General features: G+C 41.5%; 49 protein-coding genes and 1 pseudogene (1 of these 50 running past the window's edge). 18 read left to right on the top strand and 32 right to left on the bottom strand.

What is annotated here, in order from left to right:
• Positions 1-447: the 3' portion of a lysophospholipid acyltransferase family protein gene (locus AWW72_RS12210; protein ID WP_062847522.1), read on the top strand. It extends 495 nt beyond the left edge of the window; 447 of the gene's 942 nt are visible here — the last part of the coding sequence; its start codon lies off the left edge, out of view; it ends in the stop codon at positions 445-447.
• 13 nt (positions 448-460) lie between these two features.
• Here AWW72_RS12210 and AWW72_RS12205 read toward each other — a convergent pair whose 3' ends face one another.
• From AWW72_RS12205 to AWW72_RS12190, 4 genes are all read right to left on the bottom strand, one after another.
• Positions 461-2,887 carry a DNA internalization-related competence protein ComEC/Rec2 gene (locus tag AWW72_RS12205; RefSeq protein WP_062847521.1) on the bottom strand — a complete coding sequence of 809 codons (2,427 nt, stop codon included), beginning with the start codon at positions 2,885-2,887 and terminating at the stop codon, positions 461-463.
• A gap of 88 nt (positions 2,888-2,975) precedes the next feature.
• Positions 2,976-4,211, bottom strand: coding sequence for a lipoprotein-releasing ABC transporter permease subunit (locus tag AWW72_RS12200; RefSeq protein ID WP_004771417.1), 1,236 nt, complete (start codon positions 4,209-4,211; stop codon positions 2,976-2,978).
• On the bottom strand, positions 4,204-4,893 hold the full coding sequence (lolD, locus tag AWW72_RS12195; protein ID WP_005256738.1) for a lipoprotein-releasing ABC transporter ATP-binding protein LolD: 690 nt from the start codon (positions 4,891-4,893) through the stop codon (positions 4,204-4,206). The genes AWW72_RS12200 and lolD overlap by 8 nt, the downstream gene beginning before the upstream one ends.
• On the bottom strand, positions 4,886-6,121 hold the full coding sequence (locus AWW72_RS12190; protein WP_005256736.1) for a lipoprotein-releasing ABC transporter permease subunit: 1,236 nt from the start codon (positions 6,119-6,121) through the stop codon (positions 4,886-4,888). Before AWW72_RS12190 ends, lolD begins: the two co-directional genes overlap by 8 nt.
• Positions 6,122-6,146: 25 nt before the next feature.
• On the opposite strand from AWW72_RS12190, the gene AWW72_RS12185 reads away from it, so the two are divergent.
• On the top strand, positions 6,147-6,728 hold the full coding sequence (locus AWW72_RS12185) for a PilZ domain-containing protein (protein ID WP_062847520.1): 582 nt from the start codon (positions 6,147-6,149) through the stop codon (positions 6,726-6,728).
• 10 nt (positions 6,729-6,738) lie between these two features.
• Here the strand turns inward: AWW72_RS12185 and AWW72_RS12180 are convergent, their stop codons facing one another.
• Positions 6,739-7,632 (bottom strand): DMT family transporter, encoded by an 894-nt coding sequence (locus AWW72_RS12180; protein WP_062847519.1) that lies wholly within the window; start codon positions 7,630-7,632, stop codon positions 6,739-6,741.
• A 7-nt stretch (positions 7,633-7,639) separates the two neighbouring features.
• A complete protein-coding gene (locus AWW72_RS12175) occupies positions 7,640-8,110 on the bottom strand; it encodes a YaiI/YqxD family protein (protein ID WP_005256734.1) in 471 nt (156 codons plus the stop codon).
• 230 nt (positions 8,111-8,340) lie between these two features.
• Between AWW72_RS12175 and AWW72_RS12170 the strand changes: the two genes are divergently transcribed.
• Both AWW72_RS12170 and AWW72_RS19460 read left to right on the top strand, forming a co-directional pair.
• Positions 8,341-9,279 (top strand): hypothetical protein, encoded by a 939-nt coding sequence (locus AWW72_RS12170; protein ID WP_005256730.1) that lies wholly within the window; start codon positions 8,341-8,343, stop codon positions 9,277-9,279.
• Between the two features lie 36 nt (positions 9,280-9,315).
• Positions 9,316-9,459, top strand: coding sequence for a hypothetical protein (locus tag AWW72_RS19460; RefSeq protein ID WP_004771301.1), 144 nt, complete (start codon positions 9,316-9,318; stop codon positions 9,457-9,459).
• Between the two features lie 79 nt (positions 9,460-9,538).
• Here AWW72_RS19460 and serC read toward each other — a convergent pair whose 3' ends face one another.
• Positions 9,539-10,618, bottom strand: coding sequence for a 3-phosphoserine/phosphohydroxythreonine transaminase (serC, locus tag AWW72_RS12165; RefSeq protein WP_062847518.1), 1,080 nt, complete (start codon positions 10,616-10,618; stop codon positions 9,539-9,541).
• Between the two features lie 348 nt (positions 10,619-10,966).
• Here serC and AWW72_RS12160 point away from each other — a divergent pair, with 348 nt between their 5' ends.
• The 4 genes from AWW72_RS12160 to AWW72_RS12145 are packed head-to-tail and all read left to right on the top strand — an operon-like array spanning position 10,967 to position 15,879.
• Entirely contained in the window at positions 10,967-12,463 is a 1,497-nt protein-coding gene (locus tag AWW72_RS12160; protein WP_062847517.1) for a TolC family protein, read from the top strand.
• 12 nt (positions 12,464-12,475) lie between these two features.
• Entirely contained in the window at positions 12,476-13,639 is a 1,164-nt protein-coding gene (locus tag AWW72_RS12155; RefSeq protein WP_062847516.1) for an HlyD family secretion protein, read from the top strand.
• Between the two features lie 3 nt (positions 13,640-13,642).
• Positions 13,643-14,773, top strand: a complete 1,131-nt coding sequence (locus AWW72_RS12150) for an ABC transporter permease (protein ID WP_062847515.1) — start codon at positions 13,643-13,645, stop codon at positions 14,771-14,773.
• Positions 14,770-15,879: an ABC transporter permease gene (locus tag AWW72_RS12145; protein ID WP_005256722.1), complete on the top strand. Its 1,110-nt coding sequence runs from the start codon at positions 14,770-14,772 to the stop codon at positions 15,877-15,879. Before AWW72_RS12150 ends, AWW72_RS12145 begins: the two co-directional genes overlap by 4 nt.
• 27 nt (positions 15,880-15,906) lie before the next feature.
• Here the strand turns inward: AWW72_RS12145 and gyrA are convergent, their stop codons facing one another.
• From gyrA to xerA, 7 genes are all read right to left on the bottom strand, one after another.
• The gene (gyrA, locus tag AWW72_RS12140) at positions 15,907-18,636 is read right to left on the bottom strand and encodes a DNA gyrase subunit A (protein WP_004771292.1); all 2,730 of its coding nucleotides are present in this window, start codon (positions 18,634-18,636) and stop codon (positions 15,907-15,909) included.
• Positions 18,637-18,982: 346 nt separating this feature from the next.
• The gene (locus AWW72_RS12135; RefSeq protein WP_062847514.1) at positions 18,983-19,639 is read right to left on the bottom strand and encodes a hypothetical protein; all 657 of its coding nucleotides are present in this window, start codon (positions 19,637-19,639) and stop codon (positions 18,983-18,985) included.
• Between the two features lie 213 nt (positions 19,640-19,852).
• Positions 19,853-20,815 carry an MBL fold metallo-hydrolase gene (locus AWW72_RS12130; protein ID WP_081410383.1) on the bottom strand — a complete coding sequence of 321 codons (963 nt, stop codon included), beginning with the start codon at positions 20,813-20,815 and terminating at the stop codon, positions 19,853-19,855.
• Positions 20,816-20,899: 84 nt separating this feature from the next.
• The gene (locus AWW72_RS12125) at positions 20,900-21,742 is read right to left on the bottom strand and encodes a helix-turn-helix domain-containing protein (protein ID WP_062847513.1); all 843 of its coding nucleotides are present in this window, start codon (positions 21,740-21,742) and stop codon (positions 20,900-20,902) included.
• A 76-nt stretch (positions 21,743-21,818) separates the two neighbouring features.
• Entirely contained in the window at positions 21,819-22,754 is a 936-nt protein-coding gene (locus AWW72_RS12120) for an FAD-binding protein (RefSeq protein WP_004771288.1), read from the bottom strand.
• A gap of 17 nt (positions 22,755-22,771) precedes the next feature.
• The gene (locus AWW72_RS12115) at positions 22,772-23,521 is read right to left on the bottom strand and encodes an electron transfer flavoprotein subunit beta/FixA family protein (RefSeq protein ID WP_004771287.1); all 750 of its coding nucleotides are present in this window, start codon (positions 23,519-23,521) and stop codon (positions 22,772-22,774) included.
• 438 nt (positions 23,522-23,959) lie between these two features.
• Positions 23,960-24,847, bottom strand: a complete 888-nt coding sequence (xerA, locus tag AWW72_RS12110) for a site-specific tyrosine recombinase/integron integrase (RefSeq protein WP_171254720.1) — start codon at positions 24,845-24,847, stop codon at positions 23,960-23,962.
• Positions 24,848-25,006: 159 nt separating this feature from the next.
• On the opposite strand from xerA, the gene AWW72_RS12105 reads away from it, so the two are divergent.
• Positions 25,007-25,618 carry a LysE family translocator gene (locus tag AWW72_RS12105; protein ID WP_062847512.1) on the top strand — a complete coding sequence of 204 codons (612 nt, stop codon included), beginning with the start codon at positions 25,007-25,009 and terminating at the stop codon, positions 25,616-25,618.
• A 50-nt stretch (positions 25,619-25,668) separates the two neighbouring features.
• On the opposite strand, the gene dapF is transcribed toward AWW72_RS12105, so the two are convergent.
• The 5 genes from dapF to AWW72_RS12080 form a co-directional block, all read right to left on the bottom strand.
• Positions 25,669-26,523 carry a diaminopimelate epimerase gene (gene dapF / locus AWW72_RS12100; RefSeq protein ID WP_004771284.1) on the bottom strand — a complete coding sequence of 285 codons (855 nt, stop codon included), beginning with the start codon at positions 26,521-26,523 and terminating at the stop codon, positions 25,669-25,671.
• Between the two features lie 6 nt (positions 26,524-26,529).
• On the bottom strand, positions 26,530-27,780 hold the full coding sequence (gene lysA, locus AWW72_RS12095; protein WP_062847511.1) for a diaminopimelate decarboxylase: 1,251 nt from the start codon (positions 27,778-27,780) through the stop codon (positions 26,530-26,532).
• 40 nt (positions 27,781-27,820) lie between these two features.
• Positions 27,821-28,042: an LPS translocon maturation chaperone LptM gene (gene lptM, locus AWW72_RS12090; RefSeq protein ID WP_062847510.1), complete on the bottom strand. Its 222-nt coding sequence runs from the start codon at positions 28,040-28,042 to the stop codon at positions 27,821-27,823.
• 144 nt (positions 28,043-28,186) lie between these two features.
• Positions 28,187-29,599, bottom strand: a complete 1,413-nt coding sequence (locus tag AWW72_RS12085; protein WP_004771281.1) for an amino acid permease — start codon at positions 29,597-29,599, stop codon at positions 28,187-28,189.
• A gap of 292 nt (positions 29,600-29,891) precedes the next feature.
• Positions 29,892-31,400: an alanine/glycine:cation symporter family protein gene (locus tag AWW72_RS12080; protein WP_062847509.1), complete on the bottom strand. Its 1,509-nt coding sequence runs from the start codon at positions 31,398-31,400 to the stop codon at positions 29,892-29,894.
• 350 nt (positions 31,401-31,750) lie between these two features.
• Between AWW72_RS12080 and radA the strand changes: the two genes are divergently transcribed.
• Together radA and AWW72_RS12070 are read left to right on the top strand one after the other, a co-directional pair.
• Positions 31,751-33,139, top strand: coding sequence for a DNA repair protein RadA (gene radA, locus AWW72_RS12075; RefSeq protein ID WP_004771277.1), 1,389 nt, complete (start codon positions 31,751-31,753; stop codon positions 33,137-33,139).
• A gap of 98 nt (positions 33,140-33,237) precedes the next feature.
• Positions 33,238-34,224: a Tim44 domain-containing protein gene (locus AWW72_RS12070; protein WP_062847508.1), complete on the top strand. Its 987-nt coding sequence runs from the start codon at positions 33,238-33,240 to the stop codon at positions 34,222-34,224.
• 490 nt (positions 34,225-34,714) lie between these two features.
• Here AWW72_RS12070 and AWW72_RS12065 read toward each other — a convergent pair whose 3' ends face one another.
• Complete coding sequence (locus tag AWW72_RS12065; RefSeq protein ID WP_062847507.1) at positions 34,715-36,343, bottom strand: inorganic phosphate transporter; 1,629 nt, start codon at positions 36,341-36,343, stop codon at positions 34,715-34,717.
• 437 nt (positions 36,344-36,780) lie between these two features.
• On the opposite strand from AWW72_RS12065, the gene metH reads away from it, so the two are divergent.
• Positions 36,781-40,467 (top strand): methionine synthase, encoded by a 3,687-nt coding sequence (gene metH / locus AWW72_RS12060; RefSeq protein ID WP_062847506.1) that lies wholly within the window; start codon positions 36,781-36,783, stop codon positions 40,465-40,467.
• Between the two features lie 366 nt (positions 40,468-40,833).
• On the top strand, positions 40,834-41,226 hold the full coding sequence (locus tag AWW72_RS12055) for a hypothetical protein (RefSeq protein WP_249409172.1): 393 nt from the start codon (positions 40,834-40,836) through the stop codon (positions 41,224-41,226).
• An 85-nt stretch (positions 41,227-41,311) separates the two neighbouring features.
• On the opposite strand, the gene AWW72_RS12050 is transcribed toward AWW72_RS12055, so the two are convergent.
• The 3 genes from AWW72_RS12050 to def all read right to left on the bottom strand — a co-directional run bounded on the left by AWW72_RS12050 (position 41,312) and on the right by def (position 43,863).
• A complete protein-coding gene (locus AWW72_RS12050; RefSeq protein WP_062847504.1) occupies positions 41,312-41,782 on the bottom strand; it encodes a hypothetical protein in 471 nt (156 codons plus the stop codon).
• A gap of 173 nt (positions 41,783-41,955) precedes the next feature.
• Entirely contained in the window at positions 41,956-43,233 is a 1,278-nt protein-coding gene (locus tag AWW72_RS12045; protein ID WP_062847503.1) for a glutaminase, read from the bottom strand.
• A 147-nt stretch (positions 43,234-43,380) separates the two neighbouring features.
• A complete protein-coding gene (def, locus tag AWW72_RS12040; RefSeq protein ID WP_004771264.1) occupies positions 43,381-43,863 on the bottom strand; it encodes a peptide deformylase in 483 nt (160 codons plus the stop codon).
• Positions 43,864-43,995: 132 nt separating this feature from the next.
• Between def and AWW72_RS12035 the strand changes: the two genes are divergently transcribed.
• Positions 43,996-44,199, top strand: a complete 204-nt coding sequence (locus tag AWW72_RS12035; protein ID WP_062847502.1) for a hypothetical protein — start codon at positions 43,996-43,998, stop codon at positions 44,197-44,199.
• Positions 44,200-44,242: 43 nt separating this feature from the next.
• Here the strand turns inward: AWW72_RS12035 and AWW72_RS12030 are convergent, their stop codons facing one another.
• Complete coding sequence (locus AWW72_RS12030) at positions 44,243-44,734, bottom strand: DUF2505 domain-containing protein (RefSeq protein WP_047432263.1); 492 nt, start codon at positions 44,732-44,734, stop codon at positions 44,243-44,245.
• A 107-nt stretch (positions 44,735-44,841) separates the two neighbouring features.
• A complete protein-coding gene (locus AWW72_RS12025) occupies positions 44,842-45,132 on the bottom strand; it encodes a hypothetical protein (protein WP_062847501.1) in 291 nt (96 codons plus the stop codon).
• Between the two features lie 246 nt (positions 45,133-45,378).
• Here AWW72_RS12025 and AWW72_RS12020 point away from each other — a divergent pair, with 246 nt between their 5' ends.
• From AWW72_RS12020 to AWW72_RS12010, 3 genes are all read left to right on the top strand, one after another.
• A complete protein-coding gene (locus AWW72_RS12020) occupies positions 45,379-45,819 on the top strand; it encodes a universal stress protein (protein WP_062847500.1) in 441 nt (146 codons plus the stop codon).
• 260 nt (positions 45,820-46,079) lie between these two features.
• Positions 46,080-47,321: an OmpP1/FadL family transporter gene (locus tag AWW72_RS12015; protein WP_062847499.1), complete on the top strand. Its 1,242-nt coding sequence runs from the start codon at positions 46,080-46,082 to the stop codon at positions 47,319-47,321.
• A 137-nt stretch (positions 47,322-47,458) separates the two neighbouring features.
• Entirely contained in the window at positions 47,459-47,824 is a 366-nt protein-coding gene (locus AWW72_RS12010) for a hypothetical protein (protein WP_062847498.1), read from the top strand.
• A gap of 53 nt (positions 47,825-47,877) precedes the next feature.
• On the opposite strand, the gene AWW72_RS12005 is transcribed toward AWW72_RS12010, so the two are convergent.
• The 3 genes from AWW72_RS12005 to AWW72_RS11995 all read right to left on the bottom strand — a co-directional run bounded on the left by AWW72_RS12005 (position 47,878) and on the right by AWW72_RS11995 (position 52,252).
• Complete coding sequence (locus AWW72_RS12005) at positions 47,878-49,041, bottom strand: alanine racemase (RefSeq protein WP_062847497.1); 1,164 nt, start codon at positions 49,039-49,041, stop codon at positions 47,878-47,880.
• 179 nt (positions 49,042-49,220) lie between these two features.
• Positions 49,221-50,507, bottom strand: a complete 1,287-nt coding sequence (locus AWW72_RS12000; protein ID WP_062847496.1) for a D-arabinono-1,4-lactone oxidase — start codon at positions 50,505-50,507, stop codon at positions 49,221-49,223.
• Entirely contained in the window at positions 50,504-52,252 is a 1,749-nt protein-coding gene (locus tag AWW72_RS11995) for a neutral/alkaline non-lysosomal ceramidase N-terminal domain-containing protein (protein WP_062847495.1), read from the bottom strand. Before AWW72_RS11995 ends, AWW72_RS12000 begins: the two co-directional genes overlap by 4 nt.
• Before the next feature lie 64 nt (positions 52,253-52,316).
• Here AWW72_RS11995 and AWW72_RS11990 point away from each other — a divergent pair.
• A pseudogene (locus tag AWW72_RS11990) lies at positions 52,317-53,410 on the top strand (AraC family transcriptional regulator).
• 352 nt (positions 53,411-53,762) lie between these two features.
• On the opposite strand, the gene tauD reads toward AWW72_RS11990, so the two are convergent.
• The 4 genes from tauD to tauA are packed head-to-tail and all read right to left on the bottom strand — an operon-like array spanning position 53,763 to position 57,355.
• Positions 53,763-54,608 carry a taurine dioxygenase gene (gene tauD / locus AWW72_RS11985; RefSeq protein WP_062847493.1) on the bottom strand — a complete coding sequence of 282 codons (846 nt, stop codon included), beginning with the start codon at positions 54,606-54,608 and terminating at the stop codon, positions 53,763-53,765.
• 30 nt (positions 54,609-54,638) lie between these two features.
• Complete coding sequence (gene tauC, locus AWW72_RS11980; RefSeq protein ID WP_062847492.1) at positions 54,639-55,517, bottom strand: taurine ABC transporter permease TauC; 879 nt, start codon at positions 55,515-55,517, stop codon at positions 54,639-54,641.
• On the bottom strand, positions 55,514-56,305 hold the full coding sequence (locus tag AWW72_RS11975) for a taurine ABC transporter ATP-binding protein (RefSeq protein ID WP_062847491.1): 792 nt from the start codon (positions 56,303-56,305) through the stop codon (positions 55,514-55,516). Before AWW72_RS11975 ends, tauC begins: the two co-directional genes overlap by 4 nt.
• 9 nt (positions 56,306-56,314) lie before the next feature.
• On the bottom strand, positions 56,315-57,355 hold the full coding sequence (tauA, locus tag AWW72_RS11970; protein ID WP_171254718.1) for a taurine ABC transporter substrate-binding protein: 1,041 nt from the start codon (positions 57,353-57,355) through the stop codon (positions 56,315-56,317).
• Between the last annotated feature and the right edge of the window lie 316 nt (positions 57,356-57,671).

The raw sequence follows: 57,671 nt of genomic DNA, 5'->3' as shown, positions 1-57,671 counted from the left end.
CTTGTCCCAACCGATGAAAGTGGCGTTCGACAAATTTTTAAAGCCTTAAAACAAGGCGGCACGACAGCCATTTTGCCTGATCACACGCCTGATCATGGCGGTGACATGGTGGATTATTTTGGTATTCCCTTAGCTTCCAGCAGTTTAAGCGCCAAGCTGATTCAGAAAACCAAAGCCAAGGCCCTACTTATTTATACCATGCGTAATGATCAAGATGGCTTCGATATGTATATTGAGCCGATCAATCCTCAGATTTATGAAGGTCCTGCCGAAAATGGTACGCTCATTCTTCATCAAACTTTAGAGCAATTGATTCAACGTTATCCAGAACATTATCACTGGAGCTATAAACGCTTTCGCGCCAATCCTGCGCTCAAAAAAATTTATGATATTGATGAAGCTGAAGCATTGGCTCAAGTGGCCAAAGTCCGTCAGCAGGCTGAATAAACGATTGCTTAGGCTATTCTTGTTGTAACCATTTTCTTTGCTGTCGCTGGAGCTTGAGTTCCACCGCTCCATTTTCAAATAAGAAACTTAAGGTCCCTGTATCAGCGGTATTCAGTAAAGGAATATCTAAAGCCTTTAGACGGCTCTGCACTTCCCGACTCGGATGACCATAACGATTATTTAGCCCCGTAGAAGCAATTGCCAGCTTTGGTTTTAAAACGTTTAAAAAGTCATAAGCAGAACTATGCTTACTGCCATGATGTCCCAAAACTAAAATATCCACTTTTAAATCAGGATACTGCTGTAGCAGTTTAAATTCTGTTTCCCAGCCAGCATCCCCCATGATCAGAAAGTTTTGATAAGGCTGAGCATTCAGGAACTGTATATACACCACACAAGATTGTTCATTTTTTTGCTGTTTAGCCAAAACCAAGTCCTCGGTTCGCGGTGATAAAATCTCGACCCGAATATTTGGGTAATCCCAACGCTGTCCTTGATGACAAAGTGAGAAATTATCTTGGAATGGGAGAGTTTCTCCGCGTTCATTAGATTGTACTCGGCCTATGGCAAAAGCATTTTGAATCGAAGCAAATGCACCGCTATGATCTTGATCAAGATGAGAAAAAATAACGTGATCGAGTGTTCGAATGCCCTGCTGCCTTAGATACGGGATAATCACTCGATCACCTAAACTAAATTGAGTCTCGTCATAAGAGCCACCTGTATCAATCATGATGCTTTGCTGAGGATGTTGCAAAAAGATGGCTTGGCCCTGCCCCACGTCCAGAATATTCAAAGAGATCGATTGAGTTTTTACACCGAATACGATGGGCAAAAAACAGATCCCAGCCCAAAGCTTGGGAATACTTCCTCTCGGCATAAACACAATGACTAACCCCAGAATGAAGCTCACCATCATGGCAGGCGTATAACTGACGCCATATAGCGCTGGAGATAGCTGCTGTAGTCCATCTAATATCCACATCAGCAATGCCAGTATTTGATCATTGAGTCGAAATAAGAATAAACCTAATGCAGGAATGACCAGCCATAGACAAGCCGCGATAATGTCTAAAGGAACAACGACTCCACTAAGCAATGGAATAGCCACCAAGTTGCTCAACGGTGTAATCCACGAAATTTGCTGGAAGAAAATCACGACCAATGGCAGCAAGGCAATAAAGATTTTCCATTGAGAATCGACCAAGATCTTAATCGCCAAAATCCCTTTTTGTAGGGTGGTTTTCAGTTGATCTTGTGGAATTTGTTCTATCGTTTGATAGATTCGCAACAGAATAAAACATGCCCCATAAGACAACCAGAATGCGGCCGATAAAATACTAAAAGGGTCATACAGCAGTAATAAGCTGGCACTGTAAACCAATAATGCTAAAGGCTGTATCGGTAGTCGGAAGATCAGAAAAAGACTGGCAATCATCACCGTTAATAAAGTTCTAAGGGCTGGAATCTCAAAACCGACAAATGCCACATACAGTACAACACTGGCGGCAAAAGGAAAAAGCAACAAAATCTGTTTTGGTTTCCATAAATATAACTTTGGACAATAACGCTGAATAATTTGCTTGAGTAACCAAGTCAGCATTAAGGCAAAAATTAGTACATGAGGCCCTGAAATTGCCAATAGATGTGAAATCCCCAGCAACTGAAATTGCTGTTTCAGCGCATTCGACAATAAGCTTTCATCGCCCGTCAGTAAAGCTAATAGTAAACCTTGATGCTGGAATGAAGTCGTTTGCAACATGTGACGGAAAGCAAGCCGCATGCTTTCAACCTTTAACAGCAACATGGCTTTCAGGTTTTTTTGTTGCTTGAGATGCTGCTGATACCCCAGACGATAAATGTCATCGTCACTTAAAGGCTGAATCTGCCTGACCGAAAATGCAGACAAAATATCCTGCTGTAAAAACCATTTTTCCTGATCAAATGCCCCAGCAACGGCATAACTATGCGCAGGCCGAATATTTCCCTCAATACGATAATAACGACCAAGCTCTAAGGTAGGCTGCTGATCTGCCAGTTGTTTAGCTTTATTGAGATAGAGCAGCCAATCAACGGGTTGGGTATGACGATTAAGTACTTCTGCAATCTGCTTTTGCCCATCGACTGTTAATTCATCTATTTTTTTAATATATACAATGGCTTCAAATGGCTGAGCTTGAGTCTCACGTAAAGTTAAACGTTGTTGCAAGGCCAAGTCAGCATAATAAAAACCTGTACAGAACAATGCCCACGTGCAACTCATTAAAAGCAGTGCTTTATACACAGGCTGATGAAAAAAGCGCTGCTTATTAGATAGCCCTACTCCCCATATCACACTCGTCAAAGCCAGCCATATCCACCACGTTTGACCGATAAAAGTGAAATGCTGCCCCATCAAAGCAATACCGGCAATCCAGCCGAACAAAACGATCTTCAACATTTCTTAAAATTAGGTTTAGTTTTTCTAAAGACAAAATTAAAGCCCTTTTTCAGGGCTTTAACAAGAGGTCTAATTCAATATTTATAGATTATTCATAACGTAAGGCTTCAGCAGGTTGAACTTTTGCTGCGCGTAAAGCGGGATAAATAGTTGCAAGTAAACTTAAGAGTAATGAGACGCTTACAACAAGTAGTACATCTTGCCAGCGTAAATATGAAGGCAGATAATGTACAAAATACGCATCTAATAAATTTAAGCCAAAGGTCGTATTCACCCAAGATACGATATTACCAATGCTTAACGATAAAATAATGCCTAAAACGGTCCCTAACCCAGTTCCAATCACCCCAATAATTGTACCCTGCACCATAAAGATTTGAGTAATCAATAAGGGCGACGCACCTAAAGTACGTAAGATTGCGATATCTGATTTTTTATCAGTCACCAACATCATGAGGGATGAAATGATATTAAAGGTTGCAACGATAATAATCAGTAGAAGTAATAACCCCACCATGTTTTTTGCCATTTGAATGGCGCTAAATAAATTACCTTGCGTATAGGTCCAATTTGAAGCGTAGAAATTACTTGGTAATTTTTTGATAATGCTCTCAGAAATCTCTGGCGCGGCAAAAATGTCATCCAGCTTTAAGCGAATGCCTTGAGCACCATCAGGTAAACGCAATAGCGTTGATGCATCATTTAATGCAACATAACCCACCATCGAATCAACCTGAGTTCCGATTTTAAAGATCCCCACCACTTCGAAACGTTTAAATCGAGGCACAACACCTGCGGATGAATTTGTCGCTTCAGGCAAAACAAGCGTCACAGGATCATTGAGCTTCAATCCTAAACTGTCTGCTAAATCTTGCCCTAAGACAATTCCATATTTTCCTTTCTTCAGCGCATCCAGACTGCCTGCTTTCATATAATTATGAACAATCGAGACCTGTTTTTCATACTCGGGCTCAATTCCTGAGATCATGATCCCTGTCACTTCGCCATGCGCAGTTAACATCCCCTGTAACTGGGTATACGGCGCAACAGCAACAACATGGGGCTGTTTAGCAATATCTTTAGCCAAGTCTTCCCAGTTGGTCATAATTTGAGTGGATGCAATGGTCGCTTGAGGCACGATTCCTAAAATACGGTTTTTCAATTCTCGATCAAAACCATTGATTACGGACAATACCGTAATCAGCACAGCAACACCCAAAGTTAAACCAATCATTGTCATCAAGGAAATGAATGACACCAGACGGCTTTTTTTTCTAGCCTGTGTATATTTCAGTCCAATATAAAATGAAATGGGTTTAAACATGCTCACCCACCCATATACCATCTTGCATATGTAAAATTGAATCCGCTGACTGTGCCAATTGCTCATCATGAGTCACGATCAGCATCGCCATGTTAAGCTCTTTTTTCAGATCCGTGAGCAATTCAAAAATGCTAAGCGCTGTTTTACGGTCAAGGTTTCCGGTTGGCTCATCTGCCAACACCACCGCAGGTTTGGTCACCAAAGCACGCGCCAAAGCCACACGTTGGCGTTCACCACCAGATAACTCACCCGGTTTATGATCCATACGATGAGATAGACCCACACGATCCAGCAGATATTCTGCCTGCTTTTTCACATCCTTAAAGTTGCTTTCTTTGCGCAACATTAACGGCATCGCAACATTTTCCAAGGCGGTAAATTCTGGCAATAAATGGTGGAACTGATAAACGAAACCTAGATATTGATTACGCTTATAACCACGCTCAGCCTCACCTAAATTATCAAAGCGCTGACCTTGCAAAAAGACTTCTCCTTGCGAAGGTTGCTCCAAGCCACCTAACACATGCAACAAGGTACTTTTACCTGAACCACTTGAACCGACAATAGAAACGAACTCGCCCGCATTGACTTGAAGCGATAAGCCTTTGATTACTTCAACTTTACTTTTGCCATCATCGAAATGCTTAAAGATATTTTTTGATTCTAGAACGATCTTACTCATAACGTAATGCCTCAGCTGGTTGCGTTTTCGCTGCACGGATAGCAGGGTAAATTGTTGCTAAAAAACTGATAGATAAAGATGCTGTCACAACAATCAGTACATCTTGCCAGCGTAAATAAGAAGGTAAATAGCCAATCACATAGCCACTAAATAAATTCAGCCCAAAGGTATGATTTAACCAGCCCACCAAATCACTGATGGTTAATGCAAAAGCACTGCCTAAAATAACTCCTGCTACTGTACCTACGACTCCAATAATGGTGCCTTGCACAATAAAAACAGAGGTAATAAATTTTGGAGAAGCACCTAAAGTACGCAGAATCGCAATATCCGCCTTTTTATCAGTGACCACCATCACCAATGACGAAACGATATTAAACGCAGCCACCACAATAATCAGAAATAACAGCAAACCGACCAGATTCTTTTCCATTCTCACCGCACCAAATAGACTTCCGTGCGTTTCCTTCCAGCTTGTCGCATAAAAATTGTCAGGCAATTGTTTAACAATCTGCTCAACGACACTCGGCGCAGTAAAAATATCATCTACTTTAAGACGTACACCTTGCGCACCATCGGGTAAACGCAACAAGGTCGAAGCATCATTCAAGGCAATATAACCCACTGTTGAATCCACTTCCGCACCGACACTAAAAATCCCGACGATTTTAAAGCGTTTAAAACGTGGTACCACACCTGCTGGAGAAGGTGTCGCTTCGGGCAGCACCAAGGTAACGTTATCATTTAGGCTGAGACCCAATGCATCAGTCATGTCCTTACCGAGGACAATCCCAAACTCCCCTTTTTTTAATGCATTTAAATCACCTGCAACCATATGGTTCTGGATAATCGAAACCTTCTTTTCATATTTTGGTTCAATCCCCGTCACCATGATGCCTGCGACTTGACCTTGCCCCGTCAACATCCCTTGCAATTGAGTAAAAGGTGCAGCACCAGTGACATGCGGGTGATCCTCAACTTTTTTTACAAGCTCAGGCCAATCTGTTAGAATTTGAGTAGAAGAAACAGTGGCTTGTGGAACCATTCCAAGGACACGATTTTTTAATTCACGATCGAAACCATTCATAACAGATAACACTGTAATGAGGACGGCAACACCAAGCGTCAAGCCGATCATGGAAACTAAAGCGACAAAAGAAATAAAATGATTACTCCGCTGAGCACGAGTGTATCTCAACCCTATATACAGCGAAATTGGCTTAAACATACCATCTAGTCCGAGGTGATTTATTATGGAAAATTCACAACATCATCTTGTTGACGACAACACTGAACGTCGTGTGATGTCTCGTATTGATGCCGTGTTGAGAATCAACTATCAAATCATTCCCGATGATGTGGCGCTGAATGATCCTTATGATTCCCATTTCGTATTGCCACGCTATTTTCTACTACTTGCAGAGTTAGATCAATTTGATCATGCGTTTCGCTACGAATTAGAACAATTAAATGAAAAAGATCAACAAATTGCTCGCATCTTATCCCTTTTTAACCGGAAATTAAACCTGATTACGGGCTCTTATTACGACAATATCGTGCAATCTTTACTGCCCGTCCCTGAGCAGGTCAATGTTTCTGAAAATGGATTAAGTTTCTTTAGTTCTCAAGATATTAATGAAGGCACGTATATCCATATTACCTTGAGCCATCCTGAAAATTTCTTCCATATTGCTGCAATTGCTCAAGTGGTACATAGCACCGCGGAGGAACAAGGAAAATTCCGTATCGGTGCCTACTTCATTACCTTAAATCCGCAAGATCGTGCCAAATTAGCAGCCAGTATTCGGCAGGCCCAACAAACCGAAACCAGCTGATTGCATCATTTTAAGATTTTAAACGGCGATATGCTCTTAAATCTCTAAAGAAATACAACAGTAAACCAAACAGGATAATACTCGCTCCCACGAATACCTGAGCCGATATCTGTTCATGGTTCAGGTAAGCCCCGATCAGTATCGCCAGCATTGGTGTCATTACAGTAGTCAATGACAATGTTGTCGCTTGTAAGTTCTGCACCAGTTTAAAATAACAGAACATCGCAATTAACGATGCCATCACGATGGTATAGGTCAGGGCAAATAAAGATTTAGCTGAAGGAAAATGCGTTGGTGCATATTGCCAGATCCACGGTATTAACAAAGTCGCCAACAAAGTGGAGACCAAAATTGAACCTGTGGCCTGTGCCATGACAGGTAAATCCGCATTAATCTTTTTCACTAAAAAAATCGATAATGAATAAGAAAAAACACTGATCAGCATTAAAATAATACCAATCGGCTGGACATGCTGCTGACTACCACTCAAGCAGATCATCGCCAAACCAATAATGGATGTTCCCATTCCGAGCCACTGCAAACCTGCCAGCTTCTGCTGAAAACCAAAACGACCAATCAGGCCAGCCATAATCGGTGCCAAACCAAACATCAAGGCGATCAAGCCCGAACTCAGATAAGCTGTGGCCGCATAAGTAAAGATTTGCGAGCCAATCAGACTGAGCGAACCCGCGGCATAACTCAATAATGCAATTTTATGAACGGGGAATTTAACCTTTAACAGTAATAACACCGTCACAGCCAGCGGTAAGGCAATAAAAAAGCGGATTACCAGAGCCCACATCGGGTGTAAATCCGAAACACTCCACACAATTGCAAGCGGTGTCGTTGCCCAGATAAAGACCAGCAGTCCATAAGTGAGCATGAGGTTAATACGTGATGGCATATTCAACTCAAGAAGCTGTTTTACGTTTCTGTTTTAAAATAGTCTGATCCAATGAACTGGAAAATTCACGTTTATCACGTTCTGAAATTGGCGGTGGCCCACCAGTTTGCACCCCAGCCCCACGTAACGTATCCATAAAATCACGCAAGTGTAGGCGTGCTTTCACATTGGCTGTGGTATAGATTTCACCGCGTGGATGGATGGCAATACCACCCTTTTCAATCACTTGAGCCGCCAATGGAATATCTTGTGTAATGACAATGTCATTTTCTTGCATACGATCCACAATCTCTTGGTCAGCCTGATCTGCCCCACTCATCACCTGAATGGACTTAATCCGCATGGAAGGTGTGATACCGACATTCTGGTTGGCAACAAAGGTTACTTCGAGTTGGTAACGATCCGATGCGCGTAAAATCACTTCACGTAAAATTTTAGGTAAAGCATCAGCATCTACCCATAATTTAAATGGCAGCACGTTGACGAAAGCTCTTGAGAAGAAAAAGCTAGTGTAGCAGATTACGGGAAAAGTAGAGTTAACATCCTTGCAGCAATCCCATCAATTTTTCATTTCGTTCAGGGAAGATAGAACCCTAATCTCCAGATTAAAAATGAAATAATTTATAGAGAATTACAGATTCAGACTTGAAATATCCCAGTTACCCTCGATTTAATAGAATAAGTTCAATCTTTTTAGCATCTCGCTTTATGAAAAATCAAAACAGTCCAGAAATCATTAAAATTCAAGATCAAAATTTCGGTAATCATGTCGAGCATTGGAACTTATTGACTGACACACCCGAAACAGATGTTCCCAAATGGTTAGGATTGGCGCTTGATGCACCCGTAATGCCAATGGGGCTATGTGAAGATGAACATGAGATGGATCAGACATTCTGGTTAATCCAAGGCCCAAGTGGTGAATCTGTTTCTATTAACCAGATCATTGCAGTGGAAGATCAAAAACCACGCGCATTAAAAACAGCCTTTCCAAGTTTTGAAAGCCCATATAAATATGATGCGAAAATTGAGCGAATTATTACTTGTGATTCTGCAACTCAAGCAGTGTTACGATTAAATTTAAATAAAGATACGACCATTTATGCGTTCGATAATTTATTCAGTGTAAATAGCTGTCAATATGACAAAAACCAAAGCTATAAAGTTCAGTTTAATGCTTGGGCATATGAATTAGAAGCGGTTGCTCCAGATGAGAAAATCATTGTTGATGATCCTGCTTCAATTAAACATCACCGCGCATTAAATGCGATTTTGGCAGAACATAATGGGGTTGCCCCAGAAAATTTACAGGAACTGATTAATGACTGGCAGCCAAAAACGCCAGAAGATCAAGAACCTGTTACTGTCGACTTTTCTAAAATGGTGGCCTATTTATTCGGTGAAACTTTAGGTCAGGAAGATGAAGCCTGGTTCCAAGGTAATATCGTTGGTAAAACTCAAATGCAGTTTATGCAGGATGAATATACCCTTTATGACGTGACGCTGGTTTTAGAAGATGATTTACCTGCAATCCTGATTCGTATTGCAACTAAAAATGAATTGTATAAAAACTTTAACATTGGCCAATATATTCGCGGCAACCTATGGATTCAGGCCAATATTTATGCTAAAACTGCTACTGAGTGACAAAAAATCACATAAATGGCATTTTTAGGCGTTCTAATGAAAATTATACCAGAACAAACGACCACCAGTCTGATTCATTCGAGTGATCAAGGTCTTAAACTTGATGTTGGTGCTTTTTGCTTTTTCTTACTTGGTATGTTCTTAGCAGCACTTATTTTTCATCAAATTGGTTTTTTCTAATTTTTTGACCATTAACTACCTTATTCGCATATAAAAGCCCTCAATGATGAGGGCTTTTATTTTAACTGGTTTTTATTGCTTAACCATGACGTTTCGCAAAATCATCCATAAAGTTTACAAGGGCTTGTACGCCTTCTAATGGAACTGCATTATAAATACTTGCACGCATACCACCTACTGAACGGTGGCCTGCTAAGTTCAATAAGTGATGCTGTTCAGCTTCTTGCAAGAAAGTCTTTTCAAGCGCTTCGTCAGCTAAAGTAAATGGCACGTTCATCATTGAACGGTTTGGTACTGCGATCGGATTGTTATAGAAATCGCTCGAATCAATATAGCCATAAAGTAACTTGGCTTTCTCTTGATTCACTTTATAGATTGCATCTACCCCGCCCTGCTCAAGCAACCACTCAAATACAAGACCTGATAAATACCATGCATAGGTTGCTGGGGTATTTACCATTGAACCATTCTTGGCTTGATCTGCATATTTCAAAATGCTTGGAATTTCAGGCTTAGCTTGATCAAGTAAATCATCGCGCATAATAACGATGGTCAAACCTGCTGGGCCAATATTCTTTTGCGCACCAGCATAGATCAAGCCAAACTTGCTCACATCCAAAGGCGCAGACAAGATACTTGATGAATAATCACACACCAACGGCGCATTTACATCTGGGATAGTAGCGAATTGCAAACCACCAATTGTTTCATTATCTGCATAATGCACATAAGCAGCATCATTCGAAAGATTCCATGTACTTTGTTCGGTAATCGCATGTTTACCATCAATTAAAGTACCAGCTTCAACGATATTAATATCGCCATAGCGTTTCGCTTCTTTCAACGCTTTCTCAGACCAGATGCCAGTATGGATATAATCTGCCTTGTTATTTTTGCCTAACAGATTCAATGGAATCGCTGAAAACTGTAAGGATGCGCCACCTTGTAAAAACAATACTTTATAGTTTTCAGGAATGTTCATGAGCTTACGTAAGTCAGCTTCAGCCTTCTCTGCCACAGCAACATAATCGCTGCTACGATGACTCATTTCCATGATCGACAAACCTTTGCCCTGCCAATTCAACAATTCTTGTTGAGCTTTTTCTAAAACGGCAGTAGGTAATGCAGCAGGACCAGCGCAGAAATTATAAGCACGCATGAGTTTTCCCTTGTTAAAGTGGAACAAATTGGAATGGGAATTTAATCATAGATTGGCGAAGCTTGCAGCAGCTTATCCAGTAAATATTTCAATTTGACTGCAAAAAAAGTATTAATTTTTCAATCATGTTCTGTCATTACAATTATTTTAGGCCAAACGTTATGATGCTTTTCTCTAGCATGAAATACGCCTGTTTTTCGCCATTTTATTTAGATTAAAAACTCTACTTTTTACAAATTCACTACACCAATCCCAGCGATATAACTATTTAATTAAAAACATAATATTTTAATTTTATAAAAAGAATTTAGACTACCTCAGGATATTATTAAATTGCGACATACCATAATGTTGAAACGACATGATCGACCGAGTTTTAAGGTCAAGCGGTTTCCCAAAACGTTAAGCTTGAGTATAAGCCTGATCAGCTGTGCCTTATTTTCATCTTCTTTATTTGCCCAGACATTCAGTTATAGTGAAGCTGAACACTATGTGGTTGAAAATGCTTATGCCTCCCAAGCACAGCAAGCCTTGCAACAAGCGTCTCAACTCGAGATGGAAGCCGTTAAAAATTTAGGCCTTCCCCGTATTGATTTAAATGCGCGTGCTTATTCATTTCATAGCGAAACCAGCGTGCCTTTAGCTTCGAGCAAGCGACGACTGGAAAATTCGCTGACCCGTGGTTTTGATGACAAGTTATCGCAATGGGAAAATGTGTTACCGCCTGAAGTGATTGATCAGGTCGGTCAGGGGTTTGATCAAACTGTAAGTGAGGGTCTGAATCAGGTGCCCAACAATCTCGATGTTACGGTCAAAGACCATGATGTCCGCACTTCTGTTTCGATGGTTATGCCACTCTATACTGGCGGTAAAATTAGCAGCGCCAAACAGATTGCCACCATTCAGGCTCAACGTTCAAACATTAGCGAAAAACAACAACAAGACTCGCAACGTTTTGAGATGATTCAGTCTTATTTTAATGTGCAATTACAGCAGCAATTACTCAATGCCAGCCTGTTTAATTTAAATTCGATGCAAGAACATTATAACAATGCACTTAAATTAGAGAAGCAAGGCTTTATTAATAAGGGCCAGCGTATGCAGTTTGAGGTGGCACGCAATAATGCAGAACGCACCTATCAAAATGCCCAGTCCAATTTACAAGCCAGTCAGTTCAGCCTGCAAAATTTATTAAAAACCAAAGAAAGTTTAAATCTCACCACACCCCTATTCGTGAATAATGCACAAAACCATTCTCTGGATAAAATGCTGGCAAATTACGATCAAAATTCCAGTTTGATCAAAAAGCTGCAAATGGATACCCAACTTGCCAATGAAAATGTCAAAGTTCAGCAATCTGCAAAAAAACCGAGTGTTTTTGCCTTTGGTGAATATGGACTAGACAGCAAAGAGAACTGGATTGTCGGTGTGATGGCCAAATACAATTTGTTCTCAGGCATTGATAACAACAAAAATATACGTGCAGCCGAACTTAAAAAATATGCAGCAGAGCTAATGACTGAACGCACCAAGCAGGAAGTTGAAAATGTGCTGTACAAATCTTATAGCGAATTAAGCTCGTCTCAGACCAGTCATCAATTGCTGGTTCAAAACACCAAAGCTGCGCAAGAAAACTTACGTATTCAACAGCTTTCATTTAAGGAAGGTATGGGTACAGCGACACAAGTTATTGATGCACAAAATGCCTTAAGCGCCTTAAGAAGTGAAATGGCCGTTAATTCCTATAAATACATTTTATCTTTAGCGACACTTTTACAAAGCTATGGCTCGATTGATGAGTTCAAGCTTTATGTTAATCAACCACGTACTGACTATATCCGTTAATTGGAGAATTTTATGAGCCAAGATCAATCATCATCCAATTCAGAACGCGATAAAGATCAAGTGGACAAAAAAACTGAAACTCAAGTATCTGAATCACCTCAAACGCAAGTGAGCGCGACTGAGAATGTCGCACAGCCACAAGCTGAGACACCAAATTCCAATACACAGCAGCCACCGAACGAACCACCTAAAAAAGGTAAAGCAAAAATCATCGGCCTGATTATTTTGATTCTACTTTTAGGTTTAATCGCTTTTGGCTTATGGAAAGCTTATCAACCTCAAGCGATTGAGCTACAAGGTCGGGTTGAGTCAGAAACCGTACATATCAGCACCAAAGTGCCAAGTCGTATCGAAGAGTTCTATGTTTCCGAGGGGCAGCCAGTTAAGAAAGGTCAAGCACTGGTTCGCTTTGTCAGCCCTGAACTCGAAGCGAAAAAAGAACAGGCTCAAGCGGCTTTACAAAGTGCAACTGCATTCCATTCCACTGTGTATCGTGGTGCTCAACAAGAAAATATCGAGACACTGTATGCCAACTGGCAAGCCATGAAAACTCAGGCAGAATTGGCAGCAACCACGTATAAACGTGGTGAAACCTTATATCAACAAGGTGTAATTTCTCGCCAACGCCGCGATGAAATGCTTGCTGCACAAACTTCTGCACGTGAAACTGCCGAGGCCTCTTATCAACAGTATGCACGTGCCAAACGCGGTAGCACCGAACAACAGAAATCGACGGCTGATGCACAAGTTGCGATGGCACAAGCGGCTGTGAAAGAAGCCAATGCATTAACCGAAGAAACCAAACTGTACTCACCTACAGACGGAACCGTATCTAAAACCTATGGCAAGCCGACTGAATTAGTCGCAACAGGCGTGCCAGTCGTTAGCATTATTGAAGACCATGATTTGTGGGTCAGCTTAAATGTTCGTGAAGACATGTACAGCTCTGTTTATAAAATGAAAAGCATTGAAGGTTTTATTCCTGCATTAAATCGTAAAGAAACCTTTAAAGTAAAAAATATTGATGCCGAAGGTGATTTTGCAACGATTAAAACCACGCGCCAAACTGGTGGTTATGACATCCGCAGCTTCAAATTCCATTTGGTGCCTGAGCAAAGTATTCCTGATTTAAAAGTCGGCATGAGCGTATTATTCAAAATAGAAGAGGCAAAATAACCGATGTTTGCTGTCATGCTTCGGGAATTACGCTATCTCAAACGCCATAAAGTAGATCTTTTTATGGCGGTGATCGCGCCTTTGCTGGTCATTCTGCTCTTTGGCAGCATGTTTTCAGCAGGTAAGGCCGAACATCTTCCTATTGTTGTGATTGACCAAGACCAAAGTGAAATGAGCCGTAAGGTGATTCGTAGCTTAAGCCTTAACCATACTTTGCAAGTAAAAACCATTACTGCCAGTCAGGATGAAGCAGAACGGCTCATCAACAAGACTGAAGCATGGGGATTTGTCATGATCCCCGAAGGTGCTGAACAACGTCTGGTCAAAGCCCAAGATGCGCAAATCAGTATTGCGTATAACCAGTCTTTTTTTAGTATCGGTAATACCATTTCCTCCGCCATGCTCATTAGCACCCTAAATGGTATGGCTGAATATATGGGACAAAGCTACCTGTCCAACACGATCCCCTATCTGGACATGCCCACCCCGCATATTAAGATTTCAACTCTATATAACCCAAGCATGAGTTATGAGTTATTTCTTGAGCCATTTATGGTGCCAGCCGTTTTACACTTATTGCTCTGTTGCTGCGTAGCTTTTGCCATTGGGCAAGAATTTAAGCGTAAAACAGTGGCTGAATGGGTCAGTTCCAAACAAGTCATTTCCAGCCTGCTTGGTAAAATCTTGCTCTATGTCTTTATTTTCTGTGCTTGGACTTGGTGCTGGATGTTCTGGTTAGCGCAAATCCGCGGTTACTTTATTGCAGGTTCACTCACGCTGATTTTGGCAGCACAATTTTTATTGTACTTTTCCTATGCCGTGATCAGCAGTACTATGGTTCTTGCAACCCAAAATCTTCCCAAAACCTTTGGCTTTATTGCACTGTATGGTGGTTCTTCACCAAGTTTTTCAGGGATTACCCTACCCTTGAATAACGCGCCAGCATTTACCCAGTTCTGGTCAATGATTATTCCCTACACGCCTTATGCCAAGCTGCAAACCGAACAGTGGATTATTGGCAGTGATGTGCATGTCTCAATGATTCCTTTTGGCATTTTAGTGGTCTTTGCAGGCTTATTCTTTGCCTTGAGCGTGCGTCTGTTAAAGAAAAATACTCAGGAGCTATGTCCATGAAGTCATTTTTCAGCTATTACCTACAGACCTTTAAAAATATTTTTGCCAACAATTCGGTGTTTACCACCTTAATTGCGGCAACGCTACTTTATAGTTTTTTCTATCCGACCGCCTATAAGGCACAAACAGCGGAAGATATTCCGATTGTGATCGTGGATGAAGAACAAAGTATTTTGACCTCAAAAATCATTAGCCAAGCATCGAATAGTCCACATATCAAAATCACCACGGTGACGGATAATTTTCTGGAAGCGCAGCGCATGGTGCAGAACCAGCAAGCTGAAGGTATCTTGTTACTGCCTGAGAACCTCACCAATAGTTTGAAGCGAGGTGAAATGGGTGGGATTGGTCTCTATTTAAGTACGGCGTATTTCATCCGAACCAAAGAAGTTGGCGTCGGTTTAGCCAGCTCAATTGAATATACGCTGAAAGAGCATCTAGAGAAATTTGGCAATGCTTCCGCGTTTGAACCCGAACTTTCGATTCATCAGATTCCGTTGTTCAACACGATGTCGGGTTATGGTAGTTATATTTTCCCTGCTGTCGCCAGTTTGATTATTCATCAAACGATTCTGCTTGGTCTTGCCATGCTGATCGCCAGTTATCGTGAACAAGGCTGGGTCGCAAAACCTGTAGAATTCTGGGCAACATTTGCCGCTATTTTCACGACAGGCTGCCTCAGCTGTCTGTATTTATTCGGCTTTACCTTCTGGCTCTATGAATTTCCACACGGTGGAAACTTCTGGGGCATGTTGCTTGCCGTCCCAATCTATGTCAGTTGTGTGATTGGCTTAGGCATGCTAGTGGGTTCACTGGTGGATATGCCTGAACGGGTTGGGCATCTAATTGTCGTGACGTCTGTTCCATTATTCTTACTGACTGGAACAGCTTGGCCTCATGAAGCCATGCCACACTGGATGCAATGGTTTGCGTGGATATTTCCTTCAACTCATGGGGTGCAAATGTTTGTACAGCTCAATCAAATGGGTGTACCAACCTCTATTGTGGTACCAAAACTGATTTATCTGGCAACCGTAGCTGCAATTTTACTGGCAATCTCCTATTACCGTTTAGTGATGATGCAACCCATAAAAAAAGGAAGCTAATTAGCTTCCTTTTTATTACCTCAATGATTACGCTTCTGGCGCATCATCTTTTGGCTCAGCAACAACTTCTTCAGAAGTCACTGTTTCAGCTTCGGTATTTTCAACTTCATCTATAGCATCTAACTCTTCGTCATCTTCTACAGCTTCAATTGAAACCACACCCACCAATGTCTCAGCATCGCTTAAGCGGATCAAACGAACACCTTGCGCGTTACGGCCTGTTGTTGCAACTTCAGCAGCGCGCGTACGTACTAATGTACCACCATCAGAAATCAACATGAGTTCTTTGGTTTCATCAATCGATACGGCACCCACAAGCTCACCATTACGCTCACTTGTCTTGATTGCAATTACGCCCTTACCACCACGTTTCTTGGTCGGGAAGTCATCTACTGGCGTACGTTTACCATAACCATTGGCACATGCACAGAGCACTTCACCCGTTTCAGGTACAACTACAAGCGAAACAATGCGACTGACTAAATTTGAATCTGATGAATCATCATTGTCATCACTATCATCATTTTCAACGTCAGCATCTTCAGCTTCGATACTGTTGCTTGCAAAGCTGACACGCATACCGCGTACGCCTTTCGCTGTACGCCCCATCGCACGAACATCAGTTTCAGCAAAACGGATTGCCTTACCTTCATTCGAGAACAACATGATCTGCTGATTACCATCGGTAATCGCAACACCAATCAGGGTGTCTTCTTCATTCAGCTCGATCGCACGTAAACCGTTTGAACGCACATTACTAAATTGTGCAAGTTCAACACGTTTTACCGTACCTGATCCAGTCGCCATAAACACGTAATGGTTCTCAGGGAACTCCGTCAACGGTAAAATAGCAGTAACAGTTTCATTCGCTTCCAGAGGAAGTAAATTGATAATTGGACGACCTTTTGCACCACGAGATGCTTGCGGTACTTCAAACACTCTCAAGCGATAAACTTTACCAACATTGGTAAAGCACAATACAGTTGCATGGTTCGATGCCACAATTAAATGCTGGATGATGTCATCATCTTTCATTGCGGTTGCAGACTTACCACGACCACCACGGCGTTGCGCTTGATAATCAGAAAGTGGTTGAGTTTTTGCATAACCTGTTTGAGACACAGTCAATACAACTTGCTCTTCAGGAATTAAGTCTTCACGGCAGAAATCAACGCCAGATTCCACAATCTCGGTACGACGACCATCACCGTATTGCTGCAAAATCAAGGCAAGTTCTTCACGAATCACATTCATCAATAAGTTGAAATCATTGAGGATTGCCGTTAATTCAGCAATTTGACCCAAAATTTCAGTATATTCAGCGTGTAACTTATCTTGTTCTAAGCCCGTTAAACGGTGTAAACGCAATTCTAAAATCGCAGCCACCTGAGTTGGCGATAAACGATAGATATCACCTGACAAGCCAAATGGACGTGCTGGATCTTCGCCTTCAATCTCGTCTGGACGAACTGAAATTGCACCTGCTTTTTCGAGTAAGGCAACAACACCACCACCAGCCCACTCGCCAGACTGTAAACGTTCACGCGCTTCAGCCGGGTTTGCAGATGTTTTGATGGTTTCGATAATTTCATCGATATTGGCTAATGCAACGGTCAAACCTTCCAAGATATGACCACGCTCACGTGCTTTACGCAGTTCGAACATGGTACGGCGAGTCACAACTTCTTGGCGATGACGAATAAATGCCGCAATAATATCTTTCAGATTCATCAACTTCGGCTGACCATTATCCAGGCAGACCATGTTGATGCTGAACGAGTTTTGAAGCTGGGTGTGCAAGAACAGGTTATTCACCGCAACTTCTGCATTTTCGCCACGTTTCAAGTCGATGGCGATACGCATACCTTCTTTATCAGACTCGTCACGAAGCTCTGAAATACCTTCCAGTTTCTTTTCTTTGACTAACTCGGCAATACGCTCAATGGTTTTTGCCTTGTTCACCTGATAAGGAATTTCAGTAAAGACGATCGTGGTACGACCTGTTTTCTGGTCTTCTTCGAAGTGATATTTACCACGAATATGCAAACGGCCTTTACCAGTACGGTAAGCATCTACAATGCCTGATTTACCGTAAATAATACCGCCCGTAGGGAAATCTGGACCCGTAATGTGTTCCATCAATCCTTCTATAGAAATATTCGGATTGTTGGCATAAGCAAGACATGCATTCACAACTTCTGTCATGTTGTGTGGCGCCATATTGGTCGCCATACCCACCGCAATACCTGTCGTACCATTAATCAGAAGATTAGGAATACGTGTTGGCATCACCTGAGGAATACGCTCGGAACCGTCGTAGTTGTCTTCCCAATCAACAGTATCTTTTTCTAAGTCTGCCAAAATTTCATGGGTTAACTTTTGCATACGAACTTCGGTATAACGCATTGCAGCCGCGCTATCGCCATCGACCGAACCGAAGTTACCCTGACCATCCACCAGCATGTAACGCAAGCTAAAGTCCTGCGCCATACGAACGATTGTTTCATATACTGCGCTGTCACCATGCGGGTGATATTTACCGATCACATCCCCGACAACACGAGCAGACTTTTTGTATGCTTTGTTATAATCATTGCCCAATTCGTGCATCGCATATAACACGCGACGATGAACAGGTTTTAGACCGTCTCTCACATCTGGCAATGCACGAGATACGATTACGCTCATCGCGTAATCTAGATATGAATGCTTGAGTTCGTCCTCAATGGCAATCGGTCTGATTTCCGATACGCTCATGCATACTCCTTGTTTACAGGTAGAGAGTTGTACCTGTTTTTATGTCTTCAATCTTGCAAAAATTCAGCTCAAAGACTTGAACTAAAAATAAAAAATACAGCGAAAAATTATAGCATAAAGGACGAAATAACGGTAAGTTTAGAACCGCAAAAATAGCATTTTTTTACAATAAAAAGAATATATAAATGAATGACTTAAAATTACTAAAAACAGAAAAGCGTCGATAAAAATACTTTATGAAGCACTTTGGGTAAAAAAACAGCAAAACCTGTTCCCAAAGTCGCTCCTTCGCCGCAATTCTGTAAGAGCCAGAACCCCAATTAAACTGTTAAATAACGCTCAATTTTTATTGATAAGGTTTAGGTGAGAGTTCTGCTTCCATTGCTAGCGTGAGCTTGTCTTGCTCAGTCACCCGATCCTGTCGCATAAAATAAAAAGCAGAAAAGAACAGCGCAAGAATAAATGGGTTTTCGTACAGCTCTTCCACAATATCCTGATTGGCATGATTACTGAGTAACAAGGTGTCAATAAAGCGATGATGCTCGATACTATCCGCCAGAAACAATGACAAAACCGCAATCAGTAAATACCAGAACGGCAACTTGACCTGTTGCCACTTATATTTGATTTCAGCTCTTAAATGAGGAGAAAACAGCATAAAAACAACAGGTGCAATTACAAAAATTGAAATGATCCTGAAGTAGATATGAGGAACTTCTGGGAAAAAGTCACGCCCCCAACTAATGCTTCGCCCAAAGAACATCAACCACCACGCCATCGCCCATAGCCAGAACCATTTTTTCTGCTCAGTTAAAGTCTTAGGTTTGACATAGAACCATGTAAAGGGAACACAAGCCAATAATACAATGGCCTGCACTGCCTCTAAAAAATGAACATTCCATGTCAACAGCACTGAACTCTCAGCAACAGCTAGAAATGCGGTGAGAAATAAAAGGGAGAATAGAACTAACACAACGCCATTTAAACGAAAATCAAACTTCATTATTCAACAAAAAAACCATCGAAAATGAAAGCTTAACAAAAGTGTACTAATGAGTACACTTTTAGCTTAATTGAAATTAACCATTAAGAAAAACTTAAATTAATACGATTTAAATCAGTAGGTTAAATTAGCAACAGTATCGTTGCATAAAGGAAACGCTCTGTCTCATAAGCTTAAACCTTCGATCAGCAAAGAAAAAATCAAAGCCACCCTTCACTGTTCTGGACGATATTGGGCTGGAATCCATTGATAGCCGTGTGCATTTTTGCCGATATGACCAATTCCGGGAAATGCCACATGCGCAGCGCCGATCCACCAATGATTTTGATAAGCTTGCTCAAAGATATTTTTACGTACTGAGATGGCGCGTTTAGCATCAGTATCTGGTTTATAGCTAGCTTCAGGATAAGGAAATTGCACAGCCGCATAATGCACCACATCACCCAAGCCCAAAAACTTTTGTCCATTTTTTCCATCGATAAGATAAGAAGAATGGCCTTCGGTATGACCCTGTGTGCTGATCAGTTCAACATTCGGCACATCAAAAGAGGTTTTGCTAAAGGCAATCAACTGCCCTGTTTGCTGATAAGGCTTTAATGCATCTCGGGTCATTTTGAATAAAGGTTTAAAAAAGTCACTGGCTTTTGCCTCATTCTGAGCAGAGGTCCAGTAATCTACATCCTCTTTCGCTAAATAGACTTTGGCATTTGGATAAACCATTTTCCCATCCAGCGTAATTCCGCATAAATGATCAGGATGCGCATGGGTAATTAAAATCGTATCAATCTGCTCAGGTTGTAAGCCTGCCTTTTTTAAGTTTTCTGGAACATGACCCAGGCTTGGGCCAAAACATTTTGCAGTACCCGCATCAATTAAAATATTCTGTGTCGGCATCTGTACTAAATAAGCCGAAAAATCGGTCACGATCTGGTTGTGTTCATCGACAGGTACAAAGTTCTCTTTAAATAACTGACTGGCTCTTGCAGATGAAATTCCCAACAAATCACTACGAGGCAAGCCCAGCTCCCCATCAAACAGAGCCGTGACTTTCAAATTTCCAACAGACTGTAAAAAATATCCCGCGACCTGCTTTACCTGAGGACTAGACTCCGCATGAACCGTAACAGCACTAAACAGTAGCGCAATTAGAATGGGTTTTAATAATTTCACGTTCATCGCCTTGATATTAGATTGCTTTAAATCTAACGCTGCTGAGTGATTAAAATCGCTCAATTATCTACGCGAAACGCTCAATTTAGATTATTCCAAGGATAGAACGGCGGGATCAACCTCATAACGCTGTATAAATCGCTCACGAAAGGTTGCAGCAGATTGATAACCTGACTTCGCCGCAATCGTTTTCATCGGCAGTTTGCTTGAATAGAGCAACTCCAAGGCATGGGCTAGACGTGCATGCATAATGATTTCTCTTAAAGAAGTTTGTTCATGACTCAATTTACGTCGCAATGTGGCGCTGCTTAAACCTAAGCGGCTTTCAATTTCATTGGATTGCCATTGATGTTGAGGCTGATCCAGCACCCACTGGTAAATCTGTTTTGACAGTTTTAAAGGAGGCAGAATCAGCACATCTGCACAATGCTGCTGACATAACTGCACAAGGATGGCTGCAATCGATAAGCGAGCTTTAACGAGATCCTGCTCAAATAAAGCCTTTTGCCAAGCGAGAAGATGTGGGGCAAAATCCTCAATTGAAAACTGTAATATTGCTTCTGTTTTATCGGTAATAGGCTTGGCCCAAATCATCTGTGCCGCATGAATCACTTCTTCACACATCGGCACCAGAATCGTCAAATATTCTCCTGTTTCCGGATCTGGAATATTGACGGTATTCGCAACAGTATCAGGCTTGATAATAAACAGATCACCCGCCCTGAGGTTAACCTGCTGGTTATACATTTTTAATTGTTGTTGCCCATGCAGAATCATCCCCATGTGCAATTGATTCACTTGAATATTCGATAGTCCATGCTGATTTTTCGCCCGAATACATAAGTAATCTCGCGCCATATCTGCAAGTGCCAATCTGACCAGCGAACGATGTAAATACTGTTCATCCATCGCAGCCGTAGAATCAATATTCATGATCAATCCAATAAAAAACGCCCTTGCGCAATTTATAGCACAAGGGCGTTTTCTTGAATAAGTGGCAGACTGTAAATTACAGTTTGCTTACCAATTCTGGAACAACAGTGTTCAAATCACCAACTAACCAGTAGTCAGCAACGCTGTTGATTGGCGCTTCTTCGTCTTTGTTGATCGCAACAATAACTTTAGAATCTTTCATACCCGCCAAGTGCTGAATCGCACCTGAGATACCAATCGCCATATAAAGATCAGGCGCAACGATTTTACCAGTTTGACCAACTTGGAAGTCGTTTGGTACGAAGCCAGCATCTACTGCAGCACGTGAAGCACCTTGAGCAGCACCAAGCTTATCAGCCAATGGATCAAGGACTTTGTGATAGTTCTCACCAGAACCTACACCACGACCACCAGAAACAACGATACGTGCAGCAGTTAACTCTGGACGATCAAGTTTCACGATTTCTTCGTTTACAAAGGTAGAAATACCAGCGTCTTTTGCTTCAGCAACAGCTTCAACCGCAGCAGAACCGCCTTCAGCAGCGACTGCATCAAATGCTGTACCACGAACTGTACCAACGATGATTGCTTCATCAGATTGAACAGTTGCAATCGCGTTACCCGCATAGATAGGACGCTTGAATGTATTTGCAGATTCAACAGCAATGATGTCTGAAATCATGCTTACGTCAAGAAGTGCAGCAACGCGTGGAAGAATATTCTTACCAGTCGTTGTAGACGCAGCTAATACGTATTTGTAACCGCCTTTCGCGATGTCAGCAACTAAGCCAGCAACGTTTTCAGCCAATTGGTTTGCATAAGCAGCATTGTCAGCAAGTAATACTTTGCTCACACCAGCAACTTTAGCAGCAGCGTCTGCAACTGCTTGAGCGCCAGAACCAGCAACTAATACAGTAATATCACCACCGATTTTTTGAGCTGCCGCAACAACGTTTAAAGTTGCACCGTTAAGTGTCTGGTTGTTGTGATCAGCGATAACTAAAATACTCATGATTTTATCCTTCTGTATTAGATCACTTTCGCTTCGTTTTTCAATTTTTCAACAAGCTCGTCTACAGACTTCACTTGTACGCCAGCTTTACGTTCAGCAGGAGCTTCAACTTTAATTGTTTTAAGCTTAGTACCTGTTGCAACGCCATAATCAGCAGGTGATTTAGTATCAAGTGGCTTTTTACGCGCTTTCATGATGTTTGGAAGAGCAGCATAACGTGGCTCATTCAAACGTAAGTCAGTTGTGATGATTGCAGGAAGTGCAAGCTCAACAGTTTGTAAACCACCGTCGATTTCACGAGTTACCTGAACTTTACCACCGTCAACTTTAACTTCTGATGCGAACGTACCTTGACCTGCACCAAGTAAAGCACCAAGCATCTGACCTACTTGGTTAGAGTCGTCATCAATTGCTTGTTTACCAAGAAGAATAAGTTCTGGTTTTTCAGCATCAACTACGCCTTTCAAGATTTTAGCAACTTCAAGAGCGCCAACTTCATCAGCAGTTTCAACTAAAATACCACGGTCAGCACCTAGAGCCATTGCAGAACGAATTTGTTCTTGAGCTTCTTTAGCACCCACTGAAACAACAACGATTTCAGAAACTGTTCCTTTTTCTTTTAAGCGAACCGCTTCTTCCACTGCGATTTCACAGAATGGGTTGATTGACATCTTAACGTTGGTAAGGTCAACCCCACTATTGTCCGGCTTAACACGAACTTTAACGTTGGCATCAACCACACGTTTTACAGCGACAAGAGCCTTCATGTAATCCTCGGCTGTTCTAAGCAAGTAAATGTAATGAAGAGTATTCTAACTCTTCGATTGAAACTTTTTAGGTGCCCTATCTTGCAATGTATTTGGCATTTCGGTCAAGTCACAATTTCCGCTACAGCCATAAAAAAGATGAAACGCTCAGTTCACAAAATGAAAATAATGATTCATTCTATTTATTTAGCTCATCAAAATGATGAATATTAAACTTTGATTTTTTTAATATTTTATAAAATTCAATGATCTAAACCAGCATTTTTTATCACGATTGAAATGATCTGTAACGGTTCATTTCCTGCAAACTTACCCACCTTTTCGCTTTCGAGAAAACTTGGCAATTAAGTAATAACATCAATTCAACAAATGTACGGAATAAACTGGAAAAGTAGACGACGATTAATCGCTCAAATTTGCAACATAATATATCAGGATTTAGCTTTTTTGCGCCCGAGGATGTGTTTGGTCGTACACTTTTGCCAATTGTTCAAAGTCGACATGGGTATAGATCTGCGTGGTGGAAAGATTACTATGTCCTAACATTTCCTGCACAGAACGTAAATCGCCACTGGCAGAAAGCATATGGCTGGCAAAACAATGACGCAATAAATGCGGATGCAAGTCGACATTGACACCTGCACGTTGCGCTTGCAGCTTGACCCGATTTTCAATTTGACGTGGCGTTAAGGCATTGCCACGTTGCGAGATAAAAACCGATGAATCCGCATTAAAGTCACCTTGCCAGATCCGATAGATTTTCAACCATTCAACCAGACTGTCTTTGGCTTTGCTTCCAAAGGGAACAATGCGGGTTTTATTACCTTTACCTGTGATGCGTAATAGCTGCCGATTAAAATCAATATCCTTAATCGTTAAGCCTTGCAATTCAGCCAGACGTAAACCGCTTGAATATAATAGTTCCAGCATTGCTTTATCGCGCAGCCACAATTGCTGCTCAATTGGTTTTTCAGGGGTCACCTGATCTAGAATTTGATGAACCGTCTCAATATCGATCATCCCCGGTAAAGGTCGCGGTTGACGCTTTAATTTAAAATCTTCGGATGGATTCTGCTCAAGATATTGCCCTTGCTCTGCCCACTTCATAAATTGGCGAATAGATGTCAAATGCCGCTGTAGACTGCTAGAGCTCAATTGATCCCGCTCAACACGGGCAGCCAGATACTCTCTCAAATCCGATGCTTCGATATCTTGTAGTTGTAATTGTTTTTGTTCGCAGAAATGAAAGAAATCAGTTAAGTCACGTTGATAGGCCGAAATGGTATGTTCCGACTGATTTTGAATAATACGTTCTTTTAACCACATGGACAGTAGTTTTGCAGGGGTTTCCAAATGACTCTCCATGCTGATAAATAAAGCTGAGTACAGTCTAGCAAATTTTTTCCTCTATTCATCCTCAACCTTCTCGAACAATCCATTGCGCTGTACTACAATCATTTTTAAGTTTTAAATGGTGCTTGATCAATGACAACCATGCTTATTCCCTATCTTGTTGCAATTACCCTGCTGACACTGACGCCTGGCCTTGATACCACGCTTATCATTCGTACAGCAACATTAGAAGGCAAAGCAAAAGCATTCCAAGCTGCATTGGGTATTAATTTGGGCTGTATCGTCTGGGGGGTGATTGTGGCCTGTGGCTTAGGTGCCTTATTAATGACCTCAGATATTGCCTTTAATCTTTTAAAATGGATGGGCGCAATTTATCTGACGTGGTTAGGTTTGAATCTGCTGTTAAAACCACGTACCCAACTTGCCGATATCAATGAAACAACCGTAACGCAGAACTGGTTCATCAAAGGCTTCTGGGGTAATTTGCTCAATCCTAAAGTTGGTATTTTTTATATTTCCTTCTTACCTCAATTTATCCCTCACTCCTCATCTCCAATCATCTGGACCATGGGCTTGGTAATGATTCATGTGGTGATTGGACTGATCTGGTCGATTTTCCTGATCGCTGCAATGCAATCCATCTCCAGCTACTTAAAGCGACCGAAATTTATTCAATATATGGATCGGATGACAGGAAGTATTTTTATCTTGTTTGCATTGAAACTGGCATTCAGCAAACGATAAAGTATAAAAAAGCGCGTTAATTAAAACGCGCTTTTTTAAATCTTAGATCATCAGCCTTGGAAATATCTTAAATCCAGACGTGCATCATAGACATGTGTGGTTGGCCCTGTCATCCACACCACATCACCTTCACGCCAAGCAATGTGTAATTTACCGCCAGCAAGTTGAACTTCAACTTCATTGGCAAGTAAGCCACGGCGCATACCACTGACAGCAGCAGCGCAGGCACCTGTACCACAAGCCAAAGTCTCGCCAACGCCACGTTCATACACACGTAAACGAATATGCTTTTCATCAAGGATCTGCATAAACCCAGCATTGACACGTGCAGGGAAACGGGTATGCGATTCCACTTGTGGGCCCATACGTTCTACGTCTGCTGTTAATACATCAGGGACGATGGTCACCGCATGCGGATTTCCCATGTTCACTACATCAATATTAATGCTTTGATTGTCAGCAAGTGCCAATGCATATAAGCCTTCAATATCTTCATGCTCTTGAGTCACAAACGGAATTTCTTCGGGAAGAAACTTCGGTTGCCCCATATTGACGCGTACCCAACCGTTGGCACCCAATTCAGGTTCAACAATCCCCGCTTTGGTTTGCACACGGATTTTGGTTTTAGTGGTCAGTTGACGCTCATGTACAAAACGGGCAAAACAACGCACACCATTACCACACTGCTCTACTTCTGAGCCATCGGCATTGAAAATTCGATATTTAAAATCAACATCAGGTAAATCTGGTGGCTCAACGATCAATAGCTGATCAAAACCCACCCCAAAATGACGATCTGCCAAACGCTGAATCGTGACCGTATCTAAATAAGCTCGCTGGGTAACGAGGTCAACGACCATAAAATCATTGCCCAAACCATGCATTTTGGTAAATTCTAAATACATCTCTACTTATTCCTCAGGCAATAAACGCTCTTTTTCCCAGAGTGATTCTATGGTTTCACGCTCACGAATTAAATAGGCTTGATCACCACTGACCATAACTTCAGCAGCTCGACCACGAGTATTATAATTAGAGCTCATTACAAAACCGTATGCACCTGCACCGAGTACTGCCAGCACATCATTTTCCTGAAGTGCCAAGTCACGCTCTTTACCGAGGAAATCACCAGTTTCACAGATCGCACCGACCAAATCCCAAGTTTTCACTTCAACATCAGTATTCGGGTTCACCGATTGAATATCCATCCATGCTTCATATAAAGCTGGACGAATCAAGTCATTCATCGCTGCATCAATAATGGCAAAATTACGATGGTTGGTCGGTTTTAATAGATCAACCTTGGTTAATAATGCACCTGCATTGGCAGAAATACTACGGCCTGGTTCCATATACACTTTCAAACCCAGCTTCTCTAAAGCTGGACGCATCGCATTGGCGTATTCTTCAACACTTGGCGGCGTTTCATCTTTATAACGCACGCCCAAACCACCACCGATATCAATATGTTTGAGGTTAATCCCCAGACTTTTCAACTGCTCAATCATTAAAATGACACGATCAAGCGCATCGACAAAGGGTTTGGTTTCCGTTAACTGTGAACCAATATGGCAATCGATCCCAATAATCTCGAGATTCGGCAATGATGCTGCATATTGGTAAGTTTCATTCACCGTATCGCTTGGAATACCAAACTTATTTTCTTTCAAGCCAGTTGAAATATAAGGATGCGTATTGGCATCAACATCAGGATTTACACGTAAAGAAATCGGTGCTTTCTTTCCTAGTTTTGCTGCCACTTTCTGAATACGATCCAGCTCGGCATGTGACTCCACATTGAAACAAGCAATGCCAACATTTAAGGCTTTTTCGATATCTGCTTCAGATTTACCCAAACCGGAGAATACGATTTTTGAAGGCTCACCACCGGCTGCCAGTACACGCGCCAATTCGCCACCTGTAACAATGTCAAAACCTGCGCCCACTTTTGCCAATACATTGAGAACAGCCAGATTTGAGTTTGACTTCACTGCAAAACAGATTTGATGATCAATAAAATCAAAAGCACGATGCATATCCAAATAATGCTTTTCAAAAGTTGCTTTTGAATAAACATATAAAGGCGTGCCATATTGCTGTGCGAGCTGATCGAGTGAACATTGCTCAGCATGCAATACTCCATTAATGCGAGTGAAACTCATGAAGATGTCCTTATTTACAAACTTAAGGTGAAATGGTTTGTTATTGCGTCGTGGATGATGTTGCCTGACTTGCCTCTTCGACTTCATCTTTGTTTACATCAGATGAAGTTTTAGCCTGAGATGCTTCATTTTTATAAAGCAAATATTTTGCGCGTTTGTCTTGGTTTGGATCAGATGGTAAATGTAATTCACCCGTCTGGCCACAGGCAGTTAAAACAACACTGCTTAATAATAAACTGATAGAACAAATGGCTTTAAGCATCTGAGCACCTAACTTTTACAATTCGGAGCAGTATAGCGTGATCATTTGATTGGCTAAAGTCTAAACTTGAATGAATCAGGCAATAACCATAAAAAAAACGCCGACTTTAAGGTCGACGTTTTGAGTATTCAGTCCAGTGCATGCTTATTTTTTCTTATAGAAGAAATAACCAATTGCCAGAATGACAAACCAGATCGGGCTCACTTTTAGTGATTCTAATGTGGTTTCATCCAATGCAAGGAAGTAGATCGTTGCAAGGAAGAATAAAATCACGACCCAGCATGTGAACACGCCACCAGGAAGTTTAAAGCTTGATTGTGCATGCAACTCTGGACGATTTTTGCGGTAGTTAATATAACTCCACATAATAATGATCCATACACAGATGAACAGAATCGTTGAGAGCGTTGTTGCAAGCGTAAACGCCGTTACTTCATCGTTCGTTCCTGTTTGTAATTTATAAACAAACTGTACGAATGCACCGATAAAGATACAGATTGACGAGAAAATCAATGCTTTTGAAGGAACAGCAGATTTAGACAGTTTTCCAAATAACTTAGGTGCCTGTTGATCTGTAGATAGACCAAACAACATACGGCTAGTCGAGAAGACACCACTGTTCATGGATGACATCACCGAAGATAACACCACCAAATTCATGATAATCGCAGCTGATGCAATACCCGCTTGTGAGAAGATGTTGACGAATGGGCTGACTTTAGGATTGATCTGATCCCAAGGGGTTACACACATCACCACAAATAATGCCAATACATAGAAAATGATGATACGGATTGGAATCGAGTTAATTGCTTTTGGCAAGTTACGTTTAGGATCCTGAGTTTCAGCAGCCGTTGTACCCACCAATTCCACACCAACAAAGGCGAAAATGGCAATCTGGAAGCCAGCTAAAAAGCCATCAAGACCTTTCGGGAACATCCCACCATGTGTCCAGAGATTCGAAACGCTGGCAACTGTACCAGAAGCATTGGTAAACCCAGTAAAGATCATCCAGAGACCGACTGCGATCAAGACAATAATCGCTGTGATCTTCACCATCGCAAACCAGAACTCCATTTCACCGAATAATTTTACGGTCACCAAGTTCAGGCCTAAGACAAACATGATTGCCACAGTACTAATCAGCAAACCACCTAATGGCGTGAACGACTCCCCACCATTAAAGAATTCCAGATAGTAAATAATGGCAGATAAATCTGCGATACCAATCGTGACCCAACAGAGCCAGTAAGTCCAACCGACAAAATAACCTGCCCACGGGCCAATTAAATCCGTCGATAAATCGATAAAAGATTTGTAGTTCAGGTTAGATAGTAATAGTTCTCCTAATGCACGCATTACGAAGAACACCATCAAACCAATGGTCATATAAATAAACAGAATAGATGGCCCAGCTAAACTAATCGTTTTACCCGACCCCATGAACAGCCCTGTTCCGATTGCACCGCCAATCGCAATCAACTGTAGATGTCGATTAGATAGACTACGGTGAAGTCCGCTTTGCTCAGCAGCCTCACTCAGATTTTGATTCGACATTTTGCAAAAACTCTCCAGTGTTTTTAGTTCATTAACCAAAGTCCGCTCTCAATAACGATTCGTACTATTTTCGGTATCTTTTCTCGTTATCTATAATTTGGCTGACTTTAGCTAAGCAATTTTTTACCTGTATTTGTCAAGTTAAATACAATTGAATTCGATCATACGCACAAGGCCAAAACAATACAATGAACTTGTGAGGGCAACTTGGTCATCTCGAAAACAACGGTGCATAAAAAGAAGCGGCTATCGCGGCCACTTCTTTTATAAGAGAAAAATATTAATTTATATATCAATCATTAGATGATGACTTGTGTTGATTTTTGAGACGCTCTTCCCAGAATGTCGCATTGCGGATACCCAACTTAACTGGATCAAATATGAACTCCTTAACTCCAGCTTTTTGTTGTTCTTCATAATCTTTCAGTGCTTTGATGGTTGGCTTCCAGATAAAATAAGTGACAATAATACCAATGATATTGATCCATGCCATCAAGCCAACGCCAAGATCACCAATGCCCCAAATATAACCTGTCGCACTGACCACACCATAAGCCACAGAAATCATAATGAAGCATTTGGTGATGAATAATAATGACGGTCTCTTGGTGATATAGCTCAAATAGGTAATGTTGGTTTCAGCAATATAGTAATACGCCACGATGGTCGTAAAAGCGAAGAAAAACACAGCTAAAGCCACAAATATCTGCCCAAAGCCACCAAAGACCGTACTCACTGCCATTTGTGTAAAGGCTGGTGAACCGATTTCAGTAGCTGGTGCAACATTCTGCACAATAAACTGGCCTGCCTCTAGAGTGCCTTGTACGTTATACGTGCCTGTAATTAAAATCATAAAAGCAGTGGCAGAACACACGAATAAGGTATCTACATAAATCGAAAATGATTGCACAAAACCTTGCTGTGCAGGGTGCTGAACTTCTGCCGCTGCCGCTGCGTGTGGCCCTGTTCCCTGTCCTGCCTCATTGGAATAAATACCACGTTTCACGCCCCAGCCAATCGCGGCACCGACACCCGCCATTGGAGAAAAAGCATCTTCGAAAATCAGTTTAATGACACCTGGTAATTCTTGAATATTCATCGCGACAATAATGACAGCCATCAGGATATAACCTGCTGCCATAAAAGGTACGACCAGCTCGGCAAAACGAGCAATCCGCTTAATGCCTCCAAAAATAATGATCGCCAATAAGGTTACGATCACAACCAGTGCCAATAACTTATATGCGCCGATATTACCAAATACGATCGCGCCTTCACCCGTGACCTGAGTAAAGGCATTCCCGACTGCATTGGCCTGAATCCCCGGTAAAAACAGACCGCAGGAAATAATCGCTGCAACAGCAAACAAAATCCCTAACCAGCGCTGTCCAAGACCTCGATCAAAATAAAAAGCGGGTCCCCCACGATATTCACCCTGATATTCCACCTTGTAGATTTGACCGAGTGTTGATTCGACATAAGCAGTACTTGCACCTAGAAATGCGACCAACCACATCCAGAAGACTGCACCTGGCCCACCAAATCCGATTGCGGCCGCCACACCTGCAATATTACCTACACCGACACGCCCAGATAGAGAAACAGATAAAGCTTGGAATGATGAAATCCCTTGCGCTGAAGATGAACCATGAATTAACAGCCTTGCCATTTCCTTAATTTGGCGCACCTGTACAAATCGAGTCAAAATAGAAAAAAATAAACCTGCACCTAAACACAAATAGATTAGGGCTTTACTCCAGATAATACTATTTGCCCAATCCACAATTTCTGCTGCACTCATAAATATCAACCTTTATGATTTATTTAAAAAGTAGCGACTGCTAAATTTTCATTTATTTAAATATGAGCAATATCTATGCCATGCCTTTCACAAGACAAAGGCAATCGATATGCCTAAACGCTTCAAGGGAAAAAGTGAATTGAACAAAAAAACAAGTTGCTAAAAACACATCGTCTATAGCTTGTAAAAGTTGTATATCATGTTATTTTCCTGAGCAGTTCCCTTTTACCCATGAGTGACGAAACTGTGCTGTCTCCTTTTTTATCCATGAATAGAGTACTCAGCATCTTGATTAAATTTTCGTCCTAACTCTTTTTAACCAATCTAAAGAATTTTTTCAATTTTATCTTATGGCAAAAATTAAAACGGTTTATCGCTGCGAACAGTGTGGTGCGGATCACCCCAAATGGGCAGGTCAATGTTCTGAATGTGGAGAATGGAACAGTCTGTTAGAAGTTCGTGTCGAACCTGTCGTTACCCATCGTAGTCAACCTAAAATGGGCGGCGGTTATGCGGGACAAGTAGCAAACCTCACCACCCTCAACCAGATCTCGGTTACACACGAAACTCGCCTACAAACTGGTATTAGTGAGTTTGATCGGGTATTGGGTGGCGGCTTGGTCACAGGCTCAGTCGTATTGATTGGTGGTGACCCGGGTATTGGTAAGTCAACCATCCTGTTGCAGACCGCAACGCATATGGCCAGTAAAAAAAGTTCTGCCCTCTATGTCACGGGCGAGGAATCACTGTCTCAAGTGGCCTTACGTGCACAGCGTCTTGATTTACCCACTGATTCGCTCAAAGTCATGGCTGAAACCTGTGTCGAACGGATTTGTGAAGTACTGGCACAAGAACGTCCTGCTGTTGCAATTCTGGATTCGATTCAGACGCTGTATACCGAAACCTTACAGTCGGCCCCAGGCGGCGTGTCGCAAATTCGAGAATCCGCAGCTTTATTGACACGTTTTGCGAAAAATAGCGGCACTGCCTTATTTCTTGTTGGTCATGTAACCAAAGAAGGTGCGCTTGCTGGGCCACGTGTTTTAGAACATATGGTCGATTGTGTGCTTTATTTTGAAGGCCAATCTGACTCGCGTTACCGTATGATTCGTGCAGTCAAGAACCGCTTTGGTGCAGTCAATGAACTGGGCGTATTCGGCATGACTGATAAAGGCTTACGTGAAGTAGCCAATCCATCCGCAATTTTCCTGAGTCGTTATGATGAAGCCATTCCGGGTTCAATCGTGATGATTAGCCGTGAAGGTACTCGCCCACTTCTGGTTGAAGTTCAGGCTTTAGTCGATGATGCACATGGGCAGCCGCGTCGAGTTGCACTGGGTCTCGAACAGAACCGCTTAAATATGCTACTTGCCGTGATGCACCGCCACGGTGGTGTACAAACTTCTGGGCAAGATGTTTACGTCAATGTGGTGGGTGGTTTGAAAATTACCGAGACGGGTTCTGACTTGGCTGTTTTACTTGCCTGTGCTTCAAGCTTGCGAGGCAAAGCCCTGCCACAACAATTAGCGGTTTTTGGTGAGGTGGGTTTATCAGGTGAAATTCGTCCTGTACCCAATGGTCAGGAACGCTTAAAAGAAGCTGCAAAACATGGCTTTAAGTATGTGATTTTACCAAGAGGTAATGCGCCACAAAAATCGATTGATGGGGTACAAATCATTGCTGTTGCACGTTTGCATGAGGCCTTAACCGAAGCAATGCAACTCAGTGATGAACTATGATCAGCGTCTGACATAAAAAAACATACTTTTCTAGTTGAAATTCTATGTAAATACCTTCATAAATACATTTACAAATTGAATTTAAATAGGAATTTTCGATGCAAGTACACCAGCGTGGCTTGATGGCAGCTCTTTTGATGGCAACTTTGGTCGCTGCACCGCTTGCAGAAGCAAAACGTGCGGGTGGCGGTAAAAGCCATGGTATGAGCAGATCTAGTTCATCTAGCCAATCTTATCAGCCGCCACGTCAAGCAGCTCCAGCGCCTCAACAACAAACTGCGCCTCAAAGATCAGGTCCAGGTGTGGGCTCTATGGTTGCTGCGGGTGTTGCAGGTGCAGCAGTCGGTGCTGTAGCTGCCAATGCATTGGCGGATGACAAACAACATAACCCAACAGCGACTGAGCAAGAAGCTGCTCAGCAAGCTCAACAGCAACAGGAAGAAAAAGGTGGCATTCCTGGCTGGATCTGGGTGCTTCTCGCTGCTGCAATCGCCTTCTTTGTGTTCCGCAGATTGGGCGCAAAAAAAAAATTAGCAACCAATAACCCTTACGCTCCAAACAATGGCGGTCAAAACAACTTTGGCCGTCAGGTTCCACCTCAAGCAGCACCACGTCAAGCAGCAGATAACACCAATATTTTTGGTCAATCTGTAGCGGGTGGTACTGCGGCTCCTCAAGCACCATTTGGTGGCGCGTCTATGAGCAGTGGCAATCAATTACCAGATGGTACTGAGCCTGCTGCATTCTTACGTATTGCACGTCAACGTTTTAACCATATTCAGTCGGTAAACAGCGCAAGCAATGTCGAAGAAATCCGTCGTTATTTAACGCCTGAGCTTTATAGTTCAATGCATAGCGACATCATGGCAAACCAAGATCAAGACGTTGCTGAATTTAGCAATCTCAATGCGATGGTTGTCGAAAGCACAACTGAAAATGGTCAATATGTCGTGAGCGTACGCTTTACGGGTACAGTAAGTGAAGATCTAAACAGCTTGCCACAACCTTTTGCTGAAATCTGGCATTTTGTAAAACCTGCTGGTTCACAACAAGATTGGGTTGTTGCAGGTATTCAACAAGCTTAATCGTCTTATAAAATGAAAAAAGAGCTATTTCGATAGCTCTTTTTTATAAGCCTTATTTTTTACCAAGGCTAAAAAAAGCCATCCTCTATAGAGAATGGCGGAGTGTAAAACAACAAAAATAGAGTTCTTATGAATAACAAACAGCACAACCTAGCACGATCTGTCTATTGATACTAACGGATAAGATCTTTAAAAAATATTCCTCATTTGGGGAATAAAGCCCTTTTATTAGAAGCATTTTAAATCACGCCTAAACCCTCTCTATCGTAGTGATATTTTTAGTGTGCCAATTATCCACCTAAAATCGCATCTACGCCTGTTAAAACAGTTGATGCTACCTCAACAATACGCCTTAAGATTAATCTCTCAGTGAGCTTTAAAACCCACTCAAATCTATAGCCCCTACCCACACCATCAATCAATACCCATAAAAAAAGGCCTTGCCGAAGCAAAGCCTTAAATTTCATTCTAATCTAATGATTCAGTATCATTAGACAAACTGCAAGAATAACCAGTATAAACCACCAGACAATGCAATCGTTGCTGGTAAAGTGAAGACCCATGCAGAAAGAATGGTTTTCACTGTTGCAAAGTTCAGACCTGATTTATTCGCAACCATGGTACCCGCTACCGCACTGTTTAAAACATGAGTGGTAGACACTGGCATACCAAGACCATCAGCCGCAGCAATCGTACTCATTGCCACTAACTCGGCAGACATGCCCTGACCGTAAGTCATATGGTTCTTACCAATACGTTCACCGACAGTCACAACAATACGTTTCCAGCCCACCATAGTCCCTAGACCAAGTGCAAGCGCTACTGCAACTTTAACCCAGTTCGGAATGTACTGAAGGAATGAATCTAGGCTATTACGATATTCTTTTAGAACTTTCGCCTGATCTTGATCCATTGCTGGTAAAGCTTCAGCTTTGTCTAAACGTTTGAATGTTGTCGTACTCAAATACATGTCATTACGGATTTCACTGACTGCCGCTTCTGGAATCAATTTAAGATCACCATAGCCCGCAACACGTGTACCAATATGTGATGTCATGCTTGCAAGTGCAGGAACAACTTCAGCGGTTTGTTCTTTGGTCTGGATATATTTGGTTAATACATCACGTGCTTTTTCATCTGTCAGTTCGTTTTGATTAACATTCAAAACCACAGCAGTTTGGGCAGAAAGTTGCTCAAAAGACTGTAAATGTTGTGCATCCAGATTTTTGTTCAATGAGTAAGCCAATGGAACCAAACCGATTAAGATCAACATGATTAAGCCCATGCCTTTTTGACCATCGTTTGAACCATGCGCAAAACTTACACCTGTACAAGTAAAAATCAGGATCGCACGAATTAGCGGTGGTGGTGGCTTATTGCCTTCTGGTGGCTGAAACAGCTCCATTTGACGTTTAAAGACTTTCTTCACCAACAAGAATAGAACGGCTGCAAACGCAAAACCAATCAATGGCGAGAAAAGTAAAGCCTTACCAACCTTAATTACTTGATCAATATCGATGCCACTACTGGTCGCACCAGCAGACGCATTCAAGATATGATTCATGATGCCCACACCTAAAATCGAACCGATTAAAGTGTGTGAACTTGATGCAGGAATTCCCAAGAACCACGTGCCTAGATTCCAGAGAATCGCCGCGATTAACAATGCAAAAACCATCGCGAAGCCAGCGCCGCTGCCGACATTCATGATCATTTCTACAGGAAGTAATGCAATAATACCGTATGCAACCGCACCGCTCGCAACCATAACCCCAAGGAAGTTACAGAAGCCAGCCCACATGACTGCTGCTGGCGCAGGTAATGCATTGGTATAAATAACCGTCGCTACAGCATTTGCCGTATCGTGAAAACCATTTACAAATTCAAAGCCTAAAGCGATGAAAAGTGCCGTCGATAAAAGAATAACTGAATATAAACTTAACGGCGGTACATGTGCCAGATCAGCACTTAACTGAAAACCGATATAGATAAGTGTTGCAACAATAATTGTCAAAAACACCGGCATAAAAAATTTCGGTGTTGGTACATGTACATTCGTCGATTTTGCCTGAGAACTGGCAAGCGGTGAATCCGAAACAGGAGGAAGATTAGAATTCATGTAGACGGTGAGAGGATAATAAAATCCTCTGTATTGTTTAATTAAATTATGACAATTATATGACAAAGGACTGTCACATAAAGCCAAAATTTCATATTTTTACCCTGTTTTTTTGTGTTTTTTTACGATAATTTCACCACATTTTTAATTTTAATTAAGAAAAAACAATGCATTACAAACTTTAAAAGTACAACAAAACTGTTTGTCTGATTTTGCAACAAATGCTACGAAAGATGACATATTTTTGTCATATTTCGAATAAGTTGTTGGCTTTTTAAGCATTATTCCGTTCAATTATGACAACTTAATGAAGCTTTTATGACATTTTTCATGTGACCCCATAAATCATACTCTAGCTTGCTGAAAATAAGCGCATTAGCATCTCTTCTGTTACAATGCCCCTGCTTTTTATCTTCATCAGCTACTGGGGTTCCTTCATGTCCACGCTTGCCACCCTACAATCACTTCTTGCCCAACGTATCCTGATTATTGATGGTGCGATGGGAACGATGATTCAACGCCATAAATTAGAAGAAGAAGATTATCGTGGTGAACGTTTTGCAGATTGGGCATCAGACCTGAAAGGCAATAATGACCTATTGGTATTAACACAGCCGCAAATCATTCAAGGCATTCATGAAGCCTATCTCGATGCGGGCGCAGACATTATCGAAACCAATAGCTTTAACGGTACACGCGTTTCGATGTCAGACTATCACATGGAAGACCTCGTACCAGAGATCAACCGTGAAGCAGCCCGTTTAGCTCGCGCCGCATGTGACAAGTACTCAACCCCAGATAAACCTCGTTTTGTTGCAGGTGTTCTTGGCCCAACATCGCGTACCTGTTCAATTTCGCCAAATGTCAACGATCCAGCATTCCGTAACATTACCTTTGATGAATTAAAAGAAAATTATATTGAGGCAGCGCATGCCCTGATCGAAGGTGGCGCAGACATTCTCTTGATCGAAACGGTATTCGATACTTTGAACTGTAAAGCCGCGATTTTTGCAGTGAAAGAAGTCTTCAAGCAAATCGGTCATGAACTGCCATTGATGATTTCGGGCACCATCACCGATGCATCAGGCCGTACTTTAACGGGTCAAACCGCAGAAGCGTTCTGGAACTCGGTTCGTCACGGTGATTTACTGTCGATTGGTTTTAACTGTGCCCTTGGTGCAGATGCCATGCGTCCACACATCAAAACCATTGCTGATGTTGCAGATACCTTTATTTCAGCCCATCCGAACGCGGGCTTGCCGAACGCCTTCGGTGAATATGATGAAACTCCAGAACAAACCGCAGCATTCATTAAAGAATTTGCTGAAAGCGGTTTAATCAATATTACTGGTGGTTGCTGTGGTACCACACCAGACCACATCCGTGCGATTTATAATGCAGTCAAAGACATTCAGCCACGCCAAGTGCCTGAAACTATTCCTGCTTGCCGCTTAAGCGGTTTAGAACCCTTTAATATTGATGAAAATTCCTTATTCGTGAATGTTGGTGAACGTACCAACGTGACGGGTTCAAAAAAGTTCCTGCGTCTCATTCGTGAAGAAAACTTTGCAGAAGCTTTGGAAGTAGCTCAGCAACAAGTTGAAGCGGGTGCGCAAATTATCGACATTAACATGGATGAAGGAATGCTCGATTCGCAAAATGCGATGGTGCATTTCTTAAACCTTGTCGCATCTGAACCAGATATTTCTCGCGTGCCGATCATGATTGACTCATCAAAATGGGAAATCATTGAAGCTGGCTTAAAGTGTGTCCAAGGTAAACCTGTCGTCAACTCAATTTCCTTAAAAGAAGGCTATGACGAGTTTGTCGAAAAAGCACGCCTGTGCCGCCAGTATGGTGCTGCGATTATTGTCATGGCTTTTGATGAAGCAGGTCAGGCAGACACCGCTGCACGTAAGCGTGAAATCTGTAAACGTTCTTATGATGTTTTAGTGAATGATGTCGGCTTCCCTGCTGAAGATATTATTTTTGACCCGAACGTGTTTGCTGTCGCAACAGGGATTGAAGAACACAACAACTATGGCGTCGACTTTATTGAGGCTACGGGCTGGATCAAACAGAACTTGCCACATGCCATGATTTCGGGCGGTGTATCAAACGTTTCATTCTCCTTCCGTGGTAATGAGCCTGTCCGTGAAGCGATTCACTCGGTATTCTTGTACCATGCCATCAAGCAAGGCATGACTATGGGGATCGTGAACGCTGGTCAAATGGCGATTTATGATGATATTCCAAAAGAACTGAAAGAAGCGGTTGAAGATGTTGTTCTGAACCAGAACCAAGGTGAATCTGGTCAAAATGCTACAGAGAAACTGCTTGAAGTAGCTGAAAAATACCGTGGTCATAGTGGCGCACAACGCGAAGCTGAGAACCTTGAATGGCGTAATGAATCTGTTGAAAAACGTCTTGAATATGCCTTAGTCAAAGGTATCACCACGTATATTGATGAAGATACCGAAGAAGCCCGTTTAAAGGCCAAGCGTCCACTTGATGTAATTGAAGGTGCATTGATGGATGGCATGAACGTGGTCGGTGACCTGTTCGGCTCAGGTAAAATGTTCCTGCCGCAAGTGGTGAAATCTGCGCGTGTGATGAAGCAAGCTGTCGCTTGGCTGAATCCATACATTGAAGCTGAAAAAACAGGTAGCCAATCTAAAGGTAAAGTGTTGATGGCAACTGTTAAGGGTGACGTACATGATATTGGTAAAAATATCGTGGGTGTGGTCTTGGGTTGTAATGGTTATGACATCGTTGACCTTGGCGTGATGGTACCTGCGGAAAAAATCTTGCAAACCGCGATTGATGAGAAATGTGACATCATCGGTTTGTCTGGTTTGATCACCCCATCTTTAGATGAAATGGTGTTTGTTGCCAAAGAAATGCAACGTAAAGGCTTTGACATTCCACTGTTGATTGGTGGCGCAACCACATCGAAAGCACATACTGCGGTGAAGATTGATCCTCAGTATCAAAATGATGCGGTGATCTATGTGGCTGATGCTTCACGTGCAGTGGGTGTTGCAACCACCCTGCTCTCTAAAGAAATGCGTGGCAACTTTATTGCAGAACATCGTGCTGAATATGCCAAGATTCGTGAGCGCTTAGCCAACAAGCAACCGAAAGCAGCCAAACTCAGCTATGCCGAATCAATTGAAAATGGTTTCAAGGTAGATGACAACTATGTCCCACCAATTCCAAATACTTTAGGCACGCAAGTCATTACCAATTATCCATTGGCGACATTGGTTGAGTACTTTGACTGGACACCATTCTTTATTTCTTGGAGCTTGGCAGGTAAATTCCCGAAAATCCTGACAGATGAAGTTGTGGGTGAAGCAGCCACTGATTTGTATAACCAAGCGCAAGCGATGCTAAAAGACATTATCGAGAATAACCGTTTCGATGCACGTGCTGTATTTGGTTTATATCCTGCACAACGTACAGGTGCGGATACAGTCAGCGTGTTTGATGAAGCGGGTCAAAAGGTTACGCATACTTTTGAGCATATTCGTCAGCAGTCAGACAAAGTCACAGGCAAACCGAATTTATCTTTAGCGGACTTTATTAGCACTTCTAAAGACAATACCGATTATCTTGGTGGTTTCACTGTGTCGATCTTTGGTGCTGAAGAATTGGCAAATGAATATAAAGCCAAAGGTGATGATTACTCAGCGATTCTGGTTCAGTCTTTGGCCGATCGTTTTGCAGAAGCTTTTGCTGAGCATTTGCATGAGCGTATCCGTAAAGAATTCTGGGGCTATAAAGCCGATGAGACACTCGATAATGAAGCGCTGATCAAAGAGAAGTATGTCGGTATTCGCCCTGCACCAGGTTACCCTGCTTGCCCAGAGCATTCTGAAAAAGCGGTGTTATTTGATTGGTTAGGTTCGGAAGCGAAGATTGGTACTAAATTGACTGAACACTTTGCGATGATGCCGCCTTCTTCTGTGAGTGGTTTTTATTATTCGCACCCTGAAAGTGAATACTTTAATGTGGGCAAAATTTCTCAAGATCAGCTTGAGGATTATGCGAAACGTAAAGGCTGGACACTGGATGAAGCGAAGCGTTGGTTAGCGCCGAATTTAGATGATTCGATTGTGTAAGCTATAAGAAAAAGTCCCCTCGATTGAGGGGATTTTTTTGATTAAAAATTAAAATGATTATGTCATCAATAGATCTATAGCTCATTAATAAAACTACTTTTGGAATTTTTTATATCAAAACTTAGTTTTTAAAATTTTAAGAGATTGTAGTAAAATTAAATGTTCATAGAATTGATCTTCATTCCATTTTAAATGACTATAAGCTTCAAATTAAATCAAAAACAGAAAAAGAACTTAGCAATACTCATCGCTTTCAGCGCCCTCGTCCCTCTTCTTCTTATATTGACTTTAACAATTCATAAACTTCTCACACCAAAGAAGATAATTAAAGTAACGCCGTATCAGCATCTGGAAACAGATAAACGCATGAATTATGAATTCAGTATTAAAAAATTTAATAAGTTGGATACGATATTTATCACTAAAAATCAAAAAAGAATTTATCTTTTTGACTGTTCTAATTATTTGGAAACTATCTGTAAACATGAGCAAAAAAATTCATCAATCATAAAAACAATAGATATTATAAAAATAAACGACAAATTTATGATCAAACAGATGACTTGGGTTGACTCCGTAACCAAAAATCAATTTCAACATACTTTGGCAGAACACCAGCTCATGGAATTATATGAAGCTAAAAGCAAAGTCTCCTATATAGCTATAGCTGTCTTCTTATTGTTGAGTTGCGGAGGACTTTTTATGATCTTTTGGGGGAACATTTATCAATTTATTTTAAAAAAAATCAGCGCCATCTAGTTTACTCTCCACGCTTCTAATTTTTAAATTGGCTAAAATATTTATATTTTAGCCCTTAGTTTTTTATACTAACTACCCTCAAAAATTAGCAATCATCAAAAAACAATTTATATTTTAGAAGTTTTCCATTTTTAAAGACGAATTCTATTGAATCATTTCCACTTTCAGCCAGCCCACTATAAACAGCATTCTTATTTTCAGCGTCCATCCACAATTCATATTTTTTGAATTGTTGCATAAAACTCTTTTGATCTATCCCACTACGAATCTTTTGCCCATGAAACACTAGCGCATTGTTCTGACTAAAATAAACCTCTTTAATGACACCTGTGTCTAAAAGTTTAAAGCTGCCATAATCATATTCATCTGGGAAATAGCCACCGTTACATTCATCTGGTTTTCCTTTAACAATACTTTTCGGTTTACCCAACGAACGTATAGGTACCTCCCAATTATTGTACGTTTTACCCTGAATAATAGGTTGAGCAAATGGAGCTGCAAACAGTGGCTGTGAAACCAGACACATCAATGCTAAACCCAATATTTTATTTTTCATTCTAGATATTCTTCAAAAACTAATCGGCTCAGTATAAATAAAATTCGAAGTAAATACGCCCCACAAACGACAATTCATCCAACGATATTATTTAATACGATGTTTCAACCTCACATCAGAAAAACATCGCACTAATTTAGAACCTACATCATTTCAATATAGTCTCTTTGCACTTACAACTCTTTATGCTTCTCAATCAAATCCTCAAGATTCTGATAAACATGCAACACGCGATCTTTATGCGTTCGTGCGTTATCCAAACGCTGCTCAGGATCAACCAATAATAAGGTGTGACCATCATCAATCAAGCGATCAATCCCCTCCAAAAACATCCTTTTTCCGACATCATGAATCAGGGAAATCTGGGATAAATCAATCACGATACTACTGTTATCGTCTGGCTCACATTGCAACGTCCGTAACAACATTTCGGCTTCAGTAAATTTCAAAACACCACGAAGTACATACACACTCAATGAAGCATCTTTACCAGTTCGATAATGACTCTGCACAATCGTTTGTGCGGAAGGTGTGCCTTCCATCAAATGCAAGCCCATATCACGAGAGAGTCGTTCCATGATATCGATGCCACGTACACTATTGCCATGTTCATCGAGTCGAGGAGAAAAAGCCGCAATGCTGACCTGACCGGGTAACACGCCCAAGATTCCACCAGCAACACCACTTTTGGCAGGAATGCCAACCGTTGTGAGCCAATCCCCCGCTGCATCGTACATACCACAGCTCATCATCACGCTCAGGACTTGACGTACCACAGCACGATTCAATAAACGCTTTCCAGTTTTAGGATCGACCCCGCCATTGGCAAAAACACTGCCCATCCGTACCAGATCTTTGACCGTTACCAAGATTGCGCATTGACGAATATAGCCATTCACAATATCAACAGGATCGGACTCTAAAATCCCTACGGTTCGCAACATATAACCAATCGAGAGATTACGGTAAGCGGTTTTCACCTCAGATTCATATACCGCATCATCAAATTGCAGTTCACGACCAGCCAGCTCGCTCATAAACTGACGTAAAATTTCTGCGCCAGATACATCTTCTTTTGGTGGGATCAAAGAATGTGTGGTGATGGCCCCCGAATTAATCATCGGATTTTTAGGACGGCGATCTTTCCCCAATGAAATTTCATTAAAGGCCTCACCCGAAGGCTCAACGCCGACTTTTTCTAATACAGCATCTATTCCAAGCTGTTGAAGCACATAGGCATACGTGAAGGGTTTAGACATCGACTGAATGGTGAATTCAATTTCATCATCGCCAACAGAATAGATTTCACCATCAACAGTAGATAATGCCAGCGCTAATCGGGTGGGATTGGCATTGGCTAACTCAGGAATATAATCGGCGAGATTTCCTCTGTTATCAGTATCACAGGCATCGATCACATGTGCCAAATAATCAGGAAGAGGAGTTTTCATGGTCATCTAGCCTTTAAGTGTTTCAAATTTTATTCAGATAAATCTATAGTACAGAGTACCGATCATATAAAAATTATAGCTTTTGTAGTGATTTAAGATCACGATACAGGACTGGAACTAAAACCAATTTGCCATTGGTTAGAGAAATTAATTCAATCGTTCAACAAATAGAATCCCATCCAGATGATCGACTTCATGCTGAACAATGCGTGCAGGAAAGCCTTCAAAAGTGGTTTCAATGACTTCACCCTGTAAGGTGTAATAACGGACTTTAATTGCTTGCGCCCTTTCAACCTGTCCACGTTCATTTGGTACACTGAGACAGCCTTCTTCACCCAAACAGGTCGTTTGAGAAAATTCTAAAATCTCAGGATTAACCATCACCACAGCATCCATTTCAGGTGCATCGGGATAGCGTGGATTCGGTCGAGATGCCACAATAATTAAGCGCTTTGAAATATAGACTTGTGGCGCTGCAATCCCGACACCATTGCGCTCAAGCATGGTCGCATGCATGGCAGACGCCAGTTGCAATAACCATTCACTATTAAATTCCCCGTTCGCGACCGCCGCCGCTTTAATTTTTAAAATCTCTTCACCACGTTGTGCTACAGGTAGAATTACACTCATCCCACGCCCTTATAATTGTTTTGACCAAATAGTGAAGAATATCGTATTGGATATTTTATCGAGTTACCATAATTTTCATTTAAGAATATTGTCATAATATATTTGCGAAAAAAATAACGATGGCAAACCATAATGAATGCAACCCAACTATTTTTAGGTGTCATTTTTAGTTCGATCGGCTTAGGCTATTTCCTCTATGGAAAAAAACAGAAAATGACGGTGCCGTTGGTCTGTGGCTTGGTCTTGATGCTGTTTACCTATTTTATCGATAGCACGGCGATGATCAGTATTATTGGAATAATTCTTTCAATCCTTCCCTATTTCTTACGTTTCTAAAACAAAAAACTCCCCAAATGGAGAGTTTTCTATGCATTGAAAATTAGAGGTGTTTCTTTAATTCATCTGCAACAATTTCGATTTCAAGATTGCTGAATTTACGAATTTCACCTTCAGCATGCTTCTCTAACATCCCGCCAATCAACGGTACTTTTACTTTAACCGTCCACGTTAAAGAGATATTCACTTTTTCGCTGTCGCCTGTCACGCTACGCTCACCTTTCGCTTCCAAAGGCAAGTTCGCCCCCAACTCAACCGTAGAGGTTAAGTTTTTCAAATGTGTGATGTCAGAACGTTTTAAGCGGAATGCATTCTTTAATAATTTTTTTGCCACCTCTGGAATATTCACATCCAGATTGTATTCACGGCGTAAGGTATAAATATCACCATTGACCGCAGATTCAATAATTTCCAGATTTTCCCCAGGAATACGTTTGCACACTGCTTCATGCAATGAAGTATCCGCCACCAGTCGTGAAAAGTCCTCAATTGAAACACCATGAATTGTTTCATTAACCGTAAATTGATGTGCCATTTTTAAATTTCCATTTCGTTTTATTAGGATTTCATCATTGCGCAAAAGTATAGCATTCTCATTTACATCTCAAAATCTGATCAGGCAAAAATGGATGACTGCTCGGATTAGTTATTTTTATTGTAATGATGACGCATGCCTAATTTGACCGTAACGCGTTCTGTTCGGCTGATATACAGATAGTGATCTCCATATTCAATCACCGCATAAAATTGTTCAGCACCATCATCCAGTCCAGTGGCTGACCATATCGTGCCTTGCGGAAACTCATCTAACCATGTCGCTTTATAAAAATCTGAAACCGAATCAAAATCCAGATACATGTCTGGATCAGCCATGATTTTGGCTGCCATCTGGTCAAATTTTTGTTGCTTAAAGGCATCTAGATTGAGTAACACAATACTTCCTTATTTATTTAAATAACGCTCAAATTTTCTCGTTGAATCTCAAGTTCATCTTAAGCTGAATTACAAAAATACAGTGATTTTTTTATCGCTCTATTTTGCGGGGGAATCCCCTGTTTTTCTAGATTATTTTCAGTTTTATCATCACTTTTCAAACGATGCTGATTTGCTCACCTAGACTCAATATGTTATCAACATCTTATGCTTTCATTTTTTATAACCATAAAGGAGTAATATAAGATGTCATATCAAAATATATTAATACCTGTTGATGATTCTCCAATTTCCTATGCGGCAGTTGAACATGCACTTTCTTTAGCAAAATTATCAGGAGCAAAGGTGACCATCCTTAGTGTGGTTGTGGTTGATCCTTTTGTTGGTGTTGATTTTTATCAATTTGCACCTGCGGTTACCGATTATTTTATGCAAGCCGAAGCGCATGCCAAAACCCAACTACAGGATATTTCCCAATCCTTTGTCCGTGATGGTATTGAGGTTAACACCAAAATTCATCATGGTTCAGCCAGTGAAGGCATTCTTTTCGTTGCCGATGAAGTCGGTGCAGATTTAATTGTGATGGGTTCACATGGACGTACTGGCGTGAAACGCCTATTGCTAGGGAGCGTGGCACGTGCCGTTTTGACTGAATCGCATATTCCAGTGCTGATCATCAAACAATAAGCTGTAAATTTCCCAAAAACCTTGTGCCTTATCACAAGGTTTTTTTCTTGTCTGGATCAAAACCTTTTGACCGTTAATCCCCCCATCCCGAACATTTACAACCCTATTCCATGCCTTGAAAAGATGCTTCACTACTGGCATGGACATTGATTTTCTATTTTAAATATTGAGTGAAATCAATTTACTGCGAATAGAAAAAATGACCGTTAATAAAAAAATCAGCGCTAAAAATAAGACACGGTTTTCCAAGGATGATCAATATGAAACGCAATCCAATTTTAATCGGCCTGTGTGCCCTTTTTGCCAGCACAGTGAATCATGCTGCTGCACTGGATCAGTCAGGCCAATCCATTTTAGCTTTTCTGGAAAATGGCAATTATGTTGAAGTGAGTGCGACCGCGGTAGATCCGGATATTTCAGGGAAAATCCGTAATCGCCCAGAGCTGGTTAATGATCCGCAAAATCTGAACTCAGGCAATATGGGCAATAGCTTTCAATATTATGCCGCCGCGCTCAAGCTACAACTCACCGACCGAATCAGCTTCGGCTTGCTCTATGACCAGCCTTTTGGCGCGGACATTACTTATCCGATGCAGTCCAATAATACCTTTTCGGATAATGAATTTACCCAGCAAGGCACCTCAGTCAATGTCGATACCGAAAGTATCAGTATGATTTTTGGGGTCAGCCCGTTTAGCAATTTTCAACTGTATGGTGGTGCTGTTTATCAATCCGTCAAAGGCGATGTGGCACTACGAGGTAATTCTTATAGCGAAGCCTTTAATGGTTATGATGCCAAGTTTAAACAGGATCATGCTGTCGGCTGGCTGGCGGGTCTGAGTTATCAAATACCTGATATTGCTTTAAAAGCGGCAGTCACCTATCGCTCCAAGATCGACCACGACATGCAAGTTACCGAAACCATGTTTGGTCAGCCTTTAGAAGTGACAACACCAAGTAAAACCAAAATCAGTACGCCACAATCGGTGAGTCTTGATTTTCAAACAGGTGTTTATAAAGACACGCTCGCCTATGCCAATGTCCGCTGGGTCAACTGGAAAGATTTCCATATTCGCCCAACCCAGTTTGGCGCAGTAACAGAATATCTGACAGGCCTAATCAGTGAAGGTACATACACAGGTGGTTTTGATTTGGACAGCTATCAAAAAGATCAGTGGATGGCGAATGTCGGTATTGGACATCAGTTTAGCGAAAAATGGAGTGCATCTACGGAAGTGAGTTGGGACTCTGGGACAGGTGATCCAGCATCCACTTTGAATCCAACGCAAGGTTCATGGGGCTTGGGTGTAGGCGTTCAGTTTAATCCAGCACCCAACTACTTTATTGCAGGTGGAATTAAGTACTTCTGGCTCGGTGATGTCGTTGCCGAAGATGGTACCTATTACATTCCCGTACCAGGGATTAAACCGATTGCTGAACAGGCCGACTTTAAAGATAACAGTGCGATCGGTTATGGTTTGAAAATTGGTTATCGCTTTTAGACAGTAAATTCATCCGAGTAGGAACAGTGCTTTAAATCTTGTTCCTACCTGGCTATCTCCTAGTATCAAATACACGGATTAGATTAGAATCTCAGCAGCCTTATTCTTATAGCCCATTTGATCTCTAGGAAAGACCAATGAAAAAAACATCGCTTAGCTTTTTGTTTATATTGAGCCTATTCTTGCCTGTAGCAGCTTTGGCCAATTCGACTGATCCCAAAGAAAGTATGGATATTTTTATTGGCACCCTAAGCATAAAAGATAAAAAAGCCATTTTGACGCGATGTGATATTGCAGCAAATGAATATGTTCTCAAAGATGCTGATTGGACAAATGAAAAAGTCATCTCCAATTTCCTGTCAAAAGCCAAAAAACTTAAACAACCGATTTATGCAGAAGTCATTGCCGCTTATAAAAGTGAAAATGACACCAATATTTTACTGGTAGATTCGATTGAAAATCTGACTGAAGCCAAAAGCTGTCATTTGAGCGATTTATTTTAAAACTCAAAATACACGGCAGGCTTTTAGGTTGAATGTTGATGAGTAATGCTCAATCACTCACTAAAAGTTTGCCATGACTCAAAAGCATGGTTGCGATACAACTTTAACTCGGAAAACTGAGGAATAATCGCTTCACTCTGCGTTGGTCTTAAAAACACAAAATCATCGACCTGAATATCACAATCCTTCGGCACATTGACCAGTTCCTGATTACTGCTTCGCCCATACAACGCATGCGTATGCGATTGAGCAGGATAGACATAATCAGCCAGCCAATAGCCGCCATAAATAAACAGTGCTTTGCATTTATGTGGCAATTTATCCAGTAAAGACATCGAAGGAAGCTGGGTAAATGGCAGAACTTTTAACACAGGTGCTGCGATCCATAAAGCAGGTTGTAATGCTCTTAAAAAATCACTGTCAAAATCACTCGGTTTGAGCAACATTGAACCAAAAGACAAATCATTGCAGACACTTTGAGTGGTATGAAAGCTAAAGGTCGGACTGCCGCCGCCATTAAAACAAAGCTCATCATTCCAGAGCATCAGAAAATGATTTTGGATTAACTTTTGGTAAGTGGCATAGGTCTGTTGCGAACTTTGATAAGCCAGTTCAGGTTTTTTAATGATGGCAGGAATTTTACTGACATGCGCATCATAGCCCATCAAACCAGAGAGCTTTAAATACTGCGGATATTGTTGAATCAGCTTTAATATTTCAGTCAGTTGCGCTGTAGATTGCACCCCACCACGATGTAAACCAACATCAATCTCAATATTCACCTGCAAACATAGAGCATAGAGCTGGGCAATCTCAAGATATTGCTGTAAGCGTTGTTTGGTATCAATCAGCCACTGAATATTGGCATTTGACCATTCTGCATGCTGTTCAAAAAATTGACGAACCGCTTGGGCAGGCATCGGTTTGCCTAACAGGATATCGGCTTCGGCAAAATTTTCTAACATTGAAATAATATGCGGTTGATGGAACACCATAAAGCGTTGTGTATTGATCTGTTCAGATAACACCTTGAGCAAATCTAGACTGGCTAAAGACTTTACCACCAAGCGTGCTTTTAAGTGTTTGGCATGAGCAAGACGAATTTGAACATACTGGATATTTTGTTTTAAGGCCACCTCATCGATGATCAGTTGCGGTGTGGCAATCCCCTGTTTTTTCAGGTCGAGATTGAGTTGCTTAAAATAATGATCCAACATGGCAATACCTTTTTCAATCCAAGAAAATTTACATACAATTTGGTACGCTTCTCAGGGCAAAACCAAAGTAAGGCTAGCCGCAGGCTTATCCTAAAATGGATAAAAACTCGGCAAGACTCCGTTAAGTTAATTATTTTTCAATAAATTAAATAAACATTTAAATCAAACCCAAGTTAAAACTAACCTAAAAACAACTTTTCCAGATAGGGGTTTAAAAACTTGGCTTCTGGATCAAGCTGCTGACGCAAAGCCATAAAATCATCCCACTTTGGATATAGAGCACGAAGCTGTGTCTTGTTCATGGTATGCATTTTACCCCAATGCGGACGCCCCTGATATTTCTGCAAGATCGGTTCAACCACATCAAAAATCAAACGCGGATCTTGTTTATAGTATTGATGCACCGAGATCGAAATCGAATCTTGCTGATAAAAAGGACTGAGCCAGATATTATCTCCCTTCACAAAGCGAAATTCGAGTGGAAAAAAAGTCGCAACCTTATTGGCCCTTAACGCATGCAATACTTCATCCAAACATTCAATTCCACGATCAACAGGAATTTGATATTCCATTTCATTGAACTTGGTATTACGAGGCGTTGGGAAAATTGTGCTCGACCAATCCACATAGGTCGTCGGTTTAACAAAGATTCCCAATAGCTTCTGTAAATAAGGATTTAATGAAGGAAAGTTTTTGGTCAACTCAGAACATAAAGTCAGTAAGGTATCATCAGAAGGGAAATTCTCCTTCCGTGGCAAAATCTCTTCATCAGTCTCATCCAGAGTTTTCAGCATCAACTGCTTTTCATAGGAGAATACAAAACATTCAATATGCCGATGCTGATACTTCCATTGCTGAATATGCTGCATCATGTCCTCTACAGGACAAAGTTCAATATGTTCTTTTAATTTATAACACGGACGATTTTGCATGGTGATTTGAGTCAATATCCCCAAACTCCCCAAAGACACTCGTCCAGCCGCAAAAATTTCAGGATGTTCAGTACGACTGCATTTTAGGATTTCACCTGAAGCTGTCAGTAGCTCGAAAGCTTCAACATAGGCCGAAATACAATGCAAATCTGCCCCTGTACCATGTGTCCCCGTAGACACCGCTCCTGCTAGACTTTGCTGATCAATATCCCCCTGATTCATCAGGGCTTGGTCAATTTGCTGCTGTTTTAAATGTTGGTCTAAATCATATAAACGTGTGCCTGCATAGATACTGCTTTGACATCGATCAACATCAGTCGATGCAATCCCTGCAATATGATCCAGAGACAATAAGGTGGCATCGGTACAGACCAACGGCGTAAAAGAATGTCCTGCACCCACTACCCGTATTTTTTGATGTGCTTGAACGATGGTCTGTAGTTCTTGAATATTAGCAGGGTGAAGAATCTGCTGCGGTTTGGCTTTTTGAAAACCAGACCAATTTGACCAAATTCCTTGTTTTAGATCACTCATACTGCCTCTCCTTGGCTGACGGCAGTTTTTAAGTTGCCATGATTCGTGCGTTTTGCGAGTTCTTGTTTTGGAATGGGCTGTGGACATGTCATTTCATCGTAATGACGTTTATGTTTTTCTAATAATAATTGTTCTGCTAAATCTTTGAATTTGCTTTGACAGGCAGCTAAAGTCCATTGCCCAAATAAGGTATGTCCGCCCTTATACGCCTGCTCCTGATATTCCTCATAAGTGGTGACATACCCCATATAATCATTGCAGTATGAAGCGAACCAAACTTTTTCAATTGAAGTCTGTGCAGCAAGCGTCTGTTTCACTGTAGCGACAACACGTTGCCCTGCAATGGTTGTAAATTCGCCTGGACAACATATCAGTGCCAAAGACCCTAATCGCACAATTTGTAAGGGAACAACGCTCGGCACTAAAGGACTGTCCTGAATCGCGCCTGCTTTGACTTGTCGATTCATCTCGGCAATCAATGGATCAAGAATACTGGGCGGAAAGCCAATCGGCTGGCCTAAAATCTTTTTAGCACCTGCTTCCAATACAATCTGCTTTGGTCCTTGTGAAGCATACAGCTGCTGATCAACAATAAAATCTGCTGAATTTGAATTTTTAAGTTTATGTTTACGCAGTTGATCCGCTAAAAATTGCATCCCCATAATGAATGGTTTGGGCGCACCTAAACCATCCACAGGCGTACCTGCAAAAAATGCAGTGCCGTGACAAGGCTGACTGGTTTTGGCATTATGCTGTCCATAGGCAAATTCAGCAGGAACTTCAATATTACTCAGATCAACATAGGACAAAACGGCATCTATCTTGCCTTCAACTTTTTCCAGATTTTTAGAAATATCCTGCTGTAAAGCCGTCAAAGCCAATTCACTTTGATAACGTCCATTTTGTTGTGCGTATTGATACTCCTGCTCACCTTTAATCTGATGACGAATCTTAAGCTGGTCTTTACCATGAAAATGCGGCGATACATCTCCTGCGGTGGATTGGGCAAAAATTGCCACAGGATTTTGAATACCTTGCTCAACTAAAGCCTGCTCTGAAAATGCAGCTGCATAACCTTTATTATCACCATCATACGCTTTTAAGGTGTTTCCCAAACAGGTGGCATGTACGCCAAAGAAAGAAATAAAGGACTGTAATTTCTGTTCACGATAAAAACCAATCAGTTGCATTTCTCGATTTAAAGCCAAATGCGTTTCAGCTTCGGAATGTAGTCTCACCTCGGGATTTCGATTATACGCTTTGATTGAACGATTCCATGCGACAGGTATCTGTTCGGGAAAATGCTCTGTGCTGGTAAAAATTTCAGTATCTTGTTCTACCGCAATCGCATGTTCAATGCTCAGTACAATCGCTTTAACAATGGCATTTAAATGTTCAGGTACAAAACCCGGTGTCGGCAGATTATATAAAGCTTCATGCGCACAACCGCCTGGCCCTGAATGGGTATGCGTTGCTGTTAACACCAATTGATTTTCATCAAATGTTGAGCCTAATCGTTCAGTTAATTGCGCGACTGTTTGGCTACGCATGGCATGGGTAATACAGCCTAAATCCAGACAACAGATCAGCAGTCGATTGTGGTATTGATCAACAATACTCACACTTCGGGCATATAAAGCTGTACGTTGCTCATAAGCACGATGAGACCATTGCCCATAACCAAACATGGCATAACCTTTCGGCGTTATTTTAATTTCCTTTTTATCCCAACCCACCTGATACATTGGTGCTTTCCTTTTAAAATTCTTTTTCTAGCTGTCTTAAGCCTGTTGAAAGTTAATCAAAATTATGCGATACCCAACAGGGTTAAAGGAACTTTTCTTGGGGGGCAAAACGGACTTATGCCTAAACACAGCATCTATAAAAATGACCAGCAGCAGTTTATTCCACCCACGATTTTAGCCAGCCTGATCCACTATGCAGAGCAACAGCAGTGGGAATATGCCGTCTGGTTTCAAGACTCTGGTCTGGATATCGCTCAAATTCAGCAAACCCAGGGCGTTGTTCGTTTCCCACAGCTTTGCGATGTCGTGCGTCAAGCCATTGCAGCCTATCAACAACCCGACCTCGGCTTAAAACTTGGCAGTAGTGAGGGTTTGATTTCAATGGGGATTTTGGGTTTTGCCATGCAATCATGCAAGACCGTGGCTGATGCTTTAGACATTGCGCTGCGTTACCATCGTATTTCTGGCAGCGTGCTCAACCTCAACTTTAGTCTCCAAGCGGATGCCTGTGAGCTGGAAGTGATTGATTCTCATCCCTGTGATGATCTGGAAGCTTTTTTCCACGATGAATTATTTAGCAGCATCATCACCTGTCTAAACGCGATGCTGGGTGATCATGATGATGTGATTAGTCTTGCTCTCAGCTATTTCCCTAACCAATACCAAGAACAATATAAAACTATCTTTGGCTGTCCGATTCAATTTAACAGTCCTAAAAATATCATCCGCTTTAATAGCAGCATGTTGCAACGTGGCTTAAAGAATTACAGCCCAGCCAACTATGCAACTGCCATCCAAATCTGTGAGCAAGCCTTAAAAGAAATTGATCAGCTCAATCAAGTCGGTTATGTGCATTTACTCGATCATTTAATTGAACAGCAATTACCTGAACGTTTCGAGATGCAGCAAGCCGCTGAACATTTACGCATCAGTGAACGCCATCTAAGACGACAATTATTATCGGAAGGTCTAAGTTTTCAACAAATTCGGCAAAATGTCTTGGAGCGTAAAGCTAAACAACTTATTGAACAGAACCTGTCCATGAGTGAGATCAGCATGCAATTGGGTTTTAGTGAGCTCCGCGAATTCCGACGTGCCTTTAAACGTTGGACGGGACAAGCGCCTTCCGTTTATAAACAAGAGGCTCATCTTAATTAAATATACTTTGAAAATTCTGGATTAATTAATTGGTGCTATCCACCATTGTATAAAGAACTTCTCTCTGGAATCACTGGTGCTACACGTCATCCACAACCTGCGTGAGATTAATCAAATGCTATTTCTGCGATTAATTTAAAGAGATGTTGGAAGTAAACAGGTTTTGTGGATGACAAAGTTTTTGGTTACTTTTTCAAAAAAGTAACTCCAGCCGAAGGCAAATCCTAAAATAGGATGAGATCTCTGTAAGATTCCACCGAAGCGATCAAATTATAAAATAAAACCGAAAGGATCAAACTATAAAATAAAAAAGCTCAGGATTTTACCCAAGCTTTTTATCTAAAACTAAATATTAACTTGCTGCTTGATAAAACGGCACATCACCATTAATCGTGGCACGATGCATAATTCGATGTGCATCACCATAATCAAATAAAGCCTTATGCTGCGTGCAACGATTATCCCAAATCGCCACATCACCCGCTTGCCATTGCCAACGCAAATGGAACTGCTCATTGGTTGCATGGGCAAATAGATACTGCAACAACTCAGCGCTTTCCGTCTCATCCAGCTCATTAATACGCGTGGTAAACCCTTCGCTCACGAACAAAATCGGCTGGCCTGTAACTGGATGCGTTCTCACCACAGGGTGAATAACAGGTGGATTCCGCTTAAAGGTTTCTTCCAGTTTTTTACGCTCAACATCATTATGCGCAAAACGCTCAATCGGGAAAGATTGACGGATATCATGCGTTGCGGTTAAGCCTTTTAACTTCTTCTGTAAATCTTGATCTAGCGCAGCAAATGCAGCTGCCCCACTCGACCATAACGTATCGCCACCTACAGGTGGAATTTTAATCGCTTGCAATACACAGCCCAATGGCGGCTTCTGGCTAAAGGTCACATCGGTATGCCAGAGCTCATTGTCACGTAAATCCTGTTTCCAGCTGTCCAGTACAATGATTTCAGGTACATTTTCTACAGATGGATAGATCGGGTGAATATGCAGAGAACCGAAGCTACGTGCCAGTTCAGCTTGTGCGTGTGGCGCTAGCTGCTGATTACGAAAGAAAATGACATGATGATCAAGCAATGCTTGTTGAATTTGTTGTGTGGTATGTTCATCAGCCGTGTTTAAATCAACATCGTGAATAATTGCACCGATTGTTGGTTTAATTATTTCAATATTTAACGTCATCTCTAACTCTCTCATCTTTACTATTTGCACTTACAGCTGTTGACCATACCAAGGAGATAATTGCTTCTGTAACCAACGCAAGAATAATTCAAAACTGACTGCGACAATCGCAATCACAATAATGCCCAGCACGACGGTATCCGTAATCAGGAACTGCGCCGCCGATTGCACCATAAAACCAATACCTCGATCTGCCGCGACTAATTCCGAAGCCACTAAGGTTGACCAACCCACACCTAAACCAATACGAATCCCCGTTAAAATATGCGGTAACGCAGTCGGTAAAATCACATGCCAAAATACTTGTGACTGGCTCGCCCCTAATGATAAGGCTGCACGCTCACGATTGAGCTGATGACTCAGCACCCCATGCGTACTACTGATAATTACTGGCGCAAGAATGGAGAAGAAAATCAAAAGCACTTTGGTGGTTTCACCAATCCCGAACCAGATCACCAATAATGGCAAATACGCTAACGGTGGAATCGGACGCAACAACTCAACCAATGGATCAAGCACTGCACGAACCCATTTATTCAGCCCCATCCACAAACCTAAAGGCACGCCAATCGCAATCGCTGCAACAAGTGCCAGCAAGACACGCGAAATACTCGCTGCCAAATGCTGCCATAAGGTCGCTTTCATAAAGCCTTGCTGGCTAACTTCAAGGAACTTTTGCCATACCGCTTGTGGACTCGGCAGAAATAAACTTGGAACAATTTTTAATGCAGTGATCAGGTACCAAATCACCAAGACACTCAATACGCTCGATAAACTCAATACCAAGCTACGATGGCGAGCAATAAATCCACCTAATGCATTCAAAACTGAAGCCGGTTGTTTATCCGATGCTTGAAGTGCAACTGGCTTGGTCACTTCATAGGCTGTATTTTTAGCTTGACCCGTCATACAGCCACCTCATGCCCTGCCTGTTTCTGCACACGTAAACGTTCAAACAGTTGTTCACGCAATTGAATAAATTTGGGATCGGATTTAATTGCTCGAATCGATTCACCCTGCTTATAACGATCTGCAAAATCCAGCTTTAAAGTTTCGACAATCTTGCCCGGTCGAGCTGTCATTAACACCAGTTGATTGCTCAACAACAACGCTTCTTCAATGTCATGCGTGATCAGGAAGAACGATTTATTTTGCTCAATCCACAGATCCAGAACCAACTGCTGCATGGTTTCACGAGTAAAAGCATCTAAAGCTGCAAAAGGCTCATCTAATAAAATAAAGGCTGCGTGGCTAATCAAAGCACGTGCAATACCGACACGTTGTTTCATGCCACCTGACAATTCCCAGATATTGGCTTGAGCAACATGGCTTAAACCCACAATTTTCAAGATTGCATCGACTTGTTGTTGAATCTCTTGCGCTTTCAAACCTTTGAGCTGTAAAGCAAAACCAATATTTTCCGAGACATTTAACCACGGCAATAACGCATGATCCTGAAAGACCACCGCACGGCGTGCGTCAGGCGCAGTCACGACTTCATGATCCAGTTTAATCTGGCCTGAACTCGGTGCTTGGAAACCTGCCAAAATATTTAACAAAGTGGTTTTACCACAGCCAGACTCGCCCAAAATCACAGTCAAGGTGCCTTCTTCAATCTTCAGATTAATATCTTGAAGCACAGGTAACGTCTGCTTTGGAAAAGTTAAATGAAGATGCTCAGCAGCTAATACGCTCATTTCGATCTCCTATGGCTGTAAGAATTGAGTCGTGACATTGCCCTGATAATCAGGCTTCACCTGATCGACCTTGCCCTGACTTTTTAAGAAAGTCGCTGTATCAAAAATATTTTTGGCAAATTCACCTGCTAAAGTCGCTTGTTGCTGCTGACCATCCAGATAAATATTTCCTGAAAGTAATAATGGAATGTCTTTGGCATCAGAACCCGTCAATTGAGCAATTTTCTGGATATGATCTGCATTCTGCTCAAATGCTTTTGGATCTTGGTTATAGGCTTCGATCTGTTGCAAACTGGTCTTCACGAATGCTTTCAAGAACTCAGGATTTTTCTCGGCAAAGTCTTTACGCACGACCCAAAGATCATAAGTTGGCGCGCCCCATTCACCGACCTGTTTTGAGTCAGTTAAAACATGGCCGCTGGCTTTGACTTTGCTTAAAGCAGGTTCCCATACATAAGTCGCATCGATATCACCACGTTCCCATGCTGCTGTAATTTCAGGTGGACGCAAATTGATGATCTTGACCTGATTGTCTGCAATATTCCAATGCTTTAAAGCGGACAATAAGCTGTAATGTGTGGTTGAAACGAATGGCACAGCGATGGTTTTTCCAATCAAATCCTGCGGCGTTTTAATGCCTGATTTGTTGCTGACCACCAATGCCTCAGAACCACCTAATTTTGCTGTCACCAAAAACACTTCAATCGGTAAATCACGGCTAGCTGCAGCCGCCAATGGACTTGAGCCAATATTGCCAATCACGACATCGCCCGAAGCTAATGCATTGACCACATCTGAACCCGCATCAAATTTACGCCATTGAATCGCCTGTCCACTCTCTCGCTCATAGTCACCGTTGGCTTGTGCAACTTTGGTAGGATCAATACCAGTCTGATAGGCAATTACCACCGCTTTATTATTTCTAGACTGAGCAGGTGCAGCATCTTTTTGATTTTGATAGACAATAAAAGCAACAATCGCCACAAGGACGATCGCTGTAACGATTAACGGCTTGGTGTTCTTGATGCCCATAATTAGATGATCTTTCAACAATATCTGCTTATGGTATGCGCGAGGCTATATGATTAAAAATAAGAAAAAGTGAGTTACTTATTCTTTTTAAAGATAAGAATAAGCTTTAAACAATTTTTGCTGTTTTTATCGTCTACTCATATTTTTAATGCTATTTCATTTTATTTTCTCATGACATTTTGCTGATAGTTAAAGGGGTCTTTAATTGAAAAGTAAAATATTTATTTTTAATAACTTCAGCATTAAAACTCATAACAATAATTTCAACATAGATATGTAATAAAAATCATATTAATAATCCGTATAAAAAACTGATTATTGATCAAAAGTAGAT

This window comes from Acinetobacter sp. NRRL B-65365 (assembly GCF_001605865.1).
Classification (GTDB): Bacteria; Pseudomonadota; Gammaproteobacteria; order Pseudomonadales; family Moraxellaceae; genus Acinetobacter; species Acinetobacter vivianii.
The sequence above is the reverse complement of the archived record's forward strand: the minus strand, read 5'-3'. Positions and strand labels throughout refer to the sequence as shown.

What these genes read in the sequence shown, in the direction of transcription:
- AWW72_RS12205 (WP_062847521.1), bottom strand. Translation starts at nt 2,887, where the DNA reads ATGTTGAAGATCGTTTTGTTCGGCTGGATTGCCGGTATTGCTTTGATG.
- AWW72_RS12200 (WP_004771417.1), bottom strand. Translation starts at nt 4,211, where the DNA reads ATGTTTAAACCCATTTCATTTTATATTGGACTGAAATATACACAGGCT.
- lolD (WP_005256738.1), bottom strand. Translation starts at nt 4,893, where the DNA reads ATGAGTAAGATCGTTCTAGAATCAAAAAATATCTTTAAGCATTTCGAT.
- AWW72_RS12190 (WP_005256736.1), bottom strand. Translation starts at nt 6,121, where the DNA reads ATGTTTAAGCCAATTTCGCTGTATATAGGGTTGAGATACACTCGTGCT.
- AWW72_RS12185 (WP_062847520.1), top strand. Translation starts at nt 6,147, where the DNA reads ATGGAAAATTCACAACATCATCTTGTTGACGACAACACTGAACGTCGT.
- AWW72_RS12180 (WP_062847519.1), bottom strand. Translation starts at nt 7,632, where the DNA reads ATGCCATCACGTATTAACCTCATGCTCACTTATGGACTGCTGGTCTTT.
- AWW72_RS12170 (WP_005256730.1), top strand. Translation starts at nt 8,341, where the DNA reads ATGAAAAATCAAAACAGTCCAGAAATCATTAAAATTCAAGATCAAAAT.
- AWW72_RS19460 (WP_004771301.1), top strand. Translation starts at nt 9,316, where the DNA reads ATGAAAATTATACCAGAACAAACGACCACCAGTCTGATTCATTCGAGT.
- serC (WP_062847518.1), bottom strand. Translation starts at nt 10,618, where the DNA reads ATGCGTGCTTATAATTTCTGCGCTGGTCCTGCTGCATTACCTACTGCC.
- AWW72_RS12160 (WP_062847517.1), top strand. Translation starts at nt 10,967, where the DNA reads ATGTTGAAACGACATGATCGACCGAGTTTTAAGGTCAAGCGGTTTCCC.
- AWW72_RS12155 (WP_062847516.1), top strand. Translation starts at nt 12,476, where the DNA reads ATGAGCCAAGATCAATCATCATCCAATTCAGAACGCGATAAAGATCAA.
- AWW72_RS12150 (WP_062847515.1), top strand. Translation starts at nt 13,643, where the DNA reads ATGTTTGCTGTCATGCTTCGGGAATTACGCTATCTCAAACGCCATAAA.
- AWW72_RS12145 (WP_005256722.1), top strand. Translation starts at nt 14,770, where the DNA reads ATGAAGTCATTTTTCAGCTATTACCTACAGACCTTTAAAAATATTTTT.
- gyrA (WP_004771292.1), bottom strand. Translation starts at nt 18,636, where the DNA reads ATGAGCGTATCGGAAATCAGACCGATTGCCATTGAGGACGAACTCAAG.
- AWW72_RS12135 (WP_062847514.1), bottom strand. Translation starts at nt 19,639, where the DNA reads ATGAAGTTTGATTTTCGTTTAAATGGCGTTGTGTTAGTTCTATTCTCC.
- AWW72_RS12130 (WP_081410383.1), bottom strand. Translation starts at nt 20,815, where the DNA reads ATGAACGTGAAATTATTAAAACCCATTCTAATTGCGCTACTGTTTAGT.
- AWW72_RS12125 (WP_062847513.1), bottom strand. Translation starts at nt 21,742, where the DNA reads ATGAATATTGATTCTACGGCTGCGATGGATGAACAGTATTTACATCGT.
- AWW72_RS12120 (WP_004771288.1), bottom strand. Translation starts at nt 22,754, where the DNA reads ATGAGTATTTTAGTTATCGCTGATCACAACAACCAGACACTTAACGGT.
- AWW72_RS12115 (WP_004771287.1), bottom strand. Translation starts at nt 23,521, where the DNA reads ATGAAGGCTCTTGTCGCTGTAAAACGTGTGGTTGATGCCAACGTTAAA.
- xerA (WP_171254720.1), bottom strand. Translation starts at nt 24,847, where the DNA reads ATGTGGTTAAAAGAACGTATTATTCAAAATCAGTCGGAACATACCATT.
- AWW72_RS12105 (WP_062847512.1), top strand. Translation starts at nt 25,007, where the DNA reads ATGACAACCATGCTTATTCCCTATCTTGTTGCAATTACCCTGCTGACA.
- dapF (WP_004771284.1), bottom strand. Translation starts at nt 26,523, where the DNA reads ATGTATTTAGAATTTACCAAAATGCATGGTTTGGGCAATGATTTTATG.
- lysA (WP_062847511.1), bottom strand. Translation starts at nt 27,780, where the DNA reads ATGAGTTTCACTCGCATTAATGGAGTATTGCATGCTGAGCAATGTTCA.
- lptM (WP_062847510.1), bottom strand. Translation starts at nt 28,042, where the DNA reads ATGCTTAAAGCCATTTGTTCTATCAGTTTATTATTAAGCAGTGTTGTT.
- AWW72_RS12085 (WP_004771281.1), bottom strand. Translation starts at nt 29,599, where the DNA reads ATGTCGAATCAAAATCTGAGTGAGGCTGCTGAGCAAAGCGGACTTCAC.
- AWW72_RS12080 (WP_062847509.1), bottom strand. Translation starts at nt 31,400, where the DNA reads ATGAGTGCAGCAGAAATTGTGGATTGGGCAAATAGTATTATCTGGAGT.
- radA (WP_004771277.1), top strand. Translation starts at nt 31,751, where the DNA reads ATGGCAAAAATTAAAACGGTTTATCGCTGCGAACAGTGTGGTGCGGAT.
- AWW72_RS12070 (WP_062847508.1), top strand. Translation starts at nt 33,238, where the DNA reads ATGCAAGTACACCAGCGTGGCTTGATGGCAGCTCTTTTGATGGCAACT.
- AWW72_RS12065 (WP_062847507.1), bottom strand. Translation starts at nt 36,343, where the DNA reads ATGAATTCTAATCTTCCTCCTGTTTCGGATTCACCGCTTGCCAGTTCT.
- metH (WP_062847506.1), top strand. Translation starts at nt 36,781, where the DNA reads ATGTCCACGCTTGCCACCCTACAATCACTTCTTGCCCAACGTATCCTG.
- AWW72_RS12055 (WP_249409172.1), top strand. Translation starts at nt 40,834, where the DNA reads ATGAATTATGAATTCAGTATTAAAAAATTTAATAAGTTGGATACGATA.
- AWW72_RS12050 (WP_062847504.1), bottom strand. Translation starts at nt 41,782, where the DNA reads ATGAAAAATAAAATATTGGGTTTAGCATTGATGTGTCTGGTTTCACAG.
- AWW72_RS12045 (WP_062847503.1), bottom strand. Translation starts at nt 43,233, where the DNA reads ATGAAAACTCCTCTTCCTGATTATTTGGCACATGTGATCGATGCCTGT.
- def (WP_004771264.1), bottom strand. Translation starts at nt 43,863, where the DNA reads ATGAGTGTAATTCTACCTGTAGCACAACGTGGTGAAGAGATTTTAAAA.
- AWW72_RS12035 (WP_062847502.1), top strand. Translation starts at nt 43,996, where the DNA reads ATGAATGCAACCCAACTATTTTTAGGTGTCATTTTTAGTTCGATCGGC.
- AWW72_RS12030 (WP_047432263.1), bottom strand. Translation starts at nt 44,734, where the DNA reads ATGGCACATCAATTTACGGTTAATGAAACAATTCATGGTGTTTCAATT.
- AWW72_RS12020 (WP_062847500.1), top strand. Translation starts at nt 45,379, where the DNA reads ATGTCATATCAAAATATATTAATACCTGTTGATGATTCTCCAATTTCC.
- AWW72_RS12015 (WP_062847499.1), top strand. Translation starts at nt 46,080, where the DNA reads ATGAAACGCAATCCAATTTTAATCGGCCTGTGTGCCCTTTTTGCCAGC.
- AWW72_RS12010 (WP_062847498.1), top strand. Translation starts at nt 47,459, where the DNA reads ATGAAAAAAACATCGCTTAGCTTTTTGTTTATATTGAGCCTATTCTTG.
- AWW72_RS12005 (WP_062847497.1), bottom strand. Translation starts at nt 49,041, where the DNA reads ATGTTGGATCATTATTTTAAGCAACTCAATCTCGACCTGAAAAAACAG.
- AWW72_RS12000 (WP_062847496.1), bottom strand. Translation starts at nt 50,507, where the DNA reads ATGAGTGATCTAAAACAAGGAATTTGGTCAAATTGGTCTGGTTTTCAA.
- AWW72_RS11995 (WP_062847495.1), bottom strand. Translation starts at nt 52,252, where the DNA reads ATGTATCAGGTGGGTTGGGATAAAAAGGAAATTAAAATAACGCCGAAA.
- tauD (WP_062847493.1), bottom strand. Translation starts at nt 54,608, where the DNA reads ATGACGTTAAATATTGAAATAATTAAACCAACAATCGGTGCAATTATT.
- tauC (WP_062847492.1), bottom strand. Translation starts at nt 55,517, where the DNA reads ATGACGGGTCAAGCTAAAAATACAGCCTATGAAGTGACCAAGCCAGTT.
- AWW72_RS11975 (WP_062847491.1), bottom strand. Translation starts at nt 56,305, where the DNA reads ATGAGCGTATTAGCTGCTGAGCATCTTCATTTAACTTTTCCAAAGCAG.